Consider the following 55,515-nt stretch of genomic DNA (forward strand, 5'->3'; position numbering starts at 1 on the left):
CTTCCTGGTCGGGCTCCCATGCCTGCAGGATGAGTTGGACGTCGGGCAGGAAGCTGTCCTCGGACATCTCCGCACCGGAGAACTGCAGGTCGAAACCCTGGATGATCTCGTGATGGGTGGCCTGGGGAGCCAGCACAACCAGATCAACTTTCAGACGAGGGTTCTTGGCCCGCATCTGCTTGGCCACGCGCATCGGCAGAACAGGGTCGCCGTTGCGGTCCAGAAGCAGTACGCGTAGGCCGTCAAGTTTGTGGGGGTAGGTCGTCAAGTAGTCGGTGATGACGCGGACCATCTCGTCGATCGCGGTCTCGTCGACGCTGGAGAGCCAGTCCTTGGATTCGTTTCCGCCGTAACGGACCGGCGCGTACTCCTCGTGCCCGGCCGATTCCCGCATCGGAATGGCGATCGTGCCGCCGGGCCCGACGAGGACCGCCGGTGTCCCATGTGGGGAGATGCGGTCGATGGCGTCGAAGAAGAGGTCCTCGTTTTCCTGGTTGAGGCTCAGACCTCCCTCCTTGTTCAGGGCGGTCTCGATGCTGCTGGCGGCCTCCGCATAGTTCCTAGCCAGCCAGCGCAGCTTCAGCGGGTGGGTGGCCAGCATCATCATGCGGTGATCGGCCAGACCGACGACATCGGTCAGGACGACGGCCTCAAGGTCTGTGTTCGGAGCGTTGTCGGGAACCAGAGTGGTGCGAGCTTCGCGGAGTACGCCTTCCCACTCGCGTACATAATCCTTGATCTTCCCGGCGTCAAGCCCGTCGTAGAACCGCTCGAAGTGCTCCAGCTTGAGGCGCTCCAGCTGAGTGGCGAAATGCGATGCGGGAACAGGCACAGGCTCGTCGACCTGCCACTGCCGGGGGTCATTGAACTTCTCGAGGAAGGTGTCAAAGGTCAGATTGCTGGCATGGCCAGGGGGATTCCGCCAGCCGTGGATGAGGGCCGCCAGTGCGATCTGCCCCGGGATGCCCAGGGGGTCCCAGCGAAAGCGTCGCTGGGCGGCGCCCTCCATCTCGACCAGGATGCGCAGCGGGGCCCACTCGGTGTTCGGGTCAAACGGCTCGTCCTCCTCCGGTAGGGGCGGCATGGTCAGGTCCAACAGGCAGTCCTTGACCTCCAGGGTCAGGCGAAGACCGGTGGAGTCCTGGACATCACGCAAGGTGCGTGCATACAGGAAAGCGAACAGCCAGCGGCTCCACCGCCCGGCTTCCTGGTTGCCTTCAAGCCCGACGACGACGGAGCCTTCCTCTTCGTCGGAGAAGTAGGTCAGCTCGCGCAGCAGGGCACGCAGTGGGTCCTGGACGAACTGAGAGTCCGGGAAGGCAAGCTTCTCGACTTTGCGGCGCGACCGCTTCGACAGCAGGTCGGCCAACGGCTCGACCCCACCAACGGGAGCCTCGTCAAGGAATCGCTGTGCGGCTTCCTGGTCTCCGCGGTCGAGCGCATCTTCGATCACCATGGCGTCGAACTCGTCGACCCGATCTGCGTCGGTCCTCTCGATCTCCTGCCGGACCTGCTGGCCTAGACCGATCTTCTTGGACTTCTGCTCGAAGACCTCGAGCCAGAGGGTAAGGTCCTGCTCGCGGCGTAGCTGACGAGAATCCTGCGGGGTAGAGCCACTGCGATTGAGGTTGAGTACGAGGCTGCGCATACGCGTTTTGGCAGTCTCGGAGTCCGTACCGATGTGGTCCAGGGACTCCTCGCTGAACTCGGTCGTGGTGATGCGGTCTATCAGGTCGTCATCGGTGATCTCCTTGCCTGTGGGTTGCTTGAAGGCACTGACCGAGACGTTCTTCTTGATCCGGGCCGGCAGCGCGGCGGGCTTGATGAAGAGTCCTCGGTCCGGGAAGAGGTCAAGAGCGGGCAGGGCTGCAGAGATCTCGGGGTAGACCACGTCAGGGGTGTGGACTTGAGTTGCTGCAACCTTCTGCGCGGTCTCGACCAGGAAGGCCGCCCAGCGGTGCAAGGACCGGGGCTCCTCATCAGTGATGGCACGCCAGATCTCCGGCAGAATGGTGTCCATCAGGGCCGGAACGGTGCCGATGCCACCCGCCTCGCGCCATGCTTCTGCCATGAACCTGTCGAACCCGCGCTCGCCGGAGGCGTCGTGGTAGTCGCCCAGGATCGTGGCATCGTCGAGGGCGTTCATGGCCGCCAGCCCCTGTGCGTCCGGAGACTGCCCCCACTCGAAGAGCAAGACCGCCTTACCCTGTCCCGAATTCCGCCACTTGGTCAGCTGATCCTGCGGTTCCAGCAGGAATTCAACAGGTACGCCTTCGATTGGCTCTGAGGTGCCGACCTTGACGACAACCTGACGATCCGGCGACTCCAACAGCCTCTGGGCCGTGCGACGGAGAGCCTCGGCCACGGTCGGCCGGTCGAACCCGCTGACTCGCAGGACGGCACGGGCTCCGTTGATTTCAGTGACCTTGCGGAGTGCTTCGTCGGCGACGAACCGACCGAGCGCTCGGATGCTGCTGTCGGTCACCGGGGCTCCCCTCGAACCATGCTGGTTGCATCTGAATACTGAGTGAGCAGACCGATAGCGGCCAGCTTCTCCCGGAACGCCTTGCCGTTGTGGTCAAGGACCGATGGGTCGACCTCATAGGCCAATGGGCTCGCAGCCGCGACCTTGTTCTCCACCACGAGCCCGTACCTTTCGTACAGCAGTGCGCAGAATTGGTCGAACTCCATCTCCGTGCCCTGCGGGACGGTGGCAGATACCAGACCCTCAAGCATCGGGGGCTTCATGGTGAAGTGTCGGCGCCCGACCGTCGCGTTCAGGGCTCCCACAGCGGCGAGGGTCTCGCTGAAGAACGCTCGGGGCGAGTGGACCGCGTTGCCGGCCTCCTTGGTGAATCTTTCGTAGCGGCGCTTCCTGACCTCGTCGCCTTCGACTTCGATTTCGTCGATCATTTCCCGAGCCTGGACGTTGATCGCGTTGACGATGTCATTGCGGAAGCCGGTGAGGTTCTTCTGCGACTCCCTGCGCAGCGGGGTTGCCTCGTTGCCGAAGTCCAACAGGATCGACTCGCGATTGGTAGCACCGAGCTTCGTGCGTGCGAGGTGCAGCTGGTGGCGTGCCAAGCAGTAGGGGACCCAGTGCATGAGGCTCTCGGTGCGCTTGGCCCGGGGGACCGTCGCGATCCGAGTGACGATGTTGCGGGTCCCTTCCCTCAGCAGGTCAGGCCACGGGCTGAGGTCCTCGTGCAGCTTGACTTCTGCGTCTGAGCCCTCCACGGGCGCTTCGTCGTAGTCGAAGTCGTGCGCGCTGAGGGCCTTGGCAAGGTTGCCCAGCGGGGTGCCGCTGTCCTGCACGAGGTCGCGCAGGCCCTGTCGGGTCGCTTCCTTGCGGTCAGGATCAGGGTCGGTGCGCAGAACTTTGTAGGCCCAGCTCCCACCATCGCGGAAGAGGTAGCGCTCGATACTCGGAGCGTTGATGCCAGCAGCGACCTTGCTGGCCTGCTTGCGCTTCTTGGCGCTCTTCTTGGGGGAGGCGTCGATTTGCTTGATTCGTCGTTCGACTGCGTCGTAGTGGATGAGCTCACCGACGAACGGATAGATGTGCGCGCCGAACCAACTGGGCTGGCTACGACGTCCTGGGATCTCAACCAACAGGGACGAAAACAGGGCGTGGAGCGTTTCCATCGTCTCGGGAGAGTCCAGCTCGACGGCCCTGCCGAGTTCCTCGTCGCCCTCAACGATGCGGGCCTTAGTCGCGATCCGCCTGGCCAGGTCGTGCGAGGTCCTCTTGTAAGACGTGTCGGCTCTGTTGTCCAGGAGCCCTGGGAACTTCTCCGGGTCTTCCTGATGCGCCAGGTAGACGCCGCGGGCGATCGCGAGCATCTCAAGCGGGACGTAGAAACCACGGCCCTGCTGTTCGAGATTCACCCCGAAGAGGCGAAGGACGACCTCGGCCTTGGAACGATCAGCCATCACGCACGCACCGACCTGATCTTGTCACCGACGTCGATCATGAGCTTCCTCATGACGTTGCCCACCAGTACCTGGATCTCGTCCTCCTTGTTCGACGAGTCAGCCAGCTCTGCCAGGGATCCACTCAGGCCGCGGATCTCTGCCTCGTGCTGGACCTCGCTACGCAGGCCCGCGGCCCACCGCGTCAGCAACTCGAAGCGCAGAAGGTCCGCCTCCACCGAGACTGCGCCCTGGTCAGGTGCGACGGCCGGGATACGAATGTAGATGGCTCGGTTGAGCCACTCGACGGCGTTCTGCATCTCGGGGGCTGCGCCCGCGCCGGCTTCCCTTTGCCACTGGGTGACCTGGTCGACGACCTCGACGCCCTTGCTGGGCACTCGCCGGGAGATCACGGCCGCGCGGGCACGGTGGGTGAAGAAGGCGGGGTCAAGTATGAAGAAGTCAGGGTTGCTCCCCGCCCGGTGGATTCCCTGGACGGCCTCCAGGCCCTTGAGAAAGTGGTCTCGCACCCTGGTGTCTGCGGGGTCCCGGTTCTTGTCCTGGACACGGACGAAGTCGTCGCCGGCCTGCAGGCCCATGCGGGCGAACCGGTCCGTGTCGTCGCCGCTGTTGAAGAAGTCAGCTCGTCGCAGGAACGTGTACAAGCCCCGCAACTGTTCGGCCTGCTTCTGGACGTCCCGATTCGTACGGACCTTCTGCAGGTAGCTACTGGCGTCCGCGGGAGGGAAGTCGCCAGCCGTGTCTGGGTCCAGTCGGTCGTCGACCTGGCGACGGGAGACCTTGCCCGGGTCCAGCTTTCGTAGGGCGAAAAAGGCAGGAACCAGATGGCGCTGTTGCTGGGTCAGCCGGTCACCGAAGAGCGCCTGGTGGTACAAGTGGGGAGCCTGCCACAACCTGTTCGAGTGCGACCGCTGGTACTTGGCATGGACGTTCTCGCAGGACAGGCCGCCGGTGAGCATGTAGCTGGTCACCGAAAGCGCCTGACGGGTAGTGACTACGGACCCAGTGCGCTCGGCCGCGGCGAACACGTCCCGGATCGCGTCCCGGCGCTGAGGTCCGTGGGTGGGATCGCTTAGCTCGTTGCGGTTGGCCAGGATTGGGCAGACCTTCCGTGCATCACAGGTCTCGCAGGGCTTCCAGCGCCCCCATTGGGTTGTCGTCCACTGCTTCAGGACCCAAGGGAGGAGCCCACCGTTGGGGCTGTCGGCGGCTACAGACTGGTAGTTGAGGTTGATAACAGTGACTGTGCCATCGGGGTCGCTGACCTGCCCCCGGACTATGCCTACCGTGAGGGTCTTCACCAGAATCTTGGCGCGCCCGGTGCCGCCTTTGCCCAGGTCGTCGTCTTCGGCGACGCACTTGCGTAGTTGGCCCTCGTTTGCGCAGATGATCGCGATGCCCTCGTCCGGAGGGTCAAGAAGCTCCACGAGCTTGTGAGCGCCCGCCTGCGGGCTGAGCTCGCTGAGATCGCTGAGGATGTACAGCGGGCGTCCGCTACGGGTCCGGCCTATAGAGCGGCGGGCGTCTCCGGCCCCGGACAGCTCAAGGAAAACTGCCTTCCGGACATCTGGTGTGATCGGCTCGGCGTCGACCCGCAGCTCGGCCAGAAGACTGGCGCACAGACTCGTCTTGCCATGCCCGGCATCCCCGGTGAGGACGATGGTCTTCGTGGTTGGCCGTTCAATGGCGTCCAACAGGTATTTCAGCGTCACGACGGGGAACAGCGACTGCGTCCAGTCTGCCTGCAGCTCGTAGATCATCTCAGAGGTGTCGGCGTCGAACGGCTGGAAACGACGTATCCGTTGGACGTGCTTGTTGACCTCTAGCGGCATGCTGCTGTCCTTCGTCGACCGGGCCGGGAGCGCTGCAAGATTTTAGCCGCCAGCGCTTCTGACGGTAGATCAAATGGCCCGTCTCGGCGCCTAGATCCGTCTGGCTCGCCAGCGCGCCACTGTGTCGCGGACCCTGGGGGTCCGTCATGGCCTCGCTTGGTGCTGCGGTGCTCGATGTTGACTGCGATTGCGTTGAGGAAGCGCGGGACGTCGGCCTTGTCGACGCCGTGGTAGCGGCAGCGCCGCAGCTGATGGCGGTTGATGAGCCGGCTTAGGTGCCCGTGATGCTGGAAGGTGAGGCGTAGAACCATCGTGATCGGCACCTCAGGCGGCACTTAGGTGCCGGTGTACCGCGTGGGCTCACCCTTGATCGAGTACGATGACCGCTCGTTCCGCCGGTTCTACAAGCAAGCGCAGAGGGGGGCAAACGTGGGTGAGCGGCACCCCTTGCGGGCCAAGCGGCGGCCGAAGTTTGAGCAGGGTTTCGGCTCCCTGAGAGTCGTGGACCTCTTCGCCGGCTGCGGTGGCCTCACCCTCGGTATTGCCCAGGGAGCCCGCAAGCATGACGTCTCGCTCGATGTTCGTCTCGCGGTTGACTTTGAGGCAGCTCCCACGAAGGTGTTCAAAGCTAACTTTCCCAAGGCCAACGTCCAACAGGGAGCCGTCGAGTCCTACTTCGACGGTGACCTTGGCGCCCCGTTGACCGCTCAGGAGGCCGAGACTCTCTCGATGGTGGGTGAGGTGGAGCTCCTGATCGGCGGGCCGCCGTGTCAGGGGCACAGCAACCTCAACAACCACACCCGCCGCGATGATCCCAAGAACCGGCTGTACCTGCGTATGGCTCGCGCCGCAGAGGTTCTGCGTCCCAGTGTAGTCGTCATTGAGAACGTGCTGGCCGTTGTCAATGACAAGCAGCAGGTGGTCTCCCGCGCCATCGTTCACCTCAAGAAGCTTGGATACGATGTTGCCACCAGTCGTATCGACCTACTCAAGCTCGGGGTCGCTCAGACACGCAAGCGCCACATATTGCTGGCCGTCCGCGAAGACGCGCTGCCTTTTGGCTTTTCTGCTGCTGACCTGCTAAAGATCGAAAACTACAATGCCGCACCCCATGACCTGCATTGGGCGATCGGCGACCTGCTCGACGTTCGGCCTAAGTCATTCTTCGATGAAGCTGCCGTACCCAACCCGGACAACGAGCGGCGTATGAAGTATCTCTTCGAGAACGACGAGCATAATCTGCCGAACGAAGAGCGCCCCGAATGTCACCAGGGCAAACATAATTACACCTCAATGTATGGCCGTTTGTGGTGGGACCGCCCGTCTCAGACCATTACCAGCGGTTTTGCGACGATGGGTCGCGGACGGTTTGTCCATCCCGGTGTCCCTCGATGTCTGACCGCCCACGAGGCCGCGCGTATCCAGGGCTTTCCGGACTATTTCAAGTTCGTCGATGAGAGGGCCAAGCCTCGCTACGAGCTGACTCGCACCGAGGTTCAGGTCATCATCGGCAACGCCGTACCTCCGCCTCTGACCGAGGCGCTGACCTCCAAGCTCTTCGACGCTGACGTTCTGCAGGCGAAGAACGACGCTACCCAGCTGCTTGAGGACGACTATGCTGCCTCTGCTGTCGACCTCGCCTGCTGAGCTGGCAACGGGCTGATTTCCATCCAGGGGAGTGTCTTTCTTCTCAGCCCCAATGCTCACTGTTAGATCCGCTGGCGATTCCGGTGGCCAGTGCGCGCATCGCCGTCGTTGAGAAGAGCAACGGCCCACGGCTATGTCCTTGGAGTCGCGCGCTGCAGCGATTTCGCCCAATTCCGCGACTTCCACGCAGTCATTTGCACCGCCGTTGTATGTGCTCTTCCGCCACCGCGCGTGCGCGAGATCGACGTCGTACTGGGCTGTCGTGACGTCGTGCGGGGCGGCCATGCTGGGCGTGCTCACTCTTCGAGCTCCTTGCTGATGCGTGTGATGCGGGTGCAGGTCTCCGACGGGTCAAGGGCGCTGTCTCTCAACTGATCGAAGATTTCTGCGTAGTTGCCCAGGTCCTCCGGGGACTTGAGATACACGGAGTTCCTGGGTTCTCCGGCCACACAAGGTCCGGCGTGGGGTGCGGGAAGGTCAGGATGACAAACGGGCCGTACAGCCCGGGATGCGCGCCGAGCGAGAACGGCAGCAGCGGCACGGTGACGTTGGGCCGCTCGCTCGTCTCCACCAGCTTCCGCATCTGGTCGCGCATCACGTCAAGGGAGCCGACCGTCCTGCGCAGCACGGCTTCGTCGAGGATCGCCCAGAGCCTGGCGGGGGCCTCACCGCCCAGGCGGCTGTTCTGCCGCTCCGTGCGGACCTTGACCAGGGACTCGACCTGCGGCGGGGACAGGTCCTTCCTCATCTGGGAGATCACGGCGCGCGCGTAGTCATCGGTCTGGAGCAGCCCCGGCACGAGCATCGGCTGGTAGCTGGCGAGGTGCGTCGCGCCGGCCTCCAGCGCGAGGTACCCGTCGTAGCGCGTCGGGGTGAGCACCGTTGAGTACTTCCGCCACCAGGGCTTCTGCCGCTCCTTGTCCGCCCGTACGAGGTCGAGCACGTCGGCCCGCCGATGCTCGTCGTCGACGCTGTACAGGTCCAGCAGTGCCCGGACGAGGACCGGCGTCGTACCGCGTTCGCCGTTCTCGATCCGGCTCAGTGACCCCCGGTTGACATCCAGTTGGTCGGCGACCTCGGTGAGGGTGAGCCCGGTCGCGTCACGTAGCTCCTTCAGCCGTGCCGCGAGCTGTCGCCGGTACACCGCCTGCGGGACCAGGCTTCTCTTCAAGGCCATGCCGGAAGTCTCTCCGTATTGGCGACACCTCTACGGCCCATACGGGTCAACTTCACCAGAGATGGTGCCTAGTTGGACCTGGCCGCCTCGGCCATGCAGAACTACAAGCGCCACATCAAGGAGTACCTGCTCCCCGACTTCGAGGACAAGGCGCTCGTCGGCATCCTGCGCACGGACGTCGACCTGTGGGAGAGGAAGGAGAAGGTCGTCTACGCGGCCTCCAGCGTCAAGACCTGGCGTTCAGCGCTCCACTTGATCTGCGAGGACGCGATCGACGAGGGGTTGATCACGTCCAACCCGGCCGCGCGACGGCGTGGGCGCGGCAAGCGGGACGGCCGTTCCCGTGACCGCGGCCCTGAGAAGGTCATCACCGACCCGCTTGGCATCCTGCTGACCGCTGAACGGGCGGCCCTGCTCTCCGGCCGCGACGACGAGTTCGTGGCCGTCGTCTTCAAGGGGTACACCGGAATGCGCTGGGGAAATCGTTGGCCTGGAGACGGAGTTCGCCCACCCAGGCTCCGTCCGCGTCGAGTGGCAGCTGTACGAGCTCGACTCCGGCGAGCTGGTTCGCTGCCCGCCCAAGGACGACAGCTACCGCAAGATCGATGCGATGGACTGGTTGTCGGCCCTCGTAGCCAACCACGTCGCCCGAGTCGCCAACCAGACGGCCCGAGTCGCGTCATGGAACGTCGAGCCCGGACGCTTGCAGTTCGTCAACGGTCTGCTGAGCGTCCCGGGCACGCACATGCTCCGCCCCCACGGCATCGTGTTGGGCCAGCTCCATGAACTGTGCAGGGCCCACCAGCACGGCGTCGCGGACCTGTACGAGAACATGGCGCGCGCGTACGCCTACGGAACGGCCGCGGCCCTGCTGTCCGTCCTCAGGGGCGAGCAGCCGCAGTTCGTCGAACTCTGCCGTGATGAGGCCGGCCGATACGCCGTCTCGTCCGATCTGCTGCCCGACATGCGCGAAGCCCTCGGTGACTGGGTCGGAAACGATCGCCTCACCACCCTGCGGCACGAGGTGCATCTCCGTGAACGCGCCGTCGACGTAGTCCACGCGTTCGCTCCGTGCGAGGACCTGGCCGACTACGAAGTCGCCGAACTGTCCCACGCGCGCGCCCTCGCCGCCGGTTTGGCGGACAGCTGCTTCGCCTACGGCGAGCAGGCCGAGACCGCCCTCCACTTCCTGCTCACTTCCGGAGAGAAGCTGTGACGACCGAGCCCAACACCGCTAATCCCGCCGTCGCGTACGCCGACGCGCCGAGCATCATCGCGGAGATCTGCTGGGTGGCCCAGCAGACCAGCCGTTCCGTCTGCGGGGGAGCGGACCGCGAGTTCCGGCTCCGTAAGGCCGCGGTGCTCGACCGGATCGCGCTCAAGGGCACGGCCATGTACGTACCGGAGTTGGCCGCCGAGACGGTCGAGACCGCCGTTCAGGCCGCGCGGGGACTGGTCGAGTACGACGCCACGCAGTCCGGCTTGAGCCTCAAGGGGTACGAGCTGGTCACCGGCGAGGACCACCGCGAGTACGTGCGCCACGAGTACTTCGAATGGCGCCTCACGCGGCGCTTTTGATCTCACCCGGGGCAGCGGTCAACCCGTCAAAGTAGCCCGCTGCCCCGGCCTCCCCATCCCTCGAGGAAAGAGGAGACAACCAGCATGACAGCTCGGGCCTCACGCCCGCCCGAACAGGTCACATCGGCCGGCCCCCTGCTCTATCGCGTGACGGAGGCCATGAGGGTTCTCGGTCTCGGCCGGACCGCCATCTATGACCTCATCCGCACCAGGCGTATCCGCTCCGTCAAACAAGGGCGCAGCCGACTCATCCCTGCATCGGCCCTCGTCGATTACGTCGTGCTCCTGGAGCGCGAGGCAGGAGAAGAGCAGTGACCAAGCGCCGGAGCAGAGGAGACGGCGGGCTGCACTGGGACGACAAGCGGCAACGCTGGATTGCCACGGCCAGTCTCGGGTTCGACGCCGCCGGCAAGAGGATCACCAAGCGCGCGAGCGGCAAGACCAAGACCGCGGCCAAGGACAAGCTGAAGGAAGTCCTGCGCGACTACGAGGACGGTCTTGCCATCGCGCCCACCGGCTACACGGTCAAGGACGCGGTGACTGACTGGCTTGCCTACGGTCTCGCCGGCCGGGACCAGGGGACCATCACCACGAACACCATTCTGTGCAACACCCACGTAATCCCTGCCCTGGGGGCGAGGAAACTTCGAGACCTCAGCGCTGATGATGTGGACAAGTGGCTCGCCACCAAGGCGCAGGTGCTGAGCACCCGCTCCCTGGAGGCGATTCGCTCGTGTCTGAACCGCGCTGTCAAAAGGGCCATGGCGCGGGACAAGGTGAAGCGCAACGTCGTAGAGCTGTGTGCGGTCCCTGCTGGTCGCCCCGGACGACCGTCGAAGTCCCTGACGCTCAAGCAGGCAGAAGCCGTACTGAGCGCTGCGGGGGATTCCCCGCTCTACGCGTACATCGTGGTATCGCTCCTCACCGGCGGCCGTACGGAGGAGATGCGCCCTCTCCGGTGGGACCACGTCCACCTGGAGGGGGACCCGAGTGCGATTCCGGAGATCCCGCCGCACATCGCCGTGTGGCGTTCGGTCCGCCGTTCGGGTGACACGAAGACGAAGAAGTCCCGCCGTACGCTCGCATTACCCGGTCGGGCTGTCGACGCGCTCAAGATCCAGTGGGAGCGTCAGGGCTGGCAGCGGGTTGCGGCCGGTGATCAGTGGCAGGAGAACGGGCTCGTCTTCACGTCGGCAGTCGGCACGGAGCTGGACGCCGCGAATGTGCGCCGCGAGTTCCGCAAGGTCATCGCGCAGGCCGCACGGGTGCCCGACATCGACCTCACTCCTCATGAGTGGACGACTCGGGAGACGCGCACGTCCTTCGTCTCGATCTTGTCGGACCGGGGGATCCCGCTCGAAGAGATCTCGCGACTGGTCGGTCACTCCAGCACGGCCGTAACGGAGGAGGTCTACCGGAAGCAGATCCGCCCGGTGATCCAGACCGGAGCGGTTGTGATGGACGACATCTTCCCGGAGCGCTAGTCGCGCAGATAGTCACGCAGCAAAAGCCAGAAGCAGTGCACCACGTGGTGCACTGCTTCTGACCTGCTACTTAGCTGTCGGGGTGGCGGGATTTGAACCCACGACCTCTTCGTCCCGAACGAAGCGCGCTGCCAAGCTGCGCTACACCCCGATCGCTGCTCCAGGACCCGTTTTCGCAGGTCCTCGGCGCAACGAGCTCTACTTTAGCGGACCGGGGCCCAGAGACGAAATCCGATTCCGGGGGCCGCGCAGGTGGGGGCGTATCCGGTCGAGGAAGGTGAGGGCCAGGGCCAGTACGTAGAAGGCCAGGCCGAAGGTGACGGCGTTGCCGAGGACGCCGGCGTAGCCCTGGAGGTCGACATCCAGGAAGGGGTACGGGTAGCGGCCCTCGGTGTCGGGGTCGAGGAGGGCGCCGCGGATCAGGGCGAAGGGGAAGTAGAGGAAGGGGTAGGCCAGCCACTGCCAGGCGTGGCGCAGGAGGAAGCCGCCGGGCGCGGTGAGCACGAGCCAGTCGAACGCGGCCGCGAGGGGGGTCACGGTGTGCAGGAGCTGGTTGGCGATCGATTCGAGGGGCGTGCGCTCGCTGGTCATGGAGAAGCCGCTGGAGTCGTTCGACAGCACAAAGTGAAATACGAGACCCGTGATGCTGATGTAGAGCAGTGCTCCACCCGTGACCCGTGGGGAGAGGGCGGGGCGCGCGGTCCAGGCGCGGTGGGCGGACCAGGCGAAGGCGAGGGCCACCAGGATGTTGGACTGGATCGTGAAATAGCTGAAGAGCCGGCCCAGGTCGTCGGAGTCGATGGTGTCCAGGACGATGCCGGTGAGCGCGGCGAGGGCCACGAGCGCGCGGAAGGCCGCCGCGACGGGGCGGCGGCCGGTGGGGACGACTGCCGAGGCGGGGACGCCCGCCGCGCCGGGTGGGCCCAGCCGGGTGGTGGAGGAGGTGGGGTCGATCATCCCTCCACCGTACGGGCGCCCTCCGGAAACCCTTCCCGGGTCAGTCGCGATCGCGGGCGGTGAGGGTGAGGAGGGTGGCCTCGGGGGGGCAGGCGAAGCGGACCGGGGTGTAGCGGTTGGTGCCGCAGCCGGCCGAGACGTGGAGGTAGGAGCGGTGACCGCCGGCCCGGTGGGTGGAGAGGCCCTTGACCCGCTGGGTGTCGATGTCGCAGTTGGTGACCAGGGCGCCGTAGAAGGGGATGCACAGCTGGCCGCCGTGGGTGTGGCCCGCGAGGATCAGGGGATAGCGGTCGGCGGTGAAGGCGTCGAGCACCCGCAGATACGGGGCGTGGACGACGGCCATGGAGAAGTCGGCGTCCTCCTGGGGGCCGCCGGTGACCTCGGCGTACCGGTCGCGCTTGATGTGCGGGTCGTCGAGGCCGGTGAGGGCGATGTCATAGCCCTCGACCTTGAGGTTGCCGCGGGTGTTGGTGAGGTTGACCCAGCCCGCCGAGTCGAAGCCGTCGCGCAGCTCCTCCCAGGGGTTGTGGATCACGCCGACGGCCGGGGCGTTGCCGTTGAGGCCGTGCCGTCCGCTGGCCTTCTCCAGCAGATAGCGGGCGGGGTTGCGCAGCTTCGGGCCGTAGTAGTCGTTCGAGCCGAAGACGTACGCGCCGGGGAACTCCATCAGCGGTCCGAGCGCGTCCAGGGTCTCCGGCACGCCCTCGGGGTCGGAGAGATTGTCACCGGTGTTGATCACGAAGTCCGGGCGCAGCCCGGCCAGCGACTGGAGCCAGCGCTGCTTCTTGCGCTGGCCGCCGACCATGTGGATGTCCGAGACCTGGAGCACCCTCAGCGGCCGCATCCCCGGCGGCAGCACGGGCACGCTGATCCGCCGCAGCCGGAAGGAGCGGACTTCGAAGCCGGCGGCGTAGGCGATGCCGGCCGCACCGACCGCCGTGATTCCCAGGGGTACTCCGTATCGCGCGCGCATGCTGTCCATCGTCGCAGACCGCCGCGGCCCTCGGTCACACCGGCCCGTTCCTGTGGATAACGTGGATGAGGTGGACAACCCCAAAGGGGCGGGGAGTTGCCGCCCACGGACTCCCTTCCCCCGCCGCACCGTCCGTTAATACGGGGCACACGCCACTTCGGGGTGCGAAGATTGCGCCATGACCACGCTCAAGTCCACGCTTCACGACGACCTCACGACCGCCATCAAGGCGCGTGACGAGCTGCGCTCCTCCACGCTCCGCCTCACCCTCTCCGCCATCGCGTACGAGGAGACGTCGGGCAAGACCTCCCGTGAGCTCTCCGACGACGAGGTGCTGAAGGTCATCACGCGTGAGGTGAAGAAGCGCCGTGAGGCCGCGGAGGCGTTCGCCAAGGGCGGCCGCGCCGAATCGGCCGAGCGGGAGCGCGCGGAGGGCGAGCTGCTCTCCACCTACCTGCCGGCTCAGATGTCGGACGAGGAGCTGTCCGCGATCGTCGCCGGCGCGGTGGCCGAGGCCAGGGCCGCCGGTGCCGAGGGCCCGCGGGCCATGGGCGCCGTCATGAAGATCGTGAACCCGAAGGTGGCCGGCCGCGCCGACGGCGGCCGGGTCGCCGCCGAGGTGAAGAAGCTCCTCGCGGGCTGACCCCTCACGCAGCGCACACGACAGGGGCGCCCGGACCGCGAAGGTCCGGGCGCCCCTGTTCGTACGTACGGCGGTCCCTGAGGGGATCCCGCCCGCGCGGTCAGCGACCGCCCACGATGCCCGGGCCCGGAGGGTTCCGCTTGCCCGGCTTGTCGCCGCCCTTGCCCCGGCCCTGGCCCTTGCCCGGCTTGCCGGAGTTCTTACCCTGCTCCGGCTCGGCGACCGGCACGGTGTCGAAGGTCGGCGCCGGCTTGCCCTCCAGCGCGCCCGCCATGGCGTCGCGCCAGATGGGGCCGGGGGTGTCACCGCCGTAGACCTTGTCGTGGTAGACGCCGCCGATGCTGATGTTCTCCATCTCGACGTTCTTGCCCGGGCCGCCGACCCAGACGGCGCCCGCCATGTTCGGGGTGTAGCCGACGAACCAGGCGGCCTTGCGCTCGTCCGTCGTACCGGTCTTGCCCGCGCTGTCCCGGCCGTCGAGTCCGGCCTCCTTGCCGGTGCCGTCCTCGACCACGCCCCGCAGCAGGGTGTTGACGGTGTCGGCGGTCTCCTCGGACATGGCCCGCGAGCACTGCGTCTTGGGGACGGTGATGCTCTTGCCGTTGGGGCCGGTGGCCGAGTTGATGAGGACGGGCGTGCAGTACTTGCCCTGGTTGGCGAAGGCGGCGTAGGCGGCCGCCATCTTCAGCGGGGACATGCCCTGGGTGCCGAGGGCGATCGAGGGCACCTGGTCCATCTTCTTGCCCGAGGCCGGCTTGAGGCCCAGCTTGGAGGCCATCTTCGTCACCGGGCAGACGCCGACGTCACCGATCATCTGGATGAAGTAGGTGTTGACCGACTTCGCGGTCGCCTCCCGCATCCCGTAGGGGCCGACCTCGCTCTTGTTCTCGTTGTTGACCATCTCGCCGCCGCCGTTGCGCCACGTGCCGTCGCACGTCTCGACCGAGTCCGGGTAGGCCATCCGGAACGGCGAGGAGTAGGACTTGTTCGGCGAGATGCCCTCTTCCAGGGCGGCCGCCGCCAGGATGGGCTTGAAGGTCGAGCCGGTCTGGAAGCCGTAGTTCGAGCCGCCCTGGGCGTGGTCGGCGGAGAAGTTGATCTGGGTCTGGTTCTCGCCGAAGCCGTACGGCCGCGACTGCCCCATGCCGAGCACCTTGCCGGTGCCGGGCTCGACGATCGATACCGCGGTGGCCACTGAGTCGTTCTGATAGACGTGATCGCTGATCGACTTCTGCACGGACTTCTGGGTCTGCGGGTCCAGAGTCGTACGGATCGTCATGCCGCCTTCGTTCCAGCGCTTGGCCCGCGCTTCCTTCGTCTTGCCGAAGGCGGGGTCCTGGAGGAAGGTCTCGCGGACGTAGTCGCAGAAGAAGCCCGCGCCGTCGACGGCCGTGATGCAGCCGCTCTTGGGTCGGGTGATCTTGAGCTTGAGGGGCTTGGCCTGGGCGGCGGTGGCCTCGGCCGGGGTGATGTTCTTGAGGTCGGCCATCCGCTGCAGCACGGTGTTGCGCCGCTTGGTGGCCTCCTTCGGGGCGTTGACCGGGTCGAAGCGGCTGGGCGACTGGACGATGCCGGCCAGCAGCGCGGACTCGTCCAGGGTGAGGTCCTTGGCGTGCTTGCTGAAGTAGCGCTGGGCGGCGGCCTCGACGCCGTAGGACTGCTGCCCGAAGAAGGTGATGTTCAGGTAGTTGTTGAGGATGCGCTTCTTGCCCAGCTCCTTCTCGACCTGGATGGCGTACTTCAGCTCCTTGACCTTGCGGCCCAGGGTCTGCTGTGTGGCGACGGCGACCTTGTCGGGGTCGTCGCCCGCCTCCTCCACGAAGATGTTCTTGACGTACTGCTGAGTGAGCGTGGACGCACCCTCGGAGACGCCGCCGGACTGCGCGTTCTTGTTGAGGGCGCGGAGCACGCCCTTGAGGTCCACCGCCCCGTGCTCGTAGAAGCGCGCGTCCTCGATCGCGACGATCGCCTGCTGCATGTAGGGCGAGATGTCGCTGAGCGGTATGACCGTGCGGTCACGGGAGTACACCTTGGCGATCTCGCCGCCCTTGGCGTCGAGGATGGTGGTGCGCTGACTGAGCGGTGGGGTCTTGAGACTGGCGGGGATCTCGTCGAACCCCTCGACGGATCCCTTCGCCGCGAGTCCGAAGGCGCCGACGGCCGGCAGGGCAAGGCCCGCCAGAACCGCTCCGGAGAGCACGCTGACACCGAGGAACTTCGCGGCCTGCCGGGTCACGTTGGGACCCTCGCCGGAGCGCTTCTTACCCATGAGGGGAAGCCTACGTTCTCATTCGGCGGACAGACGCCCGTGTGTTCGCCTACGCTGTTTCACGCCAGTAACAGCGGTGCCCTTCAGCACCACCTCCGACATCACTCTTGTGAGTGATGAGACGTGTCCGTATTGCCGCCCGTGTCACCCCGTGACCGTCGTTGCCCGGGTGAACTGCCCCAATATGCTGGCATTGGTCGCTGATGTCGTCAGGTCACTCCGTTGGGTGATCTGCCGCGTACGCATAGTCCGTTCGGGCCATCCAAGATTGGGCCCGAAGGGGGTGTTGTCCCCTGCCTGCCTTCCGTAACGTCCTCAACTGGCAACGGTGAATATGCCGCTGCCGCCGTGGGGGAGCCTCAATTCGGGAGAGGACGGCGCCAGCATGGGCTGGGTAACCGACTGGAGTGCGCAGGCAGCCTGCCGCACTACCGATCCGGATGAACTATTCGTTCAGGGCGCAGCGCAGAACAGGGCCAAGGCGGTCTGCACCGGGTGCCCGGTGCGCACGGAGTGCCTGGCCGACGCGCTGGACAACCGCGTCGAGTTCGGTGTGTGGGGCGGGATGACCGAGCGCGAGCGGCGGGCGCTGCTCAGGCGCCGACCGACGGTCACGTCGTGGCGCAGGCTCCTGGAGACCGCCCGTACGGAATACGAGCGCGGTGCGGGGATCCTGCCGCTGGGCGACGAGGACTTCGACGCGTACGCGGCGGTCGGCTAGGCGCGATCGCGCGCAGGCCGGCGCAGGCCAGTGGGGTACGGCGTGGGGGCGCCCGTATCCGCTCGTACGCGCCCTCGTGCGCGTCCTGCACCCTCGCCGACGTCTCCGGCAGGCGTTCCCACGGAGCCGCCGGTGACTTTTCGGCGCCCTCCAGCAGCGTGCCCTTCAGCAGCGTGCTCGCCATGCTGAGCGTGCTCTCCATGCTGCCGGTGCCGGTCGTGCTGCCGTGCCGCCAAGCGCGCGCGGACTGTCGTGGCGTCAGGCGTCCGCCGTGATGTGCGCGGCGGCGGTGATCTCTGTCTTCGTCCTCGCAGTGCCTTTCAAGATGCGCTTACAGGTGTGCCTACGGGTGTGCTTGCGACTGCGCTTACAGACGTCGCGCTAAGCGTTCTCCCCGGTGGCCACAGCGGGCTGGACGGCGAGGCGTTCGCCGATGGCCCGTAGCCCCGCCAGATCGTGCACATCACCCGGCAGGGCGGTGACCTCCGCCACCGCGACCTCGGGATGCAGCGCGGTGAAGCGGTCGCGTGTGCGGCGCTCGCGGGTGAGCACCTGCATCCGCTCGGCATGCAAACGCAACAGACCCGCGGTCAGCCGCGCGGTGGAGTCTCCTGAGGAGGCCGGCTGGGGGATGCCGCCGCTCTCGGGAGGGGACGGGACCGTGGGAGTGCCGGTGCCCGGGGCGTCAACGGTACGTGAGCCAGCTTGCCCGCTGTCACGATCCACAATGCCGCTTCCGTCAAGATTTTCTGATGGTTCCATCGCGTCTCCGCCGGAACCGTCCAGCAGGGCCTCCGCGGCGGCCAGGGCCCGCTCCGCGGGGAGCCGCGCGGCCGCGCTGTCGTGCACGCGGTTGAGGACGAGACCGGCCAGCGGCATCCGCTCCGCGGCCAGCCGCTCCACGAAGTACGCCGCCTCGCGCAGGGCGTCCCGCTCGGGCGCGGCGACGACCAGGAAGGCCGTCCCCGGCGCCTGGAGCAGCCGGTACGTGGCGTCGGCGCGGGTGCGGAAGCCGCCGAACATGGTGTCCATGGCGGCCACGAAGGTCTGGACGTCGCGCAGGAGCTGGGCCCCCATCAGCTTGTTGAGCGGGCCGCTCATCACCGACATCCCGACGCCGAGGAACTTCATCCCGGCCCGCCCGCCGATCTTCGCGGGCGCCATCAGCACCTTGATGAACTTTCCGTCCAGGAACGAACCCAGGCGCCCCGGAGCGTCCAGGAAGTCCAGGGCGGAGCGGCTCGGCGGGGTGTCCACGACGATCAGGTCCCACTCGTCGCGGGCGCGGAGCTGGCCGAGCTTCTCCATGGCCATGTACTCCTGCGTGCCCGCGAAACCGGCCGACAGGGATTGGTAGAAGGGGTTCTCCAGGATGGCGCGGGCGCGTTCCTTGTCGGCGTGCGCCTCGACTATCTCGTCGAAGGTCCGCTTCATGTCGAGCATCATGGCGTGCAGCTCGCCACCGGCGGAGGAGTCGATCCCGGGCACCCGGCGCGGCACGTTGTCGAGCTCGTCGATGCCCATGGACTGCGCGAGCCTGCGAGCCGGGTCGATGGTGAGGACGACGACCTTCCGCCCGCGCTCCGCCGCCCGTACGCCCAGCGCGGCCGCGGTCGTGGTCTTGCCGACGCCGCCCGAGCCGCAGCACACCACGATGCGGGTGCGGGGGTTGTCCAGGACGGGGTCGATGTCGAGGACGGTGGCGGTGTCGAGTCCGTTCGCCTGCACGCTCAACGCGCCACTCCTTGCTTCCGCAGTTCGCGCGCCATCCGGTAGAGGCCCGCCAGGTCCACGCCGTCGCCGAGCAGTTCCAGTTCGTACGTGGGCAGGCCGAGGCCGGATATCTCGCCGCGGCCGCGGTGCTCCAGGGCGAGCCGCTCGGTGTGCTCGCGGGCCTGCGCCACCAGGGGGTCTACCAGCTGCTCGGCGATGCCCGCGTGGCGCCCGCCGCCGAAACCCGTCCGCTCCAGGGCCTGCGAGAGGGTCCGGGCGACGGCCTCGCGGCCGCCGTTCGCGGCGACCTCCACGGCCGCCTCGTCCAGTATCTCCGGCCGCACCATATTGATCACGACACCGCCCACCGGCAGCGCGGCGGCGCGCAGCTCCGCTATGCCGTCCACGGTCTCCTGGACCGGCATCTCCTCCAGGAGCGTCACCAAGTGCACGGCCGTCTCGGGCGACTTGAGCACCCGCATCACGGCCTGCGCCTGATTGTGGATCGGGCCGATCCGGGCCAGCCCGGCGACCTCGTCGTTGACGTTGAGGAAGCGGGTGATCCGGCCGGTGGGCGGGGCGTCCATGACCACGTGGTCGTAGACGAACCCGCCCGCACGGTCCTTGCGGCGCACGGCCTCGCACGCCTTGCCGGTCAACAGGACGTCCCGTAGACCGGGGGCGATGGTCGTCGCGAAATCGATCGCGCCGAGCTTCTTCAGCGCGCGGCCGGCGCTGCCGAGCTTGTAGAACATCTGGAGGTAGTCGAGGAGGGCCCGCTCGGCGTCGATGGCCAGCGCGTACACCTCACCGCCCCCGCCGGGAGCGACCGCGATCTTGCGTTCCTCATAGGGCAGCGCTTCGGTCTCGAAGAGCTGCGCGATGCCCTGCCGCCCTTCCACCTCGACCAGAAGAGTGCGCTTGCCCTCGGCTGCGAGGGCGAGCGCGAGTGCCGCGGCGACCGTGGTCTTGCCGGTTCCGCCCTTGCCGCTGACGACATGGAGCCTGCTCATGATTTGGAGCCTAACCAGTCGGCGGGCGGGCTACGCACGAGGCTGTCGGTGTCAGGCATTACAGTCGGGCCCATGACGAAGTGGGAATACGCGACGGTGCCGCTCCTCGTGCACGCGACCAAGCAGATTCTGGACACCTGGGGCGAGGACGGCTGGGAGCTCGTCCAGGTCGTCCCGGGTCCCAACAACCCCGAGCAGCTCGTGGCCTACCTCAAGCGGGAGAAGGCATGAGCGCGGTCGAGGACCGGATCGGTGAGCTCGGGCTGACGCTGCCGGAGGTCGTGCCGCCGCTGGCCGCCTATCAGCCGGCCGTGCGCAGTGGCGCGTATGTGTACACCGCGGGCCAGCTGCCGATGGTCAAGGGCGCCGTGCCGGCGACCGGCAAGGTCGGTGCCGAGGTCAGCGCGGAGCAGGCCAAGGAGCTGGCGGCGGTCTGCGCGCTGAACGCCCTGGCCGCCGTGAAGTCGGTCATCGGCGACCTCGACAAGATCGTTCGGGTCGTGAAGGTCGTGGGCTTCGTCGCCTCCGCGCCGGACTTCACCGCCCAGCCGGGCGTCCTCAACGGCGCCAGCGAGCTGCTGGGCGAGGTGCTGGGCGACAAGGGTGTCCACGCGCGCTCGGCCGTCGGCGTGGCCGTGCTGCCGCTGGACGCCCCGGTCGAGGTCGAGATCATGGTCGAGGTCCGGGACTGATCCCGGGTTCGGGGGCATGGCCGTCCTGCGGATGTCCCCCTCGAACATCCACGCGTGAGCGCATAGCATCCGGCCATGTCGACTTCGAACGGCCAGTGGTACCCGCCGGAGTGGCCGGACCGGATCAGGGCGCTCACCAGCGGTGCGCTCCAGCCCGTGGCTCCCCGCCGCGCGGCGACCGTACTGCTGCTGCGCGACGGAGCCGCCGGGCCCGCCGTGCACATGCTGCGCAGACGCGCCTCCATGGCCTTCGCCGGAGGCGCGTACGCGTATCCGGGCGGCTCAGTCGACCCGCGCGACGCCCGCGACGTGCCCTGGGCCGGCCCCTCCCGTGCGGACTGGGCCGCGCGGCTCGGCGTCGACGCGGCCTCGGCCCAGGCCATCGTCTGCGCGGCCGTCCGCGAGACCTTCGAGGAGGCGGGCGTGCTGCTGGCCGGCCCGGCGCCCGACACCGTCGTCGCGGACACCACGGGGGACGAGTGGGAGGCCGACCGCGCCGCCCTCGTCAGCCGCGAGCTGTCCTTCGCCGACTTCCTCGAACGGCGCGGCCTGCTCCTGCGCAGCGACCTCCTGGGCGGCTGGGCCCGCTGGATCACCCCCGAGTTCGAGCCGCGCCGCTACGACACCTGGTTCTTCGTCGCGGCCCTGCCCGAAGGCCAGCGGACCCGCAACGCCTCCACGGAGGCGGACCGCGCCGAGTGGATCGGCCCGGCCGCGGCGGCGGACGGCTACGACCGGGGCGAGCTGCTGATGATGCCGCCCACCATCTCCACCCTGCGGGCCCTGCGCCCGTACGCGCGCGTGGCCGAGGTGCTGGCCGCGGCGGGTGACCGGGATCTCACGCCCGTACTCGCCCAGGCGCGCCTCGTCGCGGGCGAGATCGTGCTGAGCTGGCCGGGGCACGACGAATTCACCAAGCACGTGTCCGCACAGTCCACCCCCGCGGGACCTTCGGAGGCCGACTCATGACATCCGCGACCGATCTCCCCGGCCGCCCGAGCGACGGCACCCCCGGCGGCCCCGCCACCGACCGCGCGACGTGCGTGCTCGCCCCCAACCCCTCCGCGATGACGCTGGACGGCACCAACACCTGGATCGTCTCCGAACCGGACTCCGACCTCGCCGTGGTCGTCGACCCCGGCCCCCTGGACGAGGCCCACCTCCAGGCGGTCATCGCCGCCACCGAGGCCGCCGGTAAGCGTGTCGCCCTGACGCTCCTCACGCACGGCCACCCCGATCACTCGGGCGGCGCGGCGCGCTTCGCCGAGCTGACGGGGACGCGCGTACGGGCCCTGGACCCGGCGCTGCGCCTCGGCGGCGAGGGGCTGGGTGTCGGGGACGTCATCACCACCGGCGGCCTGGAGATGCACGTCCTGTCCACCCCCGGCCACACCGCCGACTCGCTGTGCTTCCACCTGCCCGCCGACGGCGCGGTGCTCACCGGCGACACGGTTCTGGGCCGGGGCACCACGGTCGTCGCCCATCCCGACGGCCGGCTCGGCGACTACCTGGACTCGCTGCGGCGGCTGCGCTCGCTCACGGTCGACGAGGGCGTGGAGAGGGTGCTGCCCGGGCACGGCCCGGTGCTGAACGACGCCCAGGGCGCCATCGACTTCTACCTCATCCACCGGGCGAAGCGCCTCGCGCAGGTCGAGACGGCGGTGGAGAACGGTTACCGCACGCCGTCGGAGGTGGTCGCGCACGTCTACGCGGACGTCGACCGCTCACTGTGGCCGGCGGCGGAGCTGTCGGTGCGGGCGCAGCTGGACTATCTGGAGGAGCACGGGCTGATCTGAGGGGCGCGCCGACCGGTGACCGCGGGTTGCTACGAGGGGCGCAGACCGGTGTCGACGGGCTGACCCGCGGGCGTGAATGGATCGCGGGGCGGCGCGCACGCCGCCACCGGGAGCGCCCTCCCGGTCTTTCGCGCCGGCTCAACCCGAGCGCTGGTCGCCCCCCGGCTTGCGTTTGCGATGCGGCATCAGCGGCTCCTGTGCGCGCAGATCACTGGCGCGCGGGGACGGCAGCGGCGCGTCGATGAGGGCGATGACATCGGCGAGGGTGGTGCCCTGGGGGTCGGCCGCGCCCTGCTCGGCGACATAGCGCATGGCGTCCTGCCAGCCCTGCGCATAGCCCGACTCCCGGGCGCGGTCGAGCTCGTCGCGGGCATAGACGCCGAGGTCGCCGTCGGTCGCCGCGCGGCCCATCTCCAGCAGCAGGCCGGCCAGTTCGCCGGAGTCGAGGGTGATGGGCCGGGGGCGGCTGAGGCCGTCGTCCGGCCCCTCGGCGGGGCGGTGGTGTTCCGACGTCCCCTGATCGCTGCCCATGCGTACCCCCTGCTTTCCCCTCAGCCGTGGCCCGCTGCCTTCCGTCGCTGAGCGTTCCCCTCCTCCGACGGCAGGAACGGAGCCGCCACTTGGAGGAAGAGCGCACGCCGGTCATCGGGAATCCCGAGGAGGTCGGCGGCTTCTTCCAGAGTGATCGTCCGGCTGCCCGTAGCCCTGTTCTGAGCGTACGTCACGGGTAGCGGCAGGTCGGCTTCGGTGAGCTTGCCGGACTTGATCAGCACATCCCGTACGGGCACGTCGAGCGCGCGTGCCAGGCCCCGCATGGTCGCCAGGTCCGGCATGCTCTGGCGCTGCAACAGCCGGGTGACGGCCGCGCGGTGCACCCCCGCGTCGTCGGCGATCCTGGACCTGCCGCCGCCTCTGGGGTGATCGATGTCGTAGCCGCGGGACCTCAAGAGGTCCTCCATCCAGGCCGCGAACTCCTCCAGGGTGTTCTTCATCGCAAACCCGCTCCCTCCATCCGCGCACCAGACTAACGCGCGTGCGCGAGCGAAATGTTCGGGAAGGTTTGCGCCGGAGTGCGGCTCCCCTGGGGCTGTGTAGGGCCTGTGGAGAAAATGGGTGTTGCGTGCGTGCGCGCAACGTGGAAAAATTCATCCGAGCTCGCAAGTGTGTTCGAAGTATTGCTCGCCATCCTTCCCTGGTCCCGCTCACTTCATCCGTGTCATCCGCACCTGGTTCCGGCCCGTCGGCACTCCCGGCTCCCTCCCGCCGACCCGCCGGGGCACGGCAGGCGTTGCGTGTCTGCAATTACCGCGGGCGCCTACGCGCCATCCGTACGTCGAGTACGCACTATCCGAACGTCGAGCACCGGCCATCGGGCCACGGACCTCGCCACCCCTGGTTCGACGGCGTCCGCGGCGGCCGGCTCGGAAGCAACGGCCGTGAGGTGTCTCCGCCATGAACGACATCAGCACCGCAGCTGTCCACGCCCGCGTCTGGCTCGACCTGCTGGGACGTCAGTTCCCCGAGCTCCTCGCCGAACTGGCACCGGGCCGCACGGGGCCGCGCCCCTCGCGCACCCCGCGCTCCGGCGGCGGGTCGGCGCCCATCCGGCTGGAGGTCTCCGATGCCATCCGGGACGTCACCGACGGCGTCATCGAACTGGAGGAGGCGGTGCGCGAGCGCCTCGGCCAGGGCCGCCCGCGCAAGGCCCAGGTGCCCGAACGGCTCGGCCGCATCGTCGGGTTGCTGGAACGCATCGGCGCGGACGCCGTGCTCGCCGACCATGTGTTGAGCGAGGCGCGGCGCATGGCGCGCCGCTGCGGCCGTGCCCTCGGCGAAGCGGAGCCGCTCGTACGGATGGGTGGCCGCTGCCCCTGGTGCGACTCCGTCTCCCTGCGCGCCTTCCCCGCGCGACAGGCCGTCCTCTGCGTCAACCCGGCCTGCCGGTGCGACGACGAGAGCTGCGGCTGCGCGAACGGGACCGGGCACCGGCACAGCTGGCCGGAGGAGCGGTGGGGCGAGCCGGCGGAACGGGCCGGGCTGCCGCTCGCCGAATTGCCGCTCGCCGAGCTGTCGGCCGCCGAGCTGTCGGCCCCGGCGCCCGGCGAGGAGGCGCGATGATCAACGGACTGCTGCCGGCGACGCTCGCCGCTCTGGAGGTCGGCGTGTCCACCGCGACCGTACGCAAGTGGGTTCAGCAGGGGCACCTGAGACCTGTGGGCAAGCAGGGGCGGGCGCAGCTCTTCCGGCTGGAGGACATCTTCGCCGCCGAAAGGAATACGCGCCGCGCACACGAACTGACCCGGTAGCGCCGCCGCCCGGGAGTCGTTCGGGGAGTCGAACGCCCCGAACCAGCCCCCTCCACATCGCTGGATGCGGAGGGGGCTTTTCGCTGCTCCGGAAGTTGTACGCGATTACTGGTTGCGCGCTCGCACGTTGTCGTTCACACTTGTCGCAGCGGCGGAGCTGCGCCCAACTGCGGTTGGCGCCCCGCCGTTTCGCATGTGCGCGGCGCGTCCGCCCGTACCCCTTCCTTCCATCCGTACGGACGGACGCCCACGGCACAGCGCACCCCGCTTCACCCACCGCACCACCCCGCTTCACCCATCCCCGAAGCCACGCGGCAAGGAGCACGCATGTGAGTGATGCCCCGATCAACTTCCCCGACGTGGAACGCCTCGTCGTGGACCACCTCAAGAACCGGGCCGAGCTCGCCGGCGTGGTCGTCGACAACCGGCCGCCCGGCGGCTTCGACGGCACGCAGAAGGCCGTCCTGGTCTCCCGCACCGGTGGCGCCTGGATCGACGACCTCCACCTCGACCAGCCACTGGTCGACCTGGAGGTCTACGGCCCCGACAAGACCACCGCGCACGGCGTCGCCCTCGTCGCCCGCGCCGCGCTCCTCCAGGCGCGCGGGACGAGCTACGGCACCGCGTACGTCACCGACGTCGTCGAGGCGGACGGGCCGCGCTGGCTGCCCGACTACAACCGCCCGGCGGGCAACCGCTACCTCTCGACGGTGCGGCTGCTGATCCGCACCACCTGAGGCCCGCGCCTCACCTCTTTCCCAGGCCCTGCCGGCTGTCGGCGGGGCCTTCGTCATCCCCATCCACTGTTTTGAGGAGTTCGCATGGCAGGCAGCAAGGGTTCCGAGATCCGCGTCGCCGGTACCGGCCGCATCCTGGTGGCCGACCTGGGCAAGGCGGCGCCGGCCACCATCGACGCCCAGTGGGGCGCCGACTGGGTGGACCTCGGCTACACCACCACCGACGGCATCAAGTTCAACAAGAAGGACAAGATCGACCCGGTGGACACCTGGCAGTCGGTGAGCCCGGCGCGGTTCATCTTCTCCGACCGGGACCTGACCGTGAAGTTCCAGCTGCTCCAGATGAACAAGGACACGCTGTCGTTCTTCATGGGCGGTGACAAGGCCGCTCCGCTGACGGGCACCCCGGCCCCGGTCGACCAGTACAGCTTCGGTCTCCAGGCCAGCCCGCGACAGGACGAGCGGCAGCTGGGCATCGAGTTCGTCGACGGCAAGGACGTCACGTACCGCTTCGTCATCCCGCGCGGTCAGGTGACCGAGACGGAGGAGATCGCGCTGACCCGCACCGGGGCGATCAAGCTCGGCGTCACCTTCACCGCGCTGGCCGTCGAGGACGGCAAGACGCCGCTCGCGACGATCCTGATGAAGGACAAGGCGTACGCGTAGTCGGCTGTCGCACCCAGGTGCCGTCCCCCGCTGTGACGCGTCGCGTCAGGGCGGGGGACGGCGCCCCCTCATCCCATCCACGGCTTCCATTCAGAGGGGTTGACCACCATGGCTTCCTTCGACGTCAACGCGGCCCGCGCGCAGCGGCTGGAGGCGCTCGGCCGCGCCTGGACGTTCCAGCTCGACGACGACACCTTCGAGCTGCCGACGGAACTCACCCGGCAGACGGCCGGTGAGCTGCGCGAGCTGGACGACAACGACATCGACGGCCTGCTGAAACTGCTCCTGGGGGAGCAGCAGTTCGCCCGTTTCGGTCGGCACGACGTGACGATGCAGGACATCGCCGCGATCCTGGAGGCGTACGGCAAGGAAACCGGGCTCGGCCTGGGGGAAGGCTGAGCCTCGACGCGTTCGTCGACGAACACGCCGAGGCTCTCGAAGCGGACCTGCTCCGTCACTACGGCGTGGACGTGCTCGACTGGCACCGCGGCCGGCTCACCTCGCGCCGGCTCGCGGTGCTGATCGCGCACCTTCCGCGCGACAGCTCGGTCAATAGGGGCCTGCACGGCGAGGCCGTCGAATGGGGCACCGCGGAGCATTTGCTGGCCGCGATCACGGACCACCTGGCGGCGGCCAACTGGATGACCTCGGTCGTCAACGGCGATCCCGACGCGGAACAGCCGGATTACCCGGAGCCGGTGCCACGGCCGGGGGGCGAGGGAACGACGGGTGACGAGGGCCCGGGCCCGGAAGCCGTGCGGCAGGCGGAGATTCTGCGCTTCTTCGCGTGAGGGGGGCTCAGCGGCCGGTGGTGGAAATGGCCGTCCGGCTCGTCTCAGGAGATCCAGCCCGCCACGAGGGACGACAGAACGCCGACGAGGCTCAACGCGCCGAAGAGGAACAGGCAGAGCCAGTACAGCCGGTACCGGTACTCGAAGTCGTCCAGGATGACCGCGTCCTTCGGGTTGTCCGGATCGTAGATCACGGTCATCTCGTCCCCGGGGGAGTGCGTCGGGGCGGAGCGCAGGGACCCTTCTACGCGTATGCGTTTCTTGCCGTCCGCGGTGAAATAACAGACGCTCGCGGCATTGCCTTCGTCCCACTTTATGAAGTCGCACACGGTGCTGATGCGTGATCCGTCGCTTTTGAGGAATCGTAACTTCGCTATCCGGACGGCGAACCACAGCGTCGGTATCGCGAACAATGCCGAAAATCCCCAGCCGTTCACTGTGCCTCGATTCCTTGGCCTCGTGTGAAGCCGAAGTCTAGGGAGTCGCCGTCAGGCGGACAAGCCTGTCGGCAAGCGATCGATACTTCTTCGCGTTAGGCGGCAGACATGACACAACCGATAACCCCGCCATGGGGGCCGTCCGGTCCCCTTCCCGTGCCCGACTGGGCGGGACTCATCGAGAAGGTGAGGCAAACCGCCGCCGATACGGCGACGCAAACCTGGGAGACCCTCAAGCCGACGCTGCTGAAACAGGCGGGTGTGCAGGCGGCCTCCATGGGCGGTCAGGTGCTCAAAATCGACCCGAGCCTCATCAAGTACGACGAGAAGGGGCTGACCGTCGCCGGCGTGGCGATTCCCGGGGTGCCGTCCCTCAACAGCATCGTGGGCCCTTATGTCGAGAACGTGGTGAAGAAATTCAATCCGGAGGACCCCAATAAACTCACCCTGAGCAAACTGGGCACGAGGGTCACGGATGTCGAGAACCGGCTGCGCCAAGTCGCGACCGCCGCGGGACGAGGGTCCGCCGACCGAGGATCGCCCGCGACGCGCCAGGGGCGCACCCCGGCCGGCCGCCGACCGGGCTGGCTCCCTGAATTGCCGTCGCCGCGGACGAGGCGGGAACTCGAAGAGGTCAAGAAAGAAGTCGATCACCTCCGCAGAGCGCTTTCCGGCCTTTCCGCGGAGCTCGCCTAGACAGTAGGCGCGGCAATCGCATGAGCCGGTGCGCGCGCCGCGCGAGGTGACGTCTATCGATTGGATTTTCCGTGTCTCTAGTGCAGTCACTCGGAAGGGCATCAGGATCCCTTCGGAATTTCAAGACCCAGGCCCAGGGCGCCGAACGCGCCGCCCGAGGTCTCGGTCAGAAGGCCGGCGGCGCCGGCTCCGGGCTCGGGCGGGTCAGGAGCGGGTCGCAGCAGGCGGCGAGGGAGCTCAAGCAGCTCAGGACCGCCGCCGACCAATCCGCGAGATCCGTCTCCAAGGTCGGCCGTGAGGCAGGCAAGGGCGGCGGCTCGATGGGGAGGTTCCAGGGCGGACTGAAGAACGCCGCCGGGGGTTTCAAGGGGCTCAACAAGGAGATGAAGGGCAACTTCATCGGCATCATGTACGGGACGGAGGTCTCGGGCGTACGGCGCACCCGTACGTTCGAACTGACGGACCTCGCCCGCGGCCGGGAGATCATCGACGGCCTGGCCGCCATGGAGAACGGCTTCGAGTGGCGCGTCCACTGCTACCGCGACGCCGAGACGGGCCGGCGCGTCAAACTGCTCCAGCTCGGCCGTCCGGTCATCACGGTGGGCGAGACGGACATCGTCCTGGACCGGCCAGGGCCGCTGCTGTCCTACAGCCTCCCCGAGGACGCCACCGTCCAGGCCAACTTCTGGGTGGCGCGCGGCGAGTCGACCAACCGCAATCAGACGGCCAAGTCCATTCCGACGATCTCCAAGGTGCCGCCGGACGAGGACGACCTCAAGGCCGGCTGGCCCCGCCTCGACGGCACGTCCGACCACAGCTCCATCACCGATGTGAACGTCCTGAACGAACTCGCCAGGGCGGAGCTCGGCCGCGCGCGCAGGCCGCAGACCATCCCCGAGATCACCATCCGAGTCGACGGCCGAGTGACACCCGCCCTGCTCGGTTCGGCCGTGCGGCTGCGCATCCACGACCTGTGGCACGCGGAGGGCACGGACGACCGCTACCGCATCGTCGGCCTCGCCGTCACACCACCCGCGCGCGGGCAGGCCGAAACCGCGAAGCTCTACCTGGAGAGGCTCTGATGGCAGCGATACCGACCGACCTGCTGGACCGCATCAGGGAGCTGGAACGCCAGGTCCGCGCGCTGATGGGCAGCGCCAACACCCGGCCCGCCATGGACGAGGTCCTCGGCGGGCCGGTCAAGATCGGCGACGGTGGCACCCTCGACGTCAGGGAGCCGGGCGGAAACCAGATCCTGGGCGTGGGGTTCTTCCGCGGCACCGACCCGCCCGAGTACGGCATGAACATCAGACGCCGCAGCGGCAAGGCCGCGGTCACCGTGTGGAACGGCAACAAGCCCAACGAGGAACAGCCGTTCCGGATCTACGACCCGTACGGCACGGAGATCTTCTCCGACGACATCGCCGCGGGCGGGATCGGCGCCACCGCGGAGGTCCACATGGCCACACCCCTCACCCCGGACGGCTTTCTCGCCGCCCTGCGCACCGAAGGCGTCCACGTCGTCGAGCACGGCGACTGGCGCACCCACAACCGCGACCACGTCGGCCCCTGGGGGCCCGTCAACGGCGTGATGCTGCATCACACCGCCGGGAGCGACAGCGTCGAGCTCTGCTACGACGGCATGGACGACCTGCCCGGACCGCTGTGCATCGGAGTCCTCACCAAGGACGGCGCCGTCCACCTCGTCGGCTACGGCCGGACCAACCACGCCGGCCGGGGCTCCATGGCCGCCTACCGGGCGGTGTGCGCCGAGTCCGCGACGCCGAGCCGGCCCGGGCCGGACGCCGTCGACGGCAACGTCCACTTCTACGGCTTCGAGATCGAGAACCTCGGCGACGGCGACGACCCCTATCCGGACGCCCAACTGGCCACCGTCGAGCGTGTCGCGGCCGCCCTGTGCCGGGCGCACGGCTGGAGCGCGGCGAGCGTCATCGGCCACAAGGAGTGGACCGGCCGGAAGATCGACCCGTCGTTCTCCATGCCGGGGATGCGCGAGCGGATCGAGCGCCGCCTGGGCGGGGCTCCGGCTCCGGCGCCGGAGCCCGGCTCGTACGAACCCTTCCCGGGTGCCGCCTTCTTCGGCGAGGGGCGCGAGAGCGCGGTGATCACGGCGATGGGGCGGCGACTGGTCGCCGAGGGCTGCGGTCGGTACGCGGTCGGGCCGGGCCCCCGGTGGACGGACGCCGACCGGTCCTCGTACGCCGCCTGGCAGCGCCGGCTCGGCTTCACGGGCGCGGACGCCGACGGGATACCGGGGCGCGTCAGCTGGGACCGGCTGCAGGTCCCGCGTTCGTTCTGACGCCGTTCCTGCGCCGCTTTCCGCTTCCGCCTCCGTTCTGTCCGCTTCTTTCCTGCCCCCGCGCTGCCGATAACCGCTCTACGACAGCGATCACCGCTCTACGACAACAAGGACCGCACCATGTCTGAAGCCGCCAAGCGCACCGCCCGCACCGTCCTGCAGACCGCGATCGGTATCGCGCTCGTCCTGCCCGCCGTCGTCCAGGCGTCGGGCGTCCCGGCCGCCCTGCCCTGGGTGGCCGGCGCGCTCGCCGTGGCGGGCGGGCTGACGCGGATCATGGCCCTGCCGGGTGTCCAGGGGCTGCTGCCCCGATGGCTGCGCACCGCTCCCGCGGTCGGCCGCGACGCGGAGCTGCTCGCCCTGGCCGGCAGGGGCCGGGGCCGCCGATGACGCACTCGTCCCACTCGCCCCACCATTCCCATCCGTCCACCTCGGACGCCGCGGCCGTCGCCCTGGAGCTGGAGCGGCTGCGCGGCACGGTCGAGGCCGGGTTCGCGCGGGTGGACGGCTCGCTCGCCCTGCTCGTCCAGCGCAGCGACCAGAGCGACCGTCAGCTCGCGGACCACGAGAGCCGCCTCGACGCCCTGGAGCGCACCCGCTGGCCCCTGCCATCGCTGGCGGCGCTCTCGGGCCTGCTGGCCCTGCTGACGGCCCTCTACGGCACGTTCGCGAAGTGACCCCCTGTCACGCGCCGGCCGCGCCGGAACGCGAGAGGCCCCCGCCATCCCCGGCGGGGGCCTCTCGTGCGTTCGCGGGCCGGTGGGGCCGCTCGCTCAGCGGGAGCGCTTGGCGAGACGCTCCACGTCCAGCAGGATCACCGCGCGGGCCTCCAGGCGGAGCCAGCCGCGGCCGGCGAAGTCCGCGAGGGCCTTGTTGACCGTCTCGCGGGAGGCGCCGACCAGCTGGGCGAGCTCCTCCTGGGTGAGGTCGTGCACCACGTGGATGCCCTCCTCGGACTGCACGCCGAAGCGGCGGGAGAGGTCCAGGAGAGCCTTGGCGACACGGCCGGGCACGTCCGAGAAGACGAGGTCCGACATCGAGTCGTTGGTGCGGCGCAGCCGGCGGGCGACGGCGCGCAGCAGAGCGGTGGCCACCTCCGGGCGGGCGTTGAGCCACGGCTGGAGGTCGCCGTGGCCGAGGCCGAGCAGCTTGACCTCGGTGAGGGCGGTGGCGGTGGCCGTGCGCGGGCCGGGGTCGAAGAGCGACAGCTCCCCGATGAGCTCACCCGGGCCGAGGACCGCCAGCATGTTCTCGCGGCCGTCCGGGGAGGTGCGGTGAAGCTTCACCTTGCCCTCGGTCACCACGTAGAGGCGGTCACCTGGGTCCCCTTCGTGGAACAGGGCGTCGCCCCTCGCGAGGGTGGCCTCGCCCATGGAGGCGCGCAGCTCAGCGGCCTGCTCGTCATCGAGCGCCGCGAAAAGCGGGGCGCGCCGCAGAACGTCGTCCACGAGTTCTCTCCTTGTCGACATGCACAGAGGACCGTGGTCCCCATGATGCCCGTCGGTAAAACTGTGTGATCAAACACAAGTGTCGCGCATCGTCGCCCGGAGCCCTACGGCAGGGGTCCGATTGGGCTGCGGTTTTCCTGCGCAAGGGCCGGATGTCAGTGGCGGGCTCTAGTCTGGCCGGGTGTCCAATACGCCGGTGAGAGCACAGGGCAAGGGGGCCGGGAGGGTGAGTCGGGTTCGCGATTCCGCTGTGGGCGAACGCCCGCCTGCGAGGAAGACGAAAGCCATGACGGAGGACAAAGCGCCGGTCGAGCAGGCGCCCGAACGAGCGGGCGGAGCCGATTATTCCGCTCATGCCCAGGTCACGGCCGAAAACCGGGCCCCGGGCGGGCCGAAAGTGAAGGCCGGGCCGAAGGGCCCGACGAAGAGCCCGGCGAAGAAGGCCGAGCCCAAGAGCCGGCCGAAAGCTCAGCCCAAGGCCCCGTCGAAGCCCGAGACGCGGACCGCGCTCGTCCGCCGCGCGCGTCGCATCAACCGCGAGCTCGCCGAGGTGTATCCCTACGCACACCCCGAGCTCGATTTCGAGAACCCCTTCGAGCTCCTGGTCGCGACGGTCCTCTCCGCCCAGACGACCGACCTGCGGGTCAACCAGACCACCCCGGCCCTCTTCGCCGCGTTCCCGACGCCCGAGGACATGGCCGCCGCCGATCCGGAGGCGCTGGAGCAGCTGATCCGGCCGACCGGGTTCTTCCGGGCCAAGGCCAAGTCGCTCATAGGGCTCTCCACCGCGCTGCGTGACCGCTTCGGCGGCGAGGTGCCCGGCCGGCTGGAGGACCTGGTCTCCCTGCCGGGTGTCGGCCGCAAGACGGCCAACGTCGTGCTGGGCAACGCCTACGGCGTCCCCGGGATCACCGTGGACACCCATTTCGGGCGACTCGTCCGGCGCTGGAAGTGGACCGCCGAGACGGACCCGGAGAAGGTCGAGGCCGTGGTCTGCGACCTCTTCCCGAAGAGCGAGTGGACGATGCTCTCGCACCGCGTCGTCTTCCACGGCCGCCGCATCTGCCACTCCCGCAAGCCCGCTTGCGGCGCCTGCCCGATCGCCCCGCTCTGCCCGTCGTACGGCGAGGGTGAGACGGACCCGGAGAAGGCGAAGAAGCTCCTGAAGTACGAGAAGGGCGGGCTGCCCGGTCAGCGGCTCAAGCCCCCGCCGGACTATCCGGGCCTGCCCGCGAGCCCCATAGGAGCCGAATGACCGCCCGTCCGCCCGCCGGACGACCCCGCTCGCCCGCCCACTGACCGCACCGATGCCTAGGGGAACGCATGACGAGCACGTACGGCCGAGGGGCCGCTATCACCGCCGAGGGGCTGCCCGAGTGGCTGGAGCCCGTCGCGCGCGCCTCGGAGACGATCGAGCCGCACCAGCTCAGCCGTTTCCTGCCGCCCGACACGGGCGGTCGGCAGTCCGCCGTGCTCATCCTCTTCGGCGACGGCCCCAAGGGCCCGGAGCTGCTGCTCCTGGAGCGGGCCGGCACGCTGCGCGCGCACGCGGGGCAGCCGTCGTTCCCCGGCGGTGCCCTCGACCCCGAGGACGGTGACCCGGCCGGCGGCGGGCTGGTGCGGGCCGCGCTGCGCGAGGCCCAGGAGGAGACCGGGGTCGACCCCGCCGCCGTCCAGATCTTCGGCGTGCTGCCGCAGCTCTACATCCCCGTCAGCGGCTTCGTCGTGACGCCGGTGCTCGGCTGGTGGCGCGAGCCGGGCCCGGTCGCCGCCGTCGACCAGGCCGAGACGGCCCGCGTCTTCACCGTGCCGGTGGCCGACCTGACCGACCCGGGGAACCGCGCGACGGCCATCCACCCAAGCGGCCACAGCGGGCCCGCCTTCCGGGTCGGCGGCGCGCTCGTATGGGGGTTCACCGCAGGCGTGATCGACCGGATCCTGCACTACGCCGGCTGGGAGCGGCCATGGGACCGCGAACGGCGGGTACCGCTGGACTGGCGGGCCTGAAGGGCATGAGACGGTGATCCCGGCCCCACCGCACGCGGGGGCGACGACACCGCTGACAACATCATTGCGAGGCATTTCCCGGTGAACGTGCTGGACATCGTGCTGCTGATCGCCGCCGTGTGGTTCGCCGTCGTCGGCTACCGCCAAGGCTTCGTCGTCGGGATCCTGTCCGTGATCGGCTTCGTCGGCGGCGGCCTGGTCGCGGTGTATCTGCTCCCGCTGATCTGGGACAGCGCCACCGGCGAGGCCGAACCGGGCACATGGGCCGCCGTCGCGGCCGTCGTCATCATCATCGTCTGCGCCTCGATCGGCCAGGCCGCGACCACCCACCTGGGCAACAAACTCCGCCGCCACATCACCTGGTCCCCGGCCCGCGCGCTGGACGCCACGGGCGGCGCGCTCGTCAACGTCATGGCGATGCTGCTGGTCGCCTGGCTGATCGGCTCCGCCCTGGCCGGCACGTCCCTGCCGACCCTCGGCAAGGAGGTGCGCAACTCCAAGGTGCTGCTCGGTGTCGCCCGGGTCGTACCGGACCAGGCCAACAGCTGGTTCGCGGACTTCAGCACCGCCCTCGCGCAGAACGGCTTCCCGCAGGTCTTCGCGCCGTTCTCCACCGAGCCCATCACCAACGTGCCGCCGCCCGACCCCCGGCTCGCCGCCGGCCCCGTCGCCACGGCCTCCCAGCGCAGCATCGTCAAGGTCGTCGGCACCGCGCCCAGCTGCGGCAAGGTCCTGGAAGGCACCGGCTTCGTCTTCGCGCCCCACCGGGTGATGACCAATGCCCACGTCGTCGGCGGGGTGGACGAGCCGACCGTACAGATCGGCGGCCAGGGCCGGCAGTACGACGCGAAGGTCGTCCTCTACGACTGGAAGCGCGACATCGCCGTCCTGGACGTGCCGCAGCTCCAGGCACCCGTCCTGAGCTTCACCGACGCCGACGCCGAGACCGGCAAGAGCGCCATCGTCGCCGGCTTCCCCGAGAACGGCTCGTACGACGTGCGCGCCGCCCGCGTCCGCAGCCGCGTCCAGGCCAACGGCCCGGACATCTACCACCGCGGCAACGTCCGCCGCGATGTCTACTCCCTCTACGCGACCGTGCGCCAGGGCAACTCCGGCGGCCCGCTGCTCACCCCGGACGGCAGGGTCTACGGCGTGGTCTTCGCGAAGTCCCTCGACGACGCGGACACCGGCTACGCCCTCACGGCCGACGAAGTGCGGGAGGACGTCCTCAGCGGACGTACGGCCACGGCCAGGGTGAACACCCAGGGCTGCGCCCTCTGAGGCCCGGGGCGGGCGCCTGTGGGCGCCCCCGGGGCCTCAGCGGCCGCGCGGATGGTGGCGCAGCCGGGCCGACACCCATCGGGCGCGGCGGCGGATGATCCGAGGAATGCCGATGAGGGGGTCGTGCCCGGCCGCCGGCCGATGCTCACCCCTCTCGGCGACCTCGCTCACAGCCAGTGCGGCGTCGCCCTCGGCGCGCCGCTCCTGAGTCACGTCACGGTAGTCGTGCGTCCAGCCCATACCGAGGTCTGTGCCCGGGCCCAAAGGTCGGTAATCGCTCGGGGGTCCCTCAATTGGCCTATGCGCCGGGCAATTGGCCGTTCGAGGAACGGACGTTCCGGCCCGCCGACCGCCTCCCGCCCAAGGGGCGGGCGGCCGGGTCCGGGGCTCCGGGGCCGGGCCCGCTAGCGGTCCGGTTCCGGGTCCTTCAGCCAGTTGATCAGCTCCGTCGAGAACGCCACCGGATCCTCCTCATGGGGGAAGTGGCCGAGCCCGTCGAACAGCCGCCAGCGGTACGGCGCCTCCACGTACTCCCCGGACCCCGCCGCGCTGCGGGTACGCATCACCGGATCGAGGGAACCGTGCAGATGCAGCGTGGGCACCCGCACCGGACGCTTCATCCGGCGGTTGAACTGGATGCCGTCCGGCCGCGCCATCGACCGCACCATCCAGCGGTACGGCTCGATCGAACAGTGGGCCGTCGAGGGGATCGACATGGCACGGCGGTACGCGTCGACCGCCTCGTCCTCCGGCAGTCGCGGCCCCGACCACTCCCTCACCAGCCGCCCCACCAGCGCCGCGTCATCCGCGACCAGCCGGCGCTCCGGCAGCCACGGCCGCTGGAAGCCCCAGATGTACGAGCCCGCCGCGCTCTGCTTGACGTCGGCCAGCATCGCCGAGCGCCAGCGGCGCGGGTGCGGCATCGAGGAGACCGCGAGCCTGCGCACCAGCTTCGGCCGCATCACGGCCGCCGTCCACGCCAGATAGCCACCGAGGTCATGGCCGACCAGCGCGGCGTCCGGCTCGCCGAGGGAGCGGATCACGCCGGTGATGTCGAGGGCGAGGTTCGCCGGGTCGTAACCACGCGGCGTACGGTCACTGCCGCCCACCCCGCGCAGGTCCATCGCGACCGCGCGGAACCCCGCGTCCGCGAGCGCCGGCAGCTGGTGCCGCCACGCCCACCAGAACTGCGGGAAGCCGTGCAACAGCAGCACCAGCGGCCCCTCGCCCATCTCGGCGATGTGGAACCGCGCCCCGTTCGCCGCGACGTCCCGGTGGGTCCAGGGCCCCTCGGCACGTACGACCGACGTCGCCGAGGGCACCGCGGGCGGCACCGGCGACGACGCCCCCGCGGTCACCGCCGGGGCCTCCCGGCCGGGCGGAGTCGCGGGATCTGGCTCGGACGCGGGCACTGCGTTGGTATCGGGCACCGTCATACGGTCGAGCGTGTCACAGATGCGTCGGCACGGCCCGTGTCCTTCAGCGGACGGGGATGCGGCTTGACGGTGCCCAGCACGGCAGCGGTCTCCTTCGCGGAGGCGATGCTCTTCTCCGGCTTGCTGACCTTCTTGAACTTGCTCACCGCCAGCAGCCCCAGCACCGCCGCGATCAGCAGGAACGCGCCGCCGACGATCAGGAACGACCAGGCCAGGCCGAGACCGAGGTTGTGGATCCCGTACGCCGCCGCGAAGCTCAGCACCGGCAGCGAGAACAGCGCCAGCGTCCCCGCCGCGGCGATCGCGCCACCGCCGATGCCGACCCGCTTCGCGTCCTGCCGCAGTTCCGCCTTGGCCAGCGCGATCTCGTCGTGCACCAGCGCGGACAGCTCGGTCGTCGCCGTCGCCATCAGCTGGCCGAGGCTGCGCTCCGAGCCACCCGAACCGGCCGCCGCACCGTTCGCCGCACTGTCGTCGGCTGCGCTCATCGCTGCTCCCTCATCCTCTTCAGCTCCGTCGTCCGCGGGTTTTCAGCGGATGTAAAGACTCTCAGATCATGCCGGACCATCGTCGCCGGTGGTGCGTTCGGAGGCGACTTCCGCCAGGCGTCGGTGCTCGGCGGCCTTGGCCTCCAGGATCACCGCCATCCGAAGGTGGTATTCCGGATTGTCCTGCTCGTAGATGTCGGGGATGCCGTCCTGGTCCTCGTCGCGCTCCTCGTCGGCGCACAGCTTCTTGTACTTGTTGTCCCGCAGCTTGAGAAGAATGCTCGCCAGCACGGCCGCTATCAGCGAGCCGACCAGCACCGCCGCCTTGATCTCGTCGGTGAGCAGCGGGTCCCCGGCGAAGGCGAGCTCGCCGATCAGCAGGGACACCGTGAAGCCGATGCCGGCGAGCGAGGCGACGGCCAGCACGTCCGGCCACCTGAGGTCGGGGTTGAGCTCGGCCCGGGTGAACCGCGCGGCCAGCCACGTACCGCCGAACACGCCGATCGCCTTGCCGACGACCAGGCCGAGTACGACACCCAGAGTTTCGGGCCTGCTGAAGACATCCGACAGGGCACCGCCGGAGATCGCGACGCCCGCCGAGAACAGCGCGAACAGCGGCACCGCCAGGCCCGCCGACAGGGGGCGCACGATGTGCTCGATGTGCTCGCCGGGGGAGTGGCGCTCGCCCTCGTGGCGGTGGCAGCGCAGCATCAGGCCCATGGCGACACCGGCGATGGTCGCGTGGACGCCGCTGTTGTACATCAGCGCCCAGTTGGCGATGCCGAGCGGTACGTAGACGTACCAGCTGCGCACGCCCTTGCGGAGCAGCAGCCAGAAGACGGCCAGGCCGGCGACGGCGAAGCCGAGGGCGGCGAAGTCGAGCTTCTGGGTGAAGAAGATCGCGATGATGAGGATCGCGAAGAGGTCGTCGACGACGGCGAGGGTCAGCAGGAACGCCCGCAGCGCCGAGGGCAGGGCCGTGCCGATGACCGCCAGGACGGCGAGCGCGAAGGCGATGTCGGTCGCGGTGGGCACGGCCCAGCCGGCCGTCGAGCCGTTGCCCGCCGTGGTGACCGAGAAGTAGACGAGGGCGGGCGCGGCCATGCCGCAGACGGCCGCGACCACGGGCAGGGCGGCGGCCTTCGGGTCGCGCAGCTCCCCCGCGACCAGCTCGCGCTTGAGCTCGATGCCCGCGACGAAGAAGAAGACGGCGAGCAGCCCGTCGGCGGCCCAGTGCTGGACGGAGAGGTTCAGGCCCAGCGCGCCGGGGCCGAAGTGGAAGGAGCGGACCGACTCGTAGCTGTCGCGGATCGGGGTGTTCGCCCAGATCAGCGCGGCGAGGGCGGCCACGAGCAGCAGCACACCGCCCACGGTCTCGGTGCGCAGGGCGTCGGCGAGGTAATTGCGCTCGGGCAGCGGCAGACGGCCGAGGAAGACGGAGCGGCGGTTCTTGGGCGCGGCCACGGCGGAGGACCTCCTGGGGTCGACTGGATACACGTGTGGTGTGTGCCGACCAGACTTCCCGGCGCGCCTTTGATTCTTGTCGCGATCTTTACGCGACAAGTACTTACCTTAGCCGGAAAGGGTGAGAGGCACCCGGCGCGTCACCGGGTGCCTCTCGTTCGTACCGCCTGTGAGCTGGGCTTCTGTCGGATCAGTCCTCGCTGCCGGCGGCCGGGAGCTGGGACTGGATGAGGTCCATGACCGAGGAATCGGTCAGCGTCGTCACGTCGCCGAGGGTGCGGTTCTCGGCCACGTCGCGCAGCAGCCGGCGCATGATCTTCCCCGAGCGGGTCTTGGGCAGCTCGGCCACCGGCAGGATCCGCTTGGGCTTGGCGATCGGACCGAGCTGCTTGGCGACGTGGGCGCGCAGCTCCTCGACCAGCCCCTCTTCCTTCGCGTCGGCGTTGCCGCGCAGGATGACGAAGGCGCAGATCGCCTGGGTGGTCTGCGGGTCGTTCGCGCCGACGACGGCCGCCTCGGCGACCTTGGGGTGGGAGACGAGCGCGGACTCGACCTCGGTGGTGGAGATGTTGTGACCGGAGACGAGCATGACGTCGTCGACCCGGCCGAGCAGCCAGATGTCGCCGTCCTCGTCCTTCTTGGCGCCGTCGCCCGCGAAGTACTTGTGCTCGAAGCGGGACCAGTAGGTGTCGAGGTAGCGCTGGTCGTCACCCCAGATCGTGCGGAGCATGGACGGCCACGGCTCGGTGAGGACGAGATAGCCGCCGGAGCCGTCGGGCACCTCGCGGGCGTCGTCGTCCACGACGGTCGCCGCGATGCCGGGCAGCGGCACCTGCGCCGAACCGGGCTTGGTCTCGGTGACCCCTGGCAGCGGGCTGATCATGATGCCGCCGGTCTCGGTCTGCCACCACGTGTCGACCACCGGGGTCCGGTCGGCGCCGATGTGCTTGCGGTACCAGACCCACGCCTCGGGGTTGATGGGCTCGCCGACCGAGCCCAGGATGCGCAGGCTGCTCAGGTCGAACTTGGCCGGGATGTCGTCGCCCCACTTCATCGCGGCGCGGATCGCGGTCGGCGCGGTGTAGAGGATCGTGACGCCGTACTTCTGGACGATCTCCCACCAACGGCCCTGGTGGGGGCTGTCCGGGGTGCCCTCGTAGAGCACCTCGGTCGCGCCGTTGCTCAGCGGCCCGTAGACGATGTACGAGTGGCCGGTCACCCAGCCGACGTCGGCCGTGCACCAGAAGACGTCCGTCTCCGGCTTGAGGTCGAAGACGGCGTGATGGGTGTACGAGGTCTGGGTGAGGTAGCCACCGGTGGTGTGCAGGATGCCCTTCGGCTTACCCGTGGTGCCCGAGGTGTAGAGGATGAACAGCGGGTGCTCGGCGTCGAACGCCTGCGGGGTGTGCTGGTCGGACTGGCGCTCGACCAGGTCGTGCCACCACACGTCGCGGCCCTCGGTCCAGGCCACGTCCTCCTGGCCGGTGCGGCGGACGACGAGGACGCTGCGGACGTTCTCGGTGCCGGGGCGGGTGAGGGCCTCGTCGACGGCGGGCTTGAGCGCGGAGGGCTTGCCGCGCCGGAAGCCGCCGTCGGCGGTGATGACGACGCGGGCGTCGGCGTCGTTGATGCGGGTGGCGAGGGCGTCCGCGGAGAAGCCGCCGAAGACGAGCGAGTGCGGGGCGCCGATGCGCGCGCAGGCGAGCATCGAGACGACGGCCTCGGGGATCATCGGCAGATAGATCGCGACACGGTCGCCCGCCTGGACGCCCAGCTCGATCAGGGCGTTGGCGGCCTTGGAGACCTCGCGCTGGAGCTCGGCGTAGGTGATGGCGCGGGTGTCGCCGGGCTCGCCCTCGAAGTGGAGGGCGACCCGGTCGCCCAGGCCGTTCTCCACGTGGCGGTCCACGCAGTTGTACGCCACGTTGAGCCGGCCGTCGGCGAACCACTTGGCGAACGGCGGGTTCGACCAGTCGAGGGTCTCGGTCGGCTCGGTCTCCCAGCTCAGGCGGCGGGCCTGCGCGGCCCAGAAGCCCAGCCGGTCAGCCCGCGCCTGCTCGTACGCCTCCGCCGTGACATTGGCGCTCGCGGCCAGGTCGGCAGGCGGTGCGAAGCGGCGCTCCTCCTTCAAGAGGTTGGCCAGGCTTTCGTTGCTCACGACATCTCCCTTTCCCAGGGTGCCCGTTGTGTCCCGGGCCATAGCTCATCAGCCCGGGGCACACCCTGACAAGGGTTGTCGGCAAAAATTGGTTTAGACCTGTAGATGCGGTGTTGCGGGAGGTCGGGGTGGGTGCCGGGACGCCTGGTGCCCGGTATCTCCGCTCAGACCGCGTCGAGGACCTCCGGGCGTACGGCCTTGAAGGTGCGCGAACGCCGGTCGAGCACATACGCCTGTGCCTCGGCCACGTGGAAATACATCCCCTGCAGCTGGAGCGTCCCCTCGGCCACCCGGCGGGCGACACAGGGGTGCGCCATCAGGTGGTCGAGCTGCTGCATCACATTGACGAGCGCGAGCCGCTCGACGTCGTCCGCCACGGGCCGGTCGACGAGCGCGACCTCGCCGCGCCCCAGCCGCCCGATCCGGTGCATCCGGGCCACGCTCGGCCGGCCGTGCCGCAGCCAGCGCGTGAGCGGTGTCTGCGGACCGCTGGGGGCCTGGTCGAGGGAGTTCAGCAGGGCCTGCATCGCACCGCAGCTGGAGTGCCCGCACACGGTGATGCTGCCGACCTTGAGGACCTCCACCGCGTACTCCACGGCGGCGCCGACCGAATCGCAGGCACCGTCACTGCCGGGCGGCGGCATCAGATTGCCGACATTGCGCACGGTGAACAGGTCGCCCGGACCGCTGGAGGTGATCATGCTGGTGACCAGGCGGGAGTCCGCGCAGGTCAGAAAGAGCTGGGTGGGGCGCTGTCCCTCCCGGGCGAGCCGCGCCAGCTCCTCCCGCACGAGCGGGGCGGTGTTGCGCTGGAACGCGCTGACGCCGCCGAGGAGCTGCTCGCCACCCGCCGCCGCACCGTCGGCCGCGGTGTGCCGGGTGCAGTGGTGGTTGCGCCAGGGCGTCCAGGGGCGGCAGGTGTGCGCGCTGGCCGGCTCGGCGATCGGCTGTCCGGCACGGCCCCTGACCGTCACCCAACCACCGCGCGACCGATGCGCGTTGGTCCATGACTGCAGGGCGTCGTAGGCGGCGTGGTCCATGAACGATCCGCCCAGCTCGACCACCACGGTCGCCTTCTCGGGGACCTGCGCGAGCGCCCGGCTCAGCCGGGGGACCGCGAGAAACGTCAACTGCCCGTTGACCCGCACCAGGTGGGAGTCCTGCCGGGCGTCGACGGTGATGCGCGTACGGGTGAGCCGCCGCAAGGAAAGGAAGGCGGTGACCACGATGCCGACCGTGAGCCCCTGCAACACGCCGAACAGCACCACCGCGCCGAGGGTGGCCGCGTACATCGGGAACTCCCGGTGGCGCTGCACATGCTTGATGTGCGCGAAGCTCACCATCTTCACGCCGGCCACCATGACCAGGGCGGCCAGCGCGGCGAGCGGGATCAGCTCCAGGACGCTGACGAGGAGCCCCGCGCAGACCAGCACCCATACGCCGTGCAGCACCGTGGACTTACGGGTCGCGGCGCCCGCCTGGACGTTCGCCGCGCCGCGGATCGCCCCGCCGGCGATCGGCAGCCCGCCGAGCAGCCCGGACACGACGTTCGCGGCGCCCTGACCGGCGAGCTCGCGGTCCAGGTCGGCCGGGCCGCGCCAGGCGTCCGGCCGCTCGGCGCGCAGCCGGTCCACCGCCACGGCGGACAGCAGCGACTCCATGCTCGCGACGAGCGTGACCGTCAGGACCGCCGCGAACACCCCGAGCACCGGGCCCTCCGGCAGGGCGGGCAGCGCCTGCAACTCCCAGCTGGGCAGGGAGACCCGGGGCACGACCAGGCCGGAGCCGGCCGCGGTGGCCACGGCCACGGCCGCCAGGGGGGCGGGGATCGTCCGTAGTCGGCGCCCCGTACGGCCGGGCAGCCGCGGCCAGGCAGCCAGGACGGCCACGGTGATGGCGCCGACCAGCAGGGCCGACGGATGCGGGTGTGCCAGCTGCGAGGGGAGCGCCGCGAGGTTCGCCAGCGCGGAACTGTTGGGGCTGTCGCCCAGGACGACATGCAGCTGGCCGAGCGCGATCGTGGCGCCGATGCCGGCGAGCATTCCGTGCACGATGGCCGGGCTGACGGCCAGCGCGGCACGGGCCACACGCGCCGCGCCGAGCGCGAGTTGGACCAGTCCGGCGAGCGCCGTGATCGCGCATGTGGCCCGCCAGCCGTACCGCTGGACCAGCTCGGCGGTCACTACGACGAGACCCGTCGCGGCACCGCTGACCTGGAGCGGCGCGCCACCCAGCAGCCCCGCGACGATGCCTCCGGCGGCCGCCGCGACAAGGCCGGCCTGGAGCGGGGCGCCGGTGGCGAGCGCGATGCCCAGGGAGAGCGGGACCGCGATCAGGAAGATGACGACGGAGGCGGCGAGGTCCCGGCTCCAGGACGCGTCATCGTGTGGACGGTCCTGCGAGCCCTGGCGGCGTTTTTGTCGTTGCTCTTGTGGGGGTGGCTGCGTGCGGTGATGCGTCGGCGACGACTGAGGCTGCATGGTCGTTCCCGTCTTCGTCGGGGCGGCGCGGCCGCGGCTGGCGCGGTCGGGGTCACGGCGTGCAGCGGCGGGAGCGGCTGCGATGGCGGGTTTCTCAACTCTCGGTAAACGAATCGTAATGGAGAGTAAAGGAATGAGGGAAGGGTGCTTGGTCGAATAAAGGCGCGGTTCCTTCGATCGAGTGAATTTGTATTTCTATCGTCTTGGCATCCGTCCTTTGCCCTTCTTCCGAGCGGGAGTGAGGAGGCGCAGGGTGGACCGGCGTGCGTTCGGCCCGTCTCAACGGCGACCCGGGGCCGCGCGGGCGGGGCGGGCGGAGGCTGTGGCGTGGCGCGTGGGACGCGCGAAAGTGGACGAGCGAAATCCGGCGGGCGGAGTCAGTCGTCAAGCACTGGAAGGCCGTTGCCGGTCTGAAGGGTCTGAAGGGCCTGAAGGGTAGGGGCCGCGCCGAGGGCGGTGTGCGCTGCGTGCTCTTCAAGCAGCTCACCGACTGGCTCGACGCGCAGGACCCGAAGGTGCTCGCCGAACTCCGTGGGCGGGTCGGCGGCGGGAGGGGGATGGGGGCCGGGTAAAGCTCAAGGGCGGCCGGGAACGTTTCCCCACCGCCCAAGAGGTCAGGCGGGCTGCGGGGTGGAGATCCGCTCCTCGCTCAGGACGAAGGCCGGATCCACCTGAGCCGCCAGATCGGCGCCCGTCTTCGCGTTGCCCCAGCTCTCCGCGTTCTTGAGGTGGAAGTGCACCATCTGGCGGGTGTATCGCTGCCAGTCCCGCCGCTCGTACGCACGGTCCGCCGTCCGTCGCAGCGTGCGCAGCGCCGCCCGGTTGGACTCCTCCAGCAGCCCGAAGCGGGGCGGCCGCCCCTTCTCCATGGCGCGCACCCAGTCGGAGTGGCCGACCGTCACCAGCAGGTCGTCCCCGACCTCGTCGCGCAGGAAGTCCAGGTCGTCCGGGCCCTGCACCTTGTTGCCGACGACCTTCAGGCTGACGCCGAAGTCCCGGGCGTACTCCTTGTACTGGCGATAGACGGAGACCCCCTTGCGGGTGGGCTCGGCGACCAGGAATGTCATATCGAAGCGGGTGAACATCCCGGACGCGAAGGAGTCGCTGCCCGCCGTCATGTCGACGACGACGTACTCGCCCGGCCCGTCGACAAGGTGGTTGAGGCACAGCTCGACCGCGCCGACCTTCGAGTGGTAGCAGGCGACCCCGAGGTCGGAGTCGGTGAAGGGGCCGGTCGCCATCAGCCGGACCGTCTCGCCGTCGTCCAGCGGAACGTTTCTGGCGCATGCCTCGTAGACGGGATTGTCCTCGCCGACCCGCAACAGCCGGGAGCCCTCGCCCGGCGGAGTCGTCTTGATCATGGTCTCGGCGGAGGCGATACGGGGATTGGAGCCGCGCAGATACTCCTTGATCAGGGGTAGCTGGGCACCCATCGCGGGCAGCGCGGCGGCCTCGTCGTCGTCCAGCCCCAGTGCCGCGCCGAGGTGCTGATTGATATCGGCGTCCACGGCGACGACGGGGACGCGCTCTGCTGCGAGATGGCGAATGAACAGGGAGGACAGCGTGGTCTTGCCGCTGCCGCCCTTGCCTACGAAAGCGATCTTCATGTTCACCAAGCGTAGGGTGACGGACGCGGAAAGTGAGAGCTCGGCGTGAGGAAGACCACTCCTTCGAGGGGTGTGAAGCTGAAGTGCGTACTGTCTTACCCATGAGTACGACAGCCGATCCGCTCGCCGCCCTGGGCACCCTGCCCGGCGTCGCCGACTCCGTGGACTCCGTGCGCAAAGCGGTGGACCGCGTCTACGGCCACCGAGTGATGCGCCGCCGGAGCAACGAGATCACCTCCGAGGCCGCGCTGCGCGGCGCTCGCGGTTCGGCGGCGCTGTCCGGCGCCGACTGGGCGCTCGAAGAGGTGCGCCGACGCACCGACTTCAGCGCCGGTGACGAACCGCGGACGGTGGGCGCGGCGCTGCGGCTGACCGCCGAGGCGGGGCAGCTGCTGAGCGTGTGGCGGCAGTCGCCGCTTCGAGTCCTGGCCCGGCTGCACCTGGTGGCCGCGGGCGGGAGCCGCCCGGACGAGGCGGTGGGGCGTCCCCGGCTGGAGGGCGAGTCCGTCGACGAGCCGCTGATCGGTCTGGAGCTGCCCAGCGCGTCCGAGGTGGCGGGACGGCTGGAGGGGCTGGCCGGTCTGCTCATCGCGGGCAGCGAGGCGCCGGCGCTGGTGACGGCGGCCGTGGTGCACGGTGAGCTGCTCGCGCTGCAGCCCTTCGGCTCGTGCAACGGCCTCGTCGCGCGAGCCGCCGAGCGGATCGTGCTGGTCGGCAGCGGTCTCGATCCGAAGTCGATCTGTCCGGCCGAGGTGGGACACGCCGAGCTGGGCCGAGTGGCCTATACGACGGCGCTGGAGGGCTATACCTCCGGGACTCCGCAAGGGGTCGCCGCCTGGATAGCGCACTGCGCCCGCGCGGTCGAGCTGGGCGTACGGGAGAGCACGGCCGTGTGCGAGGCGCTCCAGCGCGGAGCCGCCTGACGCCGTTCGTCATGGGCAGGCCGAGGCCGCCCCGGGCGAAAACGGGTCCGACAGGGTTGCGGCGGTACCGGTCAATTCCGGTACCGCCGCTGGCATGTTCGCCGAGTTACCATGCGTGCACGATATTTGCCCATCAGGCCGGGAACCTTGCCCGTCCCTGGTGCGGCTGGCCCGTAATCGACGGGTCGGCGTCGCGTGGGTGCCCGACGTTCATGCGCGGTCCGTGGGCCTTGGTGCGTGATGGGCATCCTCCCGGATGTCCCTGGTCTCGCGGGCCGTTGATTCCTTTCTACTCCTGTGGCAGTCGAAGTGGAAGGCCGAGCTGTAGTTCTTTGCTTTTGGCTTCAAAGCCGGGCAATGCGGGCGATGGGCTCGCGGCGGCGGCTGGCGAACCAGACCAGCCCCGCGGTCGCGGCGGCGGCACCGACCGCGGCGGCCGCGACGAGTGCCGGGCGTGAGGGCATGGACAGGGACGCCACCCGCTGCTTGAGCCGCACCGGGTGGCTGAAGGAGAGGACCGGCCAGTCGCGGGCGACGGCCTCCCGGCGCAGCGCGCGGTCGGGGTTGACCGCGTGCGGATGCCCGACCGCCTCCAGCATGGGCACATCCGTCGCCGAGTCGCTGTAGGCGTAGCACCGCGCCAGGTCGTACCCCTCGGATTCGGCGAGCTCCCGGATGGCCTCGGCCTTGGTCGGGCCGTAGGCGTAGTACTCGACCTCACCGGTGAAGGCGCCGTCCTCGACGACCATGCGGGTGGCGATCACGCGGTCGGCGCCCAGGAGTTCGCCGATGGGCTCGACGACCTCGGCGCCGGAGGTGCTGACAATGACCACATCGCGTCCGGCGGTGTGGTGTGCTTCGATGAGAGAGGCTGCTTCGTCGTAAATGATCGGGTCGATGAGTTCGTGCAAGGTCTCCGCGACGATCTCGCGGACCTGCTGGACATTCCAGCCCCGGCAGAGTGCGGAGAGATACTCGCGCATCCGCTCCATCTGGTCATGATCGGCTCCGCCGGCGAGGAACACGAACTGCGCATACGCGGTGCGCAGGACGGCTCGCCGGTTGATCAGTCCGCCTTGGTAGAAGGACTTGCTGAAGGTGAGCGTGCTCGACTTCGCAATGACCGTCTTGTCCAGATCAAAGAACGCGGCTGTCCGAGACAACGAGTGGTTTTCCACGGTGCCGAGCATAAGGCGCCCTCCATTCGGCGTAAGCTGAGGCGTGTGGGTTTGCCTGAGAAGGCTCTCGGGTACACCATGGAAGTCACGGATCGTTCGCGACCGTGTCTAACCCGGTCCGACTCCTCCCCCCCCGAGTCGGCCGTGGGGACGACCCCCGCTCTCCCCCCCGGCGGGGGTCGTCGCATGTCCGGATGCCTTTTGGGTTTCCTCATCAGCTCCCCCTCATCCCGTTCAGCCCCGTGCGGCTTGTCCCGCGCCTGCGTCACATCCTTCATACACGTCACGCTGCGTAATCGCGATGCTGCTCTCCGGAAGTCACCGGTATAGGTGACCGGGATATTCACAACGGTTGAGTTGTCCACAGTTTTCAACCAAGATCCACATGATTTTCCAGTTCCGTGCACGGTGATTCCCCGCGATGTTCGCGGAAGTGAGAGCGCGTAGTGACACGGGGAGGACACTGTGGCCGGATCCAGTACTTCCGAATGGCCGGCGGTCGACGGAGGAAGACGTGGCGGACCGCTGATCGTCACCGAGGACGAAGGGCTGCTCGATGATCTGCTGCGCCTGTGCGCGGCAGCCGGGGCCCTGCCCGAAGTGGCTCATGGCACGCCCCCGCCCGGAGGCCCCGGGGAAGGGGCGCAGCTGCTCCTCATCGGGGACGACTGCGCCCACCGGTTCCCCGGCCCGGGCCGCGGCGCCCTCGGCGAGGGCGCCGTGCTCGTCGGCAACGACCCGGACGACCCCGGCATCTGGCGGCGGGCCGTGGAAATCGGCGCCCGCAATGTGACGGTGCTCCCCGAGGGCGAGGCATGGCTCGTCGACCGCATCGCCGACGCCGTGGAAGGGGTCGGACGACCCGCCCGCACGGTAGGGGTGATCGGCGGCCGGGGTGGCGCGGGCGCGAGCACGCTGGCCTGCGCTCTGGCCGTCGGAGCCGCCCGCGCGGGGCGGCGCACCATGCTCATCGACGCGGACCCGCTGGGTGGCGGCCTCGATGTCCTGCTCGGTGGCGAGCGGACCGAGGGTCTGCGCTGGCCCGCCTTCGCCGACTCCCGGGGCCGGGTGGCGGGCCGGGCGCTGGAAGAGGCCCTGCCCGAGCTCCACTCGCTGCGCCTGCTCAGTTGGGATCGCGGCGACTGCGCGAGCGTGCCGCCCGACGCCATGCGGGCCGTGCTGGCGGCGGCCCGCCGACGCGGCGGTGTGGTCGTCGTCGACCTTCCGCGCCGACTGGACGAAGCCGCCGTCGAGGCCCTGGGGCAGCTGGACATGGGTCTGTTGGTGGTGCCCGCCGAGCTCCGGGCCGTCGCCGCGGCACATCGTGTCGCCACGACGGTGGGCACCGCGCTCGGCGACCTCCGGGCGGTGGTGCGCGGCCCCTGCGGCTCCGGGCTCGACGGCGCCGAGGTCGCCCGACTCCTCGGGCTCCCCCTGGCCGGAGAGCTCTCACCGGACAGCGGTCTGCCGGCCGCGCTGGCGGCCGGCAGACCGCCGGGCGCCACCGACCGCGGACCGCTCGCCAGGTTCTGTGCCGAGTTCTGGGCCCAGGTGCCCGCCGAAGGCAGCGGAGTCCCGGCATGAGCGCCGAACTGCTGGACGCCGTGCGCCTGCGACTGGCCGAGAGCGGCGCCGAGCCGACGCCCGCCAGGGTCGCGGAGGCCCTGCGCCGGGAAGGACGGCTGCTCGGGGACGCCGAAGTCCTCGGCGTCGTGACCCGGCTGCGCTCCGAACTCATCGGCGCCGGCCCCCTGGAACGGCTGCTCGCCGCACCCGACGTCACCGACGTCCTGGTCACCGCGCCCGACCAGGTGTGGGTGGACCGTGGGTCGGGCCTGGAGCGCGCGGATGTGGCCTTCCCCGATGCCGCGGCGGTCCGCAGACTCGCCCAGCGGCTCGCCGCTGTCGCCGGGCGCAGGCTCGACGACGCCCGGCCCTGGGTGGACGCCCGGCTTCCGGACGGGACCCGGCTGCACGCCGTGCTGCCTCCGGTGGCCGTCGGATCGACGTGCCTCTCGCTGCGGGTGGTGCGGCCCCGCGCCTTCACCCTGGACGAGCTCGTGGCCGCCGGCACGGTCCCGCCGGGCGGTCAACGGCTGCTGCGGGCCGTGCTGGACGCCCGGCTCTCCTTCGTCATCAGCGGAGGCACCGGCTCGGGCAAGACCACCTTGCTCACGACGCTGCTGGGGCTGGTCGCGCGGAACGAGCGGATCGTCCTCGCCGAGGACTCGGCCGAGCTGCGCCCGGACCACCCGCACGTGGTGCGGCTGGAGACGAGGCCGGCGAACCAGGAGGGCATGGGCCTGGTCACACTGCGGGACCTGGTGCGGCAGGCGCTGCGCATGAGACCCGACCGGCTGGTCGTCGGAGAGGTCCGCGGACCTGAGGTCACCGACCTTCTGGCCGCACTCAATACGGGCCATGAGGGCGGATGCGGCACGGTGCACGCCAACGCCGCGGCGGATGTCCCGGCCCGACTGGAGGCGCTGGGATCGACGGCGGGGCTCGACCGGGCGGCGCTGCACAGCCAATTGGCGGCCGGCCTGTCGGTGGTGATCCACCTGGCGCGGGAGCGCGGCGGTCGTCGGCGCGTCGCCGAGATCCATGTGCTGGACCGTGACGCGGCCGGGTTCGTGACGACCCTTCCGGCCGCCGTATGGGGGTCGCGGGGCTTCGAGCGGGCGCCCGGATGGGCCCGGCTGACGGAGCTGTGCGAGCGCGGCGGGGCCACGCCATGACGGCCACCGGAGCGGTGTCCCAGGCCACGATGGTGGGCGCGGCGGCACTGGGGGCGATGGCCGTGGTCTGGTCGCTGACGCGGCCGGGCCAGGAACTGCGGCGGGCCCGGCTGCTCTTCGCGGGCGGTGGTGCCGTGGCCCCCGGAGGACCGTGGCCGCCCGCCCGGATCGTCGAGTGGGCAGTCCGGACGCGGCGGTGGGCGGGGCGGCGGCGTGAGCTGCTGTGCCTTCCGGTCGGCTGTGCCGTGGCCTTGATGGGGGAGTCCGTGCTGCCGCTGTTCGTCGCGGTGGCGGCCGTGCCGCTCGTGCGGCGATGGCTCGCCACCCGGCGCGCGGGGCGGGAGCGGGAGAGATGCGAGGCGGCGGTCATCGAGCTCTGCGGGGCCGTCGCGGGTGATCTGCGAGCCGGCAGACAGCCCCATGAGGCCCTGGTGTGCGTGTCGGCGGGCGAACTGGAGCCGGGCTGGGCCGTGGTGCCCGCGGCCGCGAGATTCGGCGGGGACGTGCCGGACGCGCTGAGGGCCGTCGGCCGGCGGCCGGGGGCGGAGGGGCTGCACGGAGTGGCCGCGTGCTGGCAGGTCGCGGTCGACGGCGGCGCCGGCCTCGCGGCAGGGCTCGAGAGGGTGGCCGCGTCCCTCAGCGCCGAGCGGGATCAACGCGAGGAGCTGCACGCCCAGTTGGCCGGTATGAGATCCACCGCCATGATGCTGGCACTCCTCCCCGTCCTCGCCCTCCTGATGGGCAGTGCGCTCGGGGCCGCGCCGCTGCGGGTGCTGTTGCACACCACCGCGGGGCTCGGATGTCTGGTCCTCGGCGGACTGCTGGAGTGCGCCGGGCTCGCGTGGACGCGGCGGATCGTGCGGACGGCGACCGGGCGGGGGAGTGAAGTGTGAGCGCGAATGTTATCCACAGCCTGTGGACAATGATTTCGTTCGGCATCGCCTTTGTGGTTGCGGTGGCGACGGTCCGGGGCCGCCGGAAGCGGGTGGCGCGCCGACGAGTCGCCTCTCTGTTCGCGGCGCGTGGGTCGGCGCGGCCGCCGGTCGCGGTGGGTCTGCTGCGGGCGTGCGCCGGGCGGTTGCCGGTCGTTCGCGACTGGTTGCCCTCGGCCGGGGCAGGAGCCGCTGGGCTCATCCTCGTCGGAGGGATCGCCGGGTGGGTAGCGGGACTCGCCGCCGCGTACGGCATGTGGCGGTGGCGGCAACGCTCGAAGGGTGCCGGGCGCCTGGTGGACAGGGCGTCAGGAGACGCCCCACCGAGTGAAGTGGAACGCCAACTTCCGGTTGCTGTGGACCTCATGGCCGCCTGCCTCGCGGCCGGCGCCGGGCCCAGACACGCGGCGGAGGTCGTGGGCGGTTCGCTGGGTGGACCCGTGGGAGGGCGGCTGGCCCAGGCGGCCGCGGAGGTACGGCTCGGTGGTGATCCGGCGACGGCTTGGAGCCGACTGGGGGAACTCCCCGGCGCCCAGGGGCTGGCGCGCTGCCTGGAGCGGGCCCAGGCGACGGGCGTCCCCGCAGTGGAGCCCATGTCCCGGCTCGCGGGCCGCCTGCGTGCCGAGCGCAGCCGGACGGCAGGCATACGGGCCCGGCGCGCGGGCGTCCTGGCCACGGCTCCGCTGGGGCTGTGCTTCCTGCCCGCGTTCCTGACGGTCGGTGTGGTGCCCGTGGTGATCGGACTGGCGAGCGGACTGATGAAGGGGAATTGACGATGCGTGAAGCACGAGCGGGGGAGGCCGTGATGGTGATGCGGTGGTGGTGGTCGTGGGCTGGGGCCAGGCGCTGGACGCGGGTGAGGGCGGGCGGCGACGCCGGGATGTCGACGGCCGAATACGCCGTCGGAACCCTGGCGGCGTGCGCGCTGGCAGCGGTGCTCTACAAGGTGGTCACAAGTGGCCCCGTCAGTACGGCGTTGCAGTCACTGATCACGAGGGCTCTCCATGCGCCGTTCTGACGGCCCTGGACCACGCCGTTCCGACCGTGGCTATGTGACCGCGGAGGCCGCGGTGGTGCTGCCCACGCTGACGGTGTTCGCCATGGCGCTGCTCTGGGGCTTGATGGCCGCGTCCGCGCAGATCCAGTGCGTGGACGCGGCCAGGGCCGGCGCCCGTGCGGCGGCCCGGTCCGACCCCGCCCCGGTCGCGGTGGCCGCGGCCCGGTCCGCCGCGCCAGAGGGGGCCCGGATCGCGCTGGCGCGAGAAGGGGACCTGGTTCGGGTCAGGGTCGACGCGCAGACGGCCGGGCCGGGGCCGCTGACGGTCCGGCTTCGAGGAGAGGCGGTGGCCCTTGCGGAGGAGACCGTGGAATGACCAGGGAATGGCGACGGTGTGGGTGGCGGTGGCCGCGACGGCGTTCTGCGCGGTGTTCGCGGTGATGCTGGCCATGGGCCAGGCCGTGGTGGCCCGGCACCGCGCCGGGGGAGCTGCGGACCTGGCGGCCCTGGCGGCCGCGGACCACGCCCTGCAGGGCGAGGGGACCGCCTGCGGGTTGGCCCGGAGGGTGGCCGGGGCCCAGGGCGTGCGGGTGGTGCGCTGTGCCGTGAGCGGTGAGTTCGCCGAAGTGTCGGCGGCGGCGCGCGCGGGCCCGTACACCGCCCGGGCCCGCTCCCGGGCCGGGCCCGCCGCCGCGGTGCCGGAGCCGTGGCCGTGACGGGGCCGGAGCGGGCCGAGGGGAGAGGGCCGAGGCGAGGTGAGGGGGCTGGCTCTTTCGTCCACGGAGCGGCCGCCCGGGCACGGCGCGGCGGTGGGCCGCCCGCGTCCCGCGCTCCGCGTCCCGCGCGGAGGCGGCGCCTCCGACCCCACGACGTGCAGCACGAGCGGTGTGCGTCCGAGCCAGGAGCAGCCCGGGGGCCGACGCCCAAGGCCTAGTCCATCCCGGCTGTTCCGGGGCCGCATCTCTGAGGCTCACCCGGTCCCGTTCCCAGGCGGAGCATGCGGGCGCACAGTGCACGGGCTGCGACGAGCCGACTGGGAGTGGGCCTGAGCGGGGACTCACCGGGCCCCGGACCGCAGGGCAGGCGGTGGAGGGATCGCCTCCTCCCAGGGCCCTGCGGCCGCTCAGGGGGACCGGACGGCTCTCAAGCTCGGGCTTACCCCTCGGAGCGTCCACAAGCCCCTACGGGCCCTCCTGGGGCGGTTCTGGTGGTGCTCCGGCGAGGAGGCGGGTCAGGAGGCGGATGGCGGCCTTCTTGTCGAGAGGGTCGTTGCCGTTGCCGCACTTGGGGGACTGGACGCAGGAAGGGCAGCCGGACGCGCACTCGCAGGCGGCGATCGCCTCGCGGGTGGCGGTGAGCCAGCGGGCGGCGGTGTGGAAGGCGCGCTCGGCGAAGCCGGCGCCGCCGGAGTGGCCGTCGTAGACGAAGACGGTCGGCAGGAGCGTGTCGGGGTGGAGGGGGATGGAGACGCCGCCGATGTCCCAGCGGTCGCAGGTGGCGAAGAGCGGCAGCATGCCGATGGAGGCGTGTTCCGCGGCGTGCAGGGCACCGCCGAGGGCCTCGGGGTCGACGCGGGCGTCGTCGAGCTGGTCCTCGGTGACGGTCCACCACACGGCACGGGTGCGCAGCGTACGGGGCGGCAGGTCCAGCTTGGACTCGCCGAGGACCTCGCCGGTGATGAGCCGGCGACGGAGGAAGGAGACGACCTGATTGGTGACCTCGACGGAGCCGAAGCACAGCCGCGCGTCCCCCCAGGGGACCTCGGCGCTGGTCTCCAGGATGGAGACGGTGGTGGTGTCGCGGGCCGTCGTCGAATACGGCGGGTCGGCCTGCTCGACGAGGGCGACGGAGCCCTCCAGGTCGAGGTGGCGGACAAGATAGCTCTGCCCCTGGTGGAGGTGGACGGCACCCTCGTGGACGGTGGTGTGGGCCGCGGCCGCGTCCACCGTGCCCAGCAGCCGCCCGGTGCCCTCCTCCACCACCTGGACGGGCCTGCCGCCCCCGCCCCGGATGTCGGTGAGGTCGACGGCGCGTTCACGGCGGGTCCAGTGCCAGGCCGCGCCCCGGCGGCGGAGCAGCTTGCGGCCCTCCAGTTGGGAGAGGAGACCAGGTGTCTCGGGGCCGAACAGGGACAGGTCGGCCTCGGTGAGCGGCAGCTCGGCGGCCGCGGCGCACAGATGGGGGGCGAGGACGTAGGGGTTGTCGGGATCGAGCACGGTGGACTCCACCGGCTGCTGGAAGAGCGCCTCCGGGTGGTGGACGAGGTAGGTGTCCAGGGGGTCGTCCCGGGCGATGAGGATGGCGAGGGAGCCCTGGCCCGTACGGCCCGCGCGGCCGGCCTGCTGCCACAGCGAGGCGCGGGTGCCGGGATAGCCGGAGAGGAGGACGGCGTCGAGGCCGGCGACGTCGACGCCGAGTTCCAGGGCGCTGGTGGCGGACAGGCCCAGCAGCTCGCCGGAGTGCAGGGCGCGCTCGATGGCGCGGCGTTCCTCGGGGAGGTAGCCGCCCCGGTAGGCGGCGACGCGGGAGGGGAGGGAGCGGTCGACGGCGGCCAGGCGTTCCTGGGCGATCAGGGCAACGAGCTCGGCGCCGCGCCGTGAGCGGACGAACGCGACCGTGCGGACGCCCTGGACCGCCAGGTCGGTGAGGAGGTCGGCGGTCTCGGCGGTGGCGGTACGGCGGACCGGGGCGCCCTTCTCGCCGTGGAGCTCGGTGAGCGGCGGCTCCCAGAGGGCGAAGACCAGCTCGCCGCGCGGCGAGGAGTCCTCGGTGATTTCCGCCACCGGCACGCCGGTCAGCCGGGTGGCGGCCGTGGCCGGGTCGGACGCGGTCGCGGAGGCGAGGAGGAAGACGGGTTCGGAGCCGTAGCGGGCGCAGACACGCCGAAGGCGACGCAGCACTTGGGCGACGTGCGAGCCGAAGACGCCGCGGTAGGTGTGGCACTCGTCGATGACGACATAGCGCAGGGCGCGCAGGAAGGAGGACCACTTGGGGTGGGCGGGCAGGATCGAGCGGTGGAGCATGTCGGGGTTGGTGAGCGCGTAATTGGCGTACTGCCGCACCCACTCCCGCTCCTCGACGGGTGTGTCGCCGTCGTAGACGGCGGGCCGGATGCCCTTGCCCAGCGGGGCGGCCAGGGCCCGTACGGCGCGTCGCTGGTCGGCCGCCAGGGCCTTGGTGGGGGCCAGGTAGAGGGCCGTCGCGCCGCGTCCGTTCGGGGCCTCGGAGCCGTCCAGGAGGGCGCTCAGGACCGGGGCGAGGTAGGCGAGGGACTTCCCGGAGGCGGTGCCGGTGGCCACGACCACCGACTCGCCGCGCAGGGCGTACTCGGCGGTGAGCGCCTGGTGGGCCCACGGCCGCTCGATGCCGGCCGTCCGGATGGCGTCGACCACTTCCGGACGGATCTTCTCCGGCCAGGGGGCATGACGACCCGGACGCGGGGGCAAGTGCTCCGTATGAGTGATGCGTGCAGCCCGGTCGGCCCCGGCGGTCAGTCGGTCGAGGACTGTCCGGGGAGCGGGATGTACGCCCGCCTCCGGCGGGAGTTGATCGTTGGCCATCGACATCGAGTGTGTCACTGGCGTGACGGACAATGGCGTCAAGGCGTCGTGCACGCCTGCCGGTAAGTGATTGAATGCCATCGCGGCTGCCGATCCATGGGGGGCGACCGCTCGATGCAAGGTGCTGGAGGATCCGTGGACCTGTCCCTGTCGACCGAGACCGTAGGCGACCGTACGGTTGTCCGGGTCGGTGGCGAGATTGATGTGTACACCGCGCCCAAGCTGCGTGAGCAGTTGGTCGAGCTTGTCAACGACGGCAGCTATCACCTCGTCGTGGACATGGAGGGCGTCGACTTCCTCGACTCCACCGGGCTCGGCGTGCTGGTCGGCGGCCTCAAGCGGGTGCGAGCCCACGAGGGCTCGCTGCGCCTGGTCTGCAACCAGGAGCGCATTCTGAAGATTTTCCGTATCACCGGTCTGACCAAGGTGTTCCCGAT

The 55,515-nt window shown here is 69.9% G+C and carries 55 protein-coding genes, 1 tRNA gene and 2 pseudogenes (2 of these 58 only partly in view); 34 read left to right on the forward strand and 24 right to left on the reverse strand.

Annotated elements, in window-relative coordinates; genetic code table 11:
- The 3 genes in view from ACZ303_RS26280 to ACZ303_RS26290 are tightly spaced (each overlapping or abutting the next) and all read right to left on the reverse strand, a layout consistent with a single transcriptional unit that may run on beyond the window.
- Positions 1–2,485, reverse strand: partial view of an FtsK/SpoIIIE domain-containing protein gene (locus ACZ303_RS26280; RefSeq protein ID WP_467342915.1) — the start only. 2,555 nt of this gene lie to the left of the window's left edge; only the first 2,485 of its 5,040 coding nucleotides appear in the window; its start codon is at positions 2,483–2,485; its stop codon lies beyond the left edge, outside the window.
- Positions 2,482–3,933, reverse strand: coding sequence for a hypothetical protein (locus ACZ303_RS26285; RefSeq protein WP_467342916.1), 1,452 nt, complete (start codon positions 3,931–3,933; stop codon positions 2,482–2,484). The genes ACZ303_RS26280 and ACZ303_RS26285 overlap by 4 nt, the downstream gene beginning before the upstream one ends.
- Positions 3,933–5,765, reverse strand: a complete 1,833-nt coding sequence (locus ACZ303_RS26290) for a hypothetical protein (protein WP_467342917.1) — start codon at positions 5,763–5,765, stop codon at positions 3,933–3,935. The genes ACZ303_RS26285 and ACZ303_RS26290 overlap by 1 nt, the downstream gene beginning before the upstream one ends.
- Before the next feature lie 366 nt (positions 5,766–6,131).
- Between ACZ303_RS26290 and ACZ303_RS26295 the strand changes: the two genes are divergently transcribed.
- A complete protein-coding gene (locus ACZ303_RS26295; RefSeq protein ID WP_467342919.1) occupies positions 6,132–7,412 on the forward strand; it encodes a DNA cytosine methyltransferase in 1,281 nt (426 codons plus the stop codon).
- A gap of 147 nt (positions 7,413–7,559) precedes the next feature.
- Here the strand turns inward: ACZ303_RS26295 and ACZ303_RS26300 are convergent.
- Positions 7,560–7,697: pseudogene (locus ACZ303_RS26300) on the reverse strand (DUF397 domain-containing protein); the annotation flags it as partial.
- An 82-nt stretch (positions 7,698–7,779) separates the two neighbouring features.
- Entirely contained in the window at positions 7,780–8,589 is an 810-nt protein-coding gene (locus ACZ303_RS26305; RefSeq protein ID WP_467342920.1) for a helix-turn-helix domain-containing protein, read from the reverse strand.
- Between the two features lie 75 nt (positions 8,590–8,664).
- Here ACZ303_RS26305 and ACZ303_RS26310 point away from each other — a divergent pair.
- The 4 genes and pseudogenes from ACZ303_RS26310 to ACZ303_RS26325 form a co-directional block, all read left to right on the forward strand.
- Positions 8,665–9,241: pseudogene (locus ACZ303_RS26310) on the forward strand (LacI family transcriptional regulator); the annotation flags it as partial.
- Between the two features lie 560 nt (positions 9,242–9,801).
- Positions 9,802–10,167, forward strand: coding sequence for a hypothetical protein (locus tag ACZ303_RS26315; protein WP_467342922.1), 366 nt, complete (start codon positions 9,802–9,804; stop codon positions 10,165–10,167).
- 84 nt (positions 10,168–10,251) lie between these two features.
- Entirely contained in the window at positions 10,252–10,482 is a 231-nt protein-coding gene (locus ACZ303_RS26320) for a helix-turn-helix domain-containing protein (protein ID WP_467342924.1), read from the forward strand.
- Positions 10,479–11,651, forward strand: a complete 1,173-nt coding sequence (locus ACZ303_RS26325; RefSeq protein ID WP_467342925.1) for a site-specific integrase — start codon at positions 10,479–10,481, stop codon at positions 11,649–11,651. Before ACZ303_RS26320 ends, ACZ303_RS26325 begins: the two co-directional genes overlap by 4 nt.
- A 77-nt stretch (positions 11,652–11,728) precedes the next feature.
- Here ACZ303_RS26325 and ACZ303_RS26330 read toward each other — a convergent pair.
- From ACZ303_RS26330 to ACZ303_RS26340, 3 genes are all read right to left on the reverse strand, one after another.
- A tRNA-Pro gene (locus ACZ303_RS26330) sits at positions 11,729–11,802 on the reverse strand.
- Between the two features lie 47 nt (positions 11,803–11,849).
- Entirely contained in the window at positions 11,850–12,608 is a 759-nt protein-coding gene (locus tag ACZ303_RS26335) for a Pr6Pr family membrane protein (RefSeq protein ID WP_467342927.1), read from the reverse strand.
- A gap of 40 nt (positions 12,609–12,648) precedes the next feature.
- On the reverse strand, positions 12,649–13,581 hold the full coding sequence (locus ACZ303_RS26340; protein WP_467342929.1) for a metallophosphoesterase: 933 nt from the start codon (positions 13,579–13,581) through the stop codon (positions 12,649–12,651).
- Positions 13,582–13,759: 178 nt separating this feature from the next.
- Between ACZ303_RS26340 and ACZ303_RS26345 the strand changes: the two genes are divergently transcribed.
- Positions 13,760–14,224, forward strand: coding sequence for a GatB/YqeY domain-containing protein (locus ACZ303_RS26345; protein ID WP_467342931.1), 465 nt, complete (start codon positions 13,760–13,762; stop codon positions 14,222–14,224).
- Between the two features lie 100 nt (positions 14,225–14,324).
- Here the strand turns inward: ACZ303_RS26345 and ACZ303_RS26350 are convergent, their stop codons facing one another.
- Positions 14,325–16,493 (reverse strand): transglycosylase domain-containing protein, encoded by a 2,169-nt coding sequence (locus ACZ303_RS26350; RefSeq protein ID WP_467342933.1) that lies wholly within the window; start codon positions 16,491–16,493, stop codon positions 14,325–14,327.
- 385 nt (positions 16,494–16,878) lie between these two features.
- On the opposite strand from ACZ303_RS26350, the gene ACZ303_RS26355 reads away from it, so the two are divergent.
- Positions 16,879–17,214: a WhiB family transcriptional regulator gene (locus ACZ303_RS26355; protein WP_467342935.1), complete on the forward strand. Its 336-nt coding sequence runs from the start codon at positions 16,879–16,881 to the stop codon at positions 17,212–17,214.
- A 381-nt stretch (positions 17,215–17,595) separates the two neighbouring features.
- Here the strand turns inward: ACZ303_RS26355 and bagB are convergent, their stop codons facing one another.
- Both bagB and bagA read right to left on the reverse strand, forming a co-directional pair.
- Positions 17,596–18,948, reverse strand: coding sequence for an ATPase BagB (gene bagB, locus ACZ303_RS26360; protein ID WP_467342937.1), 1,353 nt, complete (start codon positions 18,946–18,948; stop codon positions 17,596–17,598).
- The gene (bagA, locus tag ACZ303_RS26365) at positions 18,945–19,940 is read right to left on the reverse strand and encodes an ATPase BagA (protein ID WP_467342939.1); all 996 of its coding nucleotides are present in this window, start codon (positions 19,938–19,940) and stop codon (positions 18,945–18,947) included. The genes bagB and bagA overlap by 4 nt, the downstream gene beginning before the upstream one ends.
- 72 nt (positions 19,941–20,012) lie before the next feature.
- On the opposite strand from bagA, the gene ACZ303_RS26370 reads away from it, so the two are divergent.
- The 4 genes from ACZ303_RS26370 to ACZ303_RS26385 all read left to right on the forward strand — a co-directional run bounded on the left by ACZ303_RS26370 (position 20,013) and on the right by ACZ303_RS26385 (position 22,428).
- Positions 20,013–20,171 carry a DUF4177 domain-containing protein gene (locus ACZ303_RS26370; protein ID WP_003967454.1) on the forward strand — a complete coding sequence of 53 codons (159 nt, stop codon included), beginning with the start codon at positions 20,013–20,015 and terminating at the stop codon, positions 20,169–20,171.
- Positions 20,168–20,632, forward strand: coding sequence for a RidA family protein (locus tag ACZ303_RS26375; RefSeq protein WP_467342942.1), 465 nt, complete (start codon positions 20,168–20,170; stop codon positions 20,630–20,632). Before ACZ303_RS26370 ends, ACZ303_RS26375 begins: the two co-directional genes overlap by 4 nt.
- A gap of 75 nt (positions 20,633–20,707) precedes the next feature.
- Positions 20,708–21,601 (forward strand): NUDIX hydrolase, encoded by an 894-nt coding sequence (locus tag ACZ303_RS26380; RefSeq protein WP_467342944.1) that lies wholly within the window; start codon positions 20,708–20,710, stop codon positions 21,599–21,601.
- Positions 21,598–22,428 carry an MBL fold metallo-hydrolase gene (locus ACZ303_RS26385; RefSeq protein ID WP_467342946.1) on the forward strand — a complete coding sequence of 277 codons (831 nt, stop codon included), beginning with the start codon at positions 21,598–21,600 and terminating at the stop codon, positions 22,426–22,428. The genes ACZ303_RS26380 and ACZ303_RS26385 overlap by 4 nt, the downstream gene beginning before the upstream one ends.
- Positions 22,429–22,566: 138 nt before the next feature.
- Here ACZ303_RS26385 and ACZ303_RS26390 read toward each other — a convergent pair whose 3' ends face one another.
- Both ACZ303_RS26390 and ACZ303_RS26395 read right to left on the reverse strand, forming a co-directional pair.
- Positions 22,567–22,959 carry a hypothetical protein gene (locus tag ACZ303_RS26390; protein WP_467342947.1) on the reverse strand — a complete coding sequence of 131 codons (393 nt, stop codon included), beginning with the start codon at positions 22,957–22,959 and terminating at the stop codon, positions 22,567–22,569.
- A 20-nt stretch (positions 22,960–22,979) separates the two neighbouring features.
- Positions 22,980–23,420 (reverse strand): helix-turn-helix domain-containing protein, encoded by a 441-nt coding sequence (locus ACZ303_RS26395; RefSeq protein ID WP_467342948.1) that lies wholly within the window; start codon positions 23,418–23,420, stop codon positions 22,980–22,982.
- 460 nt (positions 23,421–23,880) lie between these two features.
- Between ACZ303_RS26395 and ACZ303_RS26400 the strand changes: the two genes are divergently transcribed.
- From ACZ303_RS26400 to ACZ303_RS26425, 6 genes are all read left to right on the forward strand, one after another.
- Positions 23,881–24,546 carry a hypothetical protein gene (locus ACZ303_RS26400; RefSeq protein WP_467342950.1) on the forward strand — a complete coding sequence of 222 codons (666 nt, stop codon included), beginning with the start codon at positions 23,881–23,883 and terminating at the stop codon, positions 24,544–24,546.
- Positions 24,543–24,734, forward strand: coding sequence for a helix-turn-helix domain-containing protein (locus ACZ303_RS26405; RefSeq protein WP_467342952.1), 192 nt, complete (start codon positions 24,543–24,545; stop codon positions 24,732–24,734). Before ACZ303_RS26400 ends, ACZ303_RS26405 begins: the two co-directional genes overlap by 4 nt.
- A gap of 329 nt (positions 24,735–25,063) precedes the next feature.
- The gene (locus ACZ303_RS26410) at positions 25,064–25,471 is read left to right on the forward strand and encodes a hypothetical protein (protein ID WP_467342953.1); all 408 of its coding nucleotides are present in this window, start codon (positions 25,064–25,066) and stop codon (positions 25,469–25,471) included.
- Positions 25,472–25,555: 84 nt separating this feature from the next.
- Entirely contained in the window at positions 25,556–26,137 is a 582-nt protein-coding gene (locus ACZ303_RS26415) for a phage tail tube protein (RefSeq protein WP_467342955.1), read from the forward strand.
- A 108-nt stretch (positions 26,138–26,245) separates the two neighbouring features.
- Positions 26,246–26,536, forward strand: a complete 291-nt coding sequence (locus ACZ303_RS26420; protein ID WP_467342957.1) for a hypothetical protein — start codon at positions 26,246–26,248, stop codon at positions 26,534–26,536.
- Positions 26,537–26,601: 65 nt separating this feature from the next.
- Complete coding sequence (locus ACZ303_RS26425) at positions 26,602–26,928, forward strand: hypothetical protein (RefSeq protein ID WP_467342959.1); 327 nt, start codon at positions 26,602–26,604, stop codon at positions 26,926–26,928.
- 44 nt (positions 26,929–26,972) lie between these two features.
- On the opposite strand, the gene ACZ303_RS26430 is transcribed toward ACZ303_RS26425, so the two are convergent.
- Positions 26,973–27,365, reverse strand: a complete 393-nt coding sequence (locus ACZ303_RS26430; protein WP_467342961.1) for a DUF3592 domain-containing protein — start codon at positions 27,363–27,365, stop codon at positions 26,973–26,975.
- A gap of 156 nt (positions 27,366–27,521) precedes the next feature.
- Here ACZ303_RS26430 and ACZ303_RS26435 point away from each other — a divergent pair, with 156 nt between their 5' ends.
- The 5 genes from ACZ303_RS26435 to ACZ303_RS26455 all read left to right on the forward strand — a co-directional run bounded on the left by ACZ303_RS26435 (position 27,522) and on the right by ACZ303_RS26455 (position 31,058).
- Positions 27,522–28,061 (forward strand): hypothetical protein, encoded by a 540-nt coding sequence (locus ACZ303_RS26435; protein ID WP_467342962.1) that lies wholly within the window; start codon positions 27,522–27,524, stop codon positions 28,059–28,061.
- A gap of 80 nt (positions 28,062–28,141) precedes the next feature.
- The gene (locus ACZ303_RS26440; RefSeq protein ID WP_467342964.1) at positions 28,142–29,143 is read left to right on the forward strand and encodes a hypothetical protein; all 1,002 of its coding nucleotides are present in this window, start codon (positions 28,142–28,144) and stop codon (positions 29,141–29,143) included.
- Between the two features lie 377 nt (positions 29,144–29,520).
- On the forward strand, positions 29,521–30,381 hold the full coding sequence (locus ACZ303_RS26445; protein ID WP_467343005.1) for a peptidoglycan-binding protein: 861 nt from the start codon (positions 29,521–29,523) through the stop codon (positions 30,379–30,381).
- 120 nt (positions 30,382–30,501) lie between these two features.
- Positions 30,502–30,771 carry a hypothetical protein gene (locus tag ACZ303_RS26450; protein WP_467342965.1) on the forward strand — a complete coding sequence of 90 codons (270 nt, stop codon included), beginning with the start codon at positions 30,502–30,504 and terminating at the stop codon, positions 30,769–30,771.
- The gene (locus ACZ303_RS26455) at positions 30,768–31,058 is read left to right on the forward strand and encodes a hypothetical protein (RefSeq protein ID WP_467342967.1); all 291 of its coding nucleotides are present in this window, start codon (positions 30,768–30,770) and stop codon (positions 31,056–31,058) included. Before ACZ303_RS26450 ends, ACZ303_RS26455 begins: the two co-directional genes overlap by 4 nt.
- Before the next feature lie 96 nt (positions 31,059–31,154).
- Here ACZ303_RS26455 and ACZ303_RS26460 read toward each other — a convergent pair whose 3' ends face one another.
- A complete protein-coding gene (locus tag ACZ303_RS26460; protein WP_030367278.1) occupies positions 31,155–31,829 on the reverse strand; it encodes a Crp/Fnr family transcriptional regulator in 675 nt (224 codons plus the stop codon).
- Between the two features lie 286 nt (positions 31,830–32,115).
- Between ACZ303_RS26460 and nth the strand changes: the two genes are divergently transcribed.
- From nth to ACZ303_RS26475, 3 genes are all read left to right on the forward strand, one after another.
- The gene (gene nth, locus ACZ303_RS26465; RefSeq protein WP_467342969.1) at positions 32,116–33,084 is read left to right on the forward strand and encodes an endonuclease III; all 969 of its coding nucleotides are present in this window, start codon (positions 32,116–32,118) and stop codon (positions 33,082–33,084) included.
- Between the two features lie 68 nt (positions 33,085–33,152).
- Positions 33,153–33,836, forward strand: a complete 684-nt coding sequence (locus tag ACZ303_RS26470; RefSeq protein WP_467342971.1) for an NUDIX hydrolase — start codon at positions 33,153–33,155, stop codon at positions 33,834–33,836.
- 81 nt (positions 33,837–33,917) lie between these two features.
- Positions 33,918–35,117, forward strand: a complete 1,200-nt coding sequence (locus tag ACZ303_RS26475; RefSeq protein ID WP_467342972.1) for a MarP family serine protease — start codon at positions 33,918–33,920, stop codon at positions 35,115–35,117.
- Positions 35,118–35,153: 36 nt separating this feature from the next.
- Here the strand turns inward: ACZ303_RS26475 and ACZ303_RS26480 are convergent, their stop codons facing one another.
- From ACZ303_RS26480 to ACZ303_RS26510, 7 genes are all read right to left on the reverse strand, one after another.
- Complete coding sequence (locus tag ACZ303_RS26480; protein ID WP_467342973.1) at positions 35,154–35,357, reverse strand: hypothetical protein; 204 nt, start codon at positions 35,355–35,357, stop codon at positions 35,154–35,156.
- Positions 35,358–35,521: 164 nt separating this feature from the next.
- The gene (locus ACZ303_RS26485; protein WP_467342974.1) at positions 35,522–36,553 is read right to left on the reverse strand and encodes an alpha/beta fold hydrolase; all 1,032 of its coding nucleotides are present in this window, start codon (positions 36,551–36,553) and stop codon (positions 35,522–35,524) included.
- Positions 36,550–37,041, reverse strand: coding sequence for a phage holin family protein (locus ACZ303_RS26490; RefSeq protein ID WP_467342975.1), 492 nt, complete (start codon positions 37,039–37,041; stop codon positions 36,550–36,552). Before ACZ303_RS26490 ends, ACZ303_RS26485 begins: the two co-directional genes overlap by 4 nt.
- 66 nt (positions 37,042–37,107) lie before the next feature.
- Positions 37,108–38,505, reverse strand: a complete 1,398-nt coding sequence (gene nhaA, locus ACZ303_RS26495) for a Na+/H+ antiporter NhaA (RefSeq protein ID WP_467342976.1) — start codon at positions 38,503–38,505, stop codon at positions 37,108–37,110.
- Positions 38,506–38,695: 190 nt separating this feature from the next.
- A complete protein-coding gene (acs, locus tag ACZ303_RS26500) occupies positions 38,696–40,663 on the reverse strand; it encodes an acetate--CoA ligase (protein WP_467342977.1) in 1,968 nt (655 codons plus the stop codon).
- Between the two features lie 164 nt (positions 40,664–40,827).
- Positions 40,828–43,143 (reverse strand): SulP family inorganic anion transporter, encoded by a 2,316-nt coding sequence (locus tag ACZ303_RS26505; protein ID WP_467342978.1) that lies wholly within the window; start codon positions 43,141–43,143, stop codon positions 40,828–40,830.
- Between the two features lie 614 nt (positions 43,144–43,757).
- Complete coding sequence (locus ACZ303_RS26510; RefSeq protein WP_467342979.1) at positions 43,758–44,750, reverse strand: ATP-binding protein; 993 nt, start codon at positions 44,748–44,750, stop codon at positions 43,758–43,760.
- 101 nt (positions 44,751–44,851) lie between these two features.
- On the opposite strand from ACZ303_RS26510, the gene ACZ303_RS26515 reads away from it, so the two are divergent.
- Positions 44,852–45,673, forward strand: coding sequence for a Fic family protein (locus tag ACZ303_RS26515; RefSeq protein WP_467342980.1), 822 nt, complete (start codon positions 44,852–44,854; stop codon positions 45,671–45,673).
- Between the two features lie 344 nt (positions 45,674–46,017).
- Here ACZ303_RS26515 and ACZ303_RS26520 read toward each other — a convergent pair whose 3' ends face one another.
- Positions 46,018–46,863 (reverse strand): HAD family hydrolase, encoded by an 846-nt coding sequence (locus ACZ303_RS26520; protein WP_467342981.1) that lies wholly within the window; start codon positions 46,861–46,863, stop codon positions 46,018–46,020.
- Between the two features lie 453 nt (positions 46,864–47,316).
- Between ACZ303_RS26520 and ssd the strand changes: the two genes are divergently transcribed.
- From ssd to ACZ303_RS26555, 7 genes are all read left to right on the forward strand, one after another.
- Positions 47,317–48,435, forward strand: a complete 1,119-nt coding sequence (ssd, locus tag ACZ303_RS26525; protein WP_467342982.1) for a septum site-determining protein Ssd — start codon at positions 47,317–47,319, stop codon at positions 48,433–48,435.
- Positions 48,432–49,589 carry a TadA family conjugal transfer-associated ATPase gene (locus tag ACZ303_RS26530; protein WP_467342983.1) on the forward strand — a complete coding sequence of 386 codons (1,158 nt, stop codon included), beginning with the start codon at positions 48,432–48,434 and terminating at the stop codon, positions 49,587–49,589. The genes ssd and ACZ303_RS26530 overlap by 4 nt, the downstream gene beginning before the upstream one ends.
- Complete coding sequence (locus tag ACZ303_RS26535; RefSeq protein ID WP_467342984.1) at positions 49,586–50,482, forward strand: type II secretion system F family protein; 897 nt, start codon at positions 49,586–49,588, stop codon at positions 50,480–50,482. The genes ACZ303_RS26530 and ACZ303_RS26535 overlap by 4 nt, the downstream gene beginning before the upstream one ends.
- Positions 50,483–50,886: 404 nt before the next feature.
- Complete coding sequence (locus ACZ303_RS26540; protein ID WP_467342985.1) at positions 50,887–51,294, forward strand: type II secretion system F family protein; 408 nt, start codon at positions 50,887–50,889, stop codon at positions 51,292–51,294.
- A gap of 107 nt (positions 51,295–51,401) precedes the next feature.
- Entirely contained in the window at positions 51,402–51,539 is a 138-nt protein-coding gene (locus ACZ303_RS26545) for a DUF4244 domain-containing protein (RefSeq protein WP_467343006.1), read from the forward strand.
- Positions 51,526–51,894, forward strand: coding sequence for a TadE family type IV pilus minor pilin (locus ACZ303_RS26550; protein WP_467342986.1), 369 nt, complete (start codon positions 51,526–51,528; stop codon positions 51,892–51,894). The genes ACZ303_RS26545 and ACZ303_RS26550 overlap by 14 nt, the downstream gene beginning before the upstream one ends.
- Before the next feature lie 7 nt (positions 51,895–51,901).
- Positions 51,902–52,234 carry an Rv3654c family TadE-like protein gene (locus tag ACZ303_RS26555; protein WP_467342987.1) on the forward strand — a complete coding sequence of 111 codons (333 nt, stop codon included), beginning with the start codon at positions 51,902–51,904 and terminating at the stop codon, positions 52,232–52,234.
- Between the two features lie 465 nt (positions 52,235–52,699).
- On the opposite strand, the gene ACZ303_RS26560 is transcribed toward ACZ303_RS26555, so the two are convergent.
- Entirely contained in the window at positions 52,700–55,159 is a 2,460-nt protein-coding gene (locus tag ACZ303_RS26560; protein WP_467342988.1) for a DEAD/DEAH box helicase, read from the reverse strand.
- Between the two features lie 54 nt (positions 55,160–55,213).
- On the opposite strand from ACZ303_RS26560, the gene bldG reads away from it, so the two are divergent.
- A protein-coding gene (gene bldG, locus ACZ303_RS26565; protein WP_030367299.1) for an anti-sigma factor antagonist BldG crosses the window boundary here: on the forward strand, positions 55,214–55,515 show its 5' portion. It continues 40 nt past the right edge of the window; 302 of the gene's 342 nt are visible here — the first part of the coding sequence; the start codon lies at positions 55,214–55,216; its stop codon lies off the right edge, out of view.

It is taken from the genome of Streptomyces sp. NPDC023527 (assembly GCF_055560115.1).

Coding starts and splice junctions, on each gene's coding strand:
- ACZ303_RS26285 (WP_467342916.1), bottom strand. CDS start 3,933: ATGGCTGATCGTTCCAAGGCCGAGGTCGTCCTTCGCCTCTTCGGGGTG.
- ACZ303_RS26290 (WP_467342917.1), bottom strand. CDS start 5,765: ATGCCGCTAGAGGTCAACAAGCACGTCCAACGGATACGTCGTTTCCAG.
- ACZ303_RS26305 (WP_467342920.1), bottom strand. CDS start 8,589: ATGGCCTTGAAGAGAAGCCTGGTCCCGCAGGCGGTGTACCGGCGACAG.
- ACZ303_RS26320 (WP_467342924.1), top strand. CDS start 10,252: ATGACAGCTCGGGCCTCACGCCCGCCCGAACAGGTCACATCGGCCGGC.
- ACZ303_RS26335 (WP_467342927.1), bottom strand. CDS start 12,608: ATGATCGACCCCACCTCCTCCACCACCCGGCTGGGCCCACCCGGCGCG.
- ACZ303_RS26340 (WP_467342929.1), bottom strand. CDS start 13,581: ATGCGCGCGCGATACGGAGTACCCCTGGGAATCACGGCGGTCGGTGCG.
- ACZ303_RS26345 (WP_467342931.1), top strand. CDS start 13,760: ATGACCACGCTCAAGTCCACGCTTCACGACGACCTCACGACCGCCATC.
- ACZ303_RS26350 (WP_467342933.1), bottom strand. CDS start 16,493: ATGGGTAAGAAGCGCTCCGGCGAGGGTCCCAACGTGACCCGGCAGGCC.
- ACZ303_RS26355 (WP_467342935.1), top strand. CDS start 16,879: ATGGGCTGGGTAACCGACTGGAGTGCGCAGGCAGCCTGCCGCACTACC.
- bagA (WP_467342939.1), bottom strand. CDS start 19,940: ATGAGCAGGCTCCATGTCGTCAGCGGCAAGGGCGGAACCGGCAAGACC.
- ACZ303_RS26370 (WP_003967454.1), top strand. CDS start 20,013: ATGACGAAGTGGGAATACGCGACGGTGCCGCTCCTCGTGCACGCGACC.
- ACZ303_RS26375 (WP_467342942.1), top strand. CDS start 20,168: ATGAGCGCGGTCGAGGACCGGATCGGTGAGCTCGGGCTGACGCTGCCG.
- ACZ303_RS26380 (WP_467342944.1), top strand. CDS start 20,708: ATGTCGACTTCGAACGGCCAGTGGTACCCGCCGGAGTGGCCGGACCGG.
- ACZ303_RS26385 (WP_467342946.1), top strand. CDS start 21,598: ATGACATCCGCGACCGATCTCCCCGGCCGCCCGAGCGACGGCACCCCC.
- ACZ303_RS26390 (WP_467342947.1), bottom strand. CDS start 22,959: ATGGGCAGCGATCAGGGGACGTCGGAACACCACCGCCCCGCCGAGGGG.
- ACZ303_RS26395 (WP_467342948.1), bottom strand. CDS start 23,420: ATGAAGAACACCCTGGAGGAGTTCGCGGCCTGGATGGAGGACCTCTTG.
- ACZ303_RS26400 (WP_467342950.1), top strand. CDS start 23,881: ATGAACGACATCAGCACCGCAGCTGTCCACGCCCGCGTCTGGCTCGAC.
- ACZ303_RS26405 (WP_467342952.1), top strand. CDS start 24,543: ATGATCAACGGACTGCTGCCGGCGACGCTCGCCGCTCTGGAGGTCGGC.
- ACZ303_RS26415 (WP_467342955.1), top strand. CDS start 25,556: ATGGCAGGCAGCAAGGGTTCCGAGATCCGCGTCGCCGGTACCGGCCGC.
- ACZ303_RS26420 (WP_467342957.1), top strand. CDS start 26,246: ATGGCTTCCTTCGACGTCAACGCGGCCCGCGCGCAGCGGCTGGAGGCG.
- ACZ303_RS26445 (WP_467343005.1), top strand. CDS start 29,521: ATGGCCACACCCCTCACCCCGGACGGCTTTCTCGCCGCCCTGCGCACC.
- ACZ303_RS26450 (WP_467342965.1), top strand. CDS start 30,502: ATGTCTGAAGCCGCCAAGCGCACCGCCCGCACCGTCCTGCAGACCGCG.
- ACZ303_RS26455 (WP_467342967.1), top strand. CDS start 30,768: ATGACGCACTCGTCCCACTCGCCCCACCATTCCCATCCGTCCACCTCG.
- nth (WP_467342969.1), top strand. CDS start 32,116: ATGACGGAGGACAAAGCGCCGGTCGAGCAGGCGCCCGAACGAGCGGGC.
- ACZ303_RS26470 (WP_467342971.1), top strand. CDS start 33,153: ATGACGAGCACGTACGGCCGAGGGGCCGCTATCACCGCCGAGGGGCTG.
- ACZ303_RS26480 (WP_467342973.1), bottom strand. CDS start 35,357: ATGGGCTGGACGCACGACTACCGTGACGTGACTCAGGAGCGGCGCGCC.
- ACZ303_RS26485 (WP_467342974.1), bottom strand. CDS start 36,553: ATGACGGTGCCCGATACCAACGCAGTGCCCGCGTCCGAGCCAGATCCC.
- ACZ303_RS26490 (WP_467342975.1), bottom strand. CDS start 37,041: ATGAGCGCAGCCGACGACAGTGCGGCGAACGGTGCGGCGGCCGGTTCG.
- ACZ303_RS26505 (WP_467342978.1), bottom strand. CDS start 43,143: ATGCAGCCTCAGTCGTCGCCGACGCATCACCGCACGCAGCCACCCCCA.
- ACZ303_RS26510 (WP_467342979.1), bottom strand. CDS start 44,750: ATGAAGATCGCTTTCGTAGGCAAGGGCGGCAGCGGCAAGACCACGCTG.
- ACZ303_RS26515 (WP_467342980.1), top strand. CDS start 44,852: ATGAGTACGACAGCCGATCCGCTCGCCGCCCTGGGCACCCTGCCCGGC.
- ACZ303_RS26520 (WP_467342981.1), bottom strand. CDS start 46,863: ATGCTCGGCACCGTGGAAAACCACTCGTTGTCTCGGACAGCCGCGTTC.
- ACZ303_RS26530 (WP_467342983.1), top strand. CDS start 48,432: ATGAGCGCCGAACTGCTGGACGCCGTGCGCCTGCGACTGGCCGAGAGC.
- ACZ303_RS26535 (WP_467342984.1), top strand. CDS start 49,586: ATGACGGCCACCGGAGCGGTGTCCCAGGCCACGATGGTGGGCGCGGCG.
- ACZ303_RS26540 (WP_467342985.1), top strand. CDS start 50,887: ATGGCCGCCTGCCTCGCGGCCGGCGCCGGGCCCAGACACGCGGCGGAG.
- ACZ303_RS26545 (WP_467343006.1), top strand. CDS start 51,402: ATGTCGACGGCCGAATACGCCGTCGGAACCCTGGCGGCGTGCGCGCTG.
- ACZ303_RS26550 (WP_467342986.1), top strand. CDS start 51,526: ATGCGCCGTTCTGACGGCCCTGGACCACGCCGTTCCGACCGTGGCTAT.
- ACZ303_RS26555 (WP_467342987.1), top strand. CDS start 51,902: ATGGCGACGGTGTGGGTGGCGGTGGCCGCGACGGCGTTCTGCGCGGTG.
- ACZ303_RS26560 (WP_467342988.1), bottom strand. CDS start 55,159: ATGGCATTCAATCACTTACCGGCAGGCGTGCACGACGCCTTGACGCCA.